The organism is Bradyrhizobium sp. Arg237L (assembly GCF_029990105.1).
Classification (GTDB): Bacteria; Pseudomonadota; Alphaproteobacteria; order Rhizobiales; family Xanthobacteraceae; genus Bradyrhizobium.
This window is the reverse complement of the sequence record NZ_JAQMIL010000073.1, coordinates 1-52,941: the sequence shown is the minus strand read 5'-3', so window position 1 is coordinate 52,941 and position 52,941 is coordinate 1. Positions and strand designations below refer to the sequence as shown.

The 52,941-nt window shown below is 60.9% G+C and carries 41 protein-coding genes and 1 tRNA gene; 19 read left to right on the top strand and 23 right to left on the bottom strand.

The features are described from left to right. The coding region (locus tag OZ411_RS33730; RefSeq protein ID WP_282531398.1) for a hypothetical protein at nucleotides 1-555 on the top strand (555 nt) is incomplete at its 5' end. Between the two features lie 958 nt (nucleotides 556-1,513). On the opposite strand, the gene OZ411_RS33725 is transcribed toward OZ411_RS33730, so the two are convergent. The 3 genes from OZ411_RS33725 to OZ411_RS33715 form a co-directional block, all read right to left on the bottom strand. Beyond that, entirely contained in the window at nucleotides 1,514-1,684 is a 171-nt protein-coding gene (locus tag OZ411_RS33725) for a hypothetical protein (protein WP_349017059.1), read from the bottom strand. A gap of 839 nt (nucleotides 1,685-2,523) precedes the next feature. Continuing rightward, nucleotides 2,524-2,706: a hypothetical protein gene (locus OZ411_RS33720; RefSeq protein WP_130576997.1), complete on the bottom strand. Its 183-nt coding sequence runs from the start codon at nucleotides 2,704-2,706 to the stop codon at nucleotides 2,524-2,526. 267 nt (nucleotides 2,707-2,973) lie between these two features. Further along, the gene (locus tag OZ411_RS33715; RefSeq protein ID WP_282531396.1) at nucleotides 2,974-3,177 is read right to left on the bottom strand and encodes a hypothetical protein; all 204 of its coding nucleotides are present in this window, start codon (nucleotides 3,175-3,177) and stop codon (nucleotides 2,974-2,976) included. 93 nt (nucleotides 3,178-3,270) lie between these two features. Here OZ411_RS33715 and OZ411_RS33710 point away from each other — a divergent pair, with 93 nt between their 5' ends. After that, nucleotides 3,271-3,534, top strand: a complete 264-nt coding sequence (locus OZ411_RS33710; RefSeq protein WP_282531395.1) for a helix-turn-helix transcriptional regulator — start codon at nucleotides 3,271-3,273, stop codon at nucleotides 3,532-3,534. 75 nt (nucleotides 3,535-3,609) lie between these two features. On the opposite strand, the gene OZ411_RS33705 is transcribed toward OZ411_RS33710, so the two are convergent. After that, on the bottom strand, nucleotides 3,610-3,870 hold the full coding sequence (locus OZ411_RS33705; protein ID WP_282531394.1) for a helix-turn-helix transcriptional regulator: 261 nt from the start codon (nucleotides 3,868-3,870) through the stop codon (nucleotides 3,610-3,612). Nucleotides 3,871-4,221: 351 nt separating this feature from the next. Here OZ411_RS33705 and OZ411_RS33700 point away from each other — a divergent pair, with 351 nt between their 5' ends. The 5 genes from OZ411_RS33700 to OZ411_RS33680 all read left to right on the top strand — a co-directional run bounded on the left by OZ411_RS33700 (nucleotide 4,222) and on the right by OZ411_RS33680 (nucleotide 9,467). Beyond that, complete coding sequence (locus tag OZ411_RS33700) at nucleotides 4,222-4,758, top strand: hypothetical protein (protein ID WP_282531393.1); 537 nt, start codon at nucleotides 4,222-4,224, stop codon at nucleotides 4,756-4,758. Between the two features lie 74 nt (nucleotides 4,759-4,832). Beyond that, nucleotides 4,833-5,165: a hypothetical protein gene (locus tag OZ411_RS33695; RefSeq protein ID WP_282531392.1), complete on the top strand. Its 333-nt coding sequence runs from the start codon at nucleotides 4,833-4,835 to the stop codon at nucleotides 5,163-5,165. Beyond that, on the top strand, nucleotides 5,162-5,734 hold the full coding sequence (locus OZ411_RS33690; protein ID WP_282531391.1) for a hypothetical protein: 573 nt from the start codon (nucleotides 5,162-5,164) through the stop codon (nucleotides 5,732-5,734). Before OZ411_RS33695 ends, OZ411_RS33690 begins: the two co-directional genes overlap by 4 nt. 566 nt (nucleotides 5,735-6,300) lie before the next feature. Next, nucleotides 6,301-7,074: a metallophosphoesterase gene (locus tag OZ411_RS33685; protein ID WP_282531390.1), complete on the top strand. Its 774-nt coding sequence runs from the start codon at nucleotides 6,301-6,303 to the stop codon at nucleotides 7,072-7,074. A gap of 500 nt (nucleotides 7,075-7,574) precedes the next feature. After that, nucleotides 7,575-9,467, top strand: a complete 1,893-nt coding sequence (locus OZ411_RS33680; protein WP_282531389.1) for an AAA family ATPase — start codon at nucleotides 7,575-7,577, stop codon at nucleotides 9,465-9,467. Between the two features lie 703 nt (nucleotides 9,468-10,170). Here the strand turns inward: OZ411_RS33680 and OZ411_RS33675 are convergent. The 3 genes from OZ411_RS33675 to OZ411_RS33665 all read right to left on the bottom strand — a co-directional run bounded on the left by OZ411_RS33675 (nucleotide 10,171) and on the right by OZ411_RS33665 (nucleotide 14,033). Then, nucleotides 10,171-11,838: a hypothetical protein gene (locus OZ411_RS33675; protein ID WP_282531388.1), complete on the bottom strand. Its 1,668-nt coding sequence runs from the start codon at nucleotides 11,836-11,838 to the stop codon at nucleotides 10,171-10,173. 44 nt (nucleotides 11,839-11,882) lie between these two features. Then, nucleotides 11,883-12,551, bottom strand: coding sequence for a hypothetical protein (locus OZ411_RS33670; RefSeq protein WP_282531387.1), 669 nt, complete (start codon nucleotides 12,549-12,551; stop codon nucleotides 11,883-11,885). A 93-nt stretch (nucleotides 12,552-12,644) separates the two neighbouring features. Further along, complete coding sequence (locus OZ411_RS33665) at nucleotides 12,645-14,033, bottom strand: hypothetical protein (RefSeq protein WP_282531386.1); 1,389 nt, start codon at nucleotides 14,031-14,033, stop codon at nucleotides 12,645-12,647. Nucleotides 14,034-16,141: 2,108 nt separating this feature from the next. Here OZ411_RS33665 and OZ411_RS33660 point away from each other — a divergent pair. Both OZ411_RS33660 and OZ411_RS33655 read left to right on the top strand, forming a co-directional pair. Next, nucleotides 16,142-21,784 (top strand): DUF3320 domain-containing protein, encoded by a 5,643-nt coding sequence (locus tag OZ411_RS33660; protein ID WP_282531385.1) that lies wholly within the window; start codon nucleotides 16,142-16,144, stop codon nucleotides 21,782-21,784. A 218-nt stretch (nucleotides 21,785-22,002) separates the two neighbouring features. Continuing rightward, a complete protein-coding gene (locus OZ411_RS33655; protein ID WP_282531384.1) occupies nucleotides 22,003-23,316 on the top strand; it encodes a DUF2130 domain-containing protein in 1,314 nt (437 codons plus the stop codon). Nucleotides 23,317-23,540: 224 nt separating this feature from the next. Here the strand turns inward: OZ411_RS33655 and OZ411_RS33650 are convergent, their stop codons facing one another. The 3 genes from OZ411_RS33650 to OZ411_RS33640 form a co-directional block, all read right to left on the bottom strand. Next, entirely contained in the window at nucleotides 23,541-26,606 is a 3,066-nt protein-coding gene (locus OZ411_RS33650; RefSeq protein WP_349017060.1) for a TrlF family AAA-like ATPase, read from the bottom strand. A 166-nt stretch (nucleotides 26,607-26,772) separates the two neighbouring features. Then, nucleotides 26,773-27,720 carry a DUF2971 domain-containing protein gene (locus OZ411_RS33645; protein ID WP_282531382.1) on the bottom strand — a complete coding sequence of 316 codons (948 nt, stop codon included), beginning with the start codon at nucleotides 27,718-27,720 and terminating at the stop codon, nucleotides 26,773-26,775. Nucleotides 27,721-29,079: 1,359 nt separating this feature from the next. Further along, a tRNA-Ser gene (locus tag OZ411_RS33640) sits at nucleotides 29,080-29,169 on the bottom strand. A 123-nt stretch (nucleotides 29,170-29,292) separates the two neighbouring features. On the opposite strand from OZ411_RS33640, the gene OZ411_RS33635 reads away from it, so the two are divergent. Further along, the gene (locus tag OZ411_RS33635) at nucleotides 29,293-30,156 is read left to right on the top strand and encodes an alpha/beta hydrolase (protein ID WP_282531381.1); all 864 of its coding nucleotides are present in this window, start codon (nucleotides 29,293-29,295) and stop codon (nucleotides 30,154-30,156) included. Between the two features lie 380 nt (nucleotides 30,157-30,536). Here the strand turns inward: OZ411_RS33635 and OZ411_RS33630 are convergent, their stop codons facing one another. From OZ411_RS33630 to OZ411_RS33605, 6 genes are all read right to left on the bottom strand, one after another. After that, nucleotides 30,537-31,670 (bottom strand): ROK family protein, encoded by a 1,134-nt coding sequence (locus OZ411_RS33630; protein ID WP_282531380.1) that lies wholly within the window; start codon nucleotides 31,668-31,670, stop codon nucleotides 30,537-30,539. A gap of 75 nt (nucleotides 31,671-31,745) precedes the next feature. Further along, entirely contained in the window at nucleotides 31,746-32,906 is a 1,161-nt protein-coding gene (locus OZ411_RS33625; RefSeq protein WP_282531379.1) for an iron-containing alcohol dehydrogenase, read from the bottom strand. A 171-nt stretch (nucleotides 32,907-33,077) separates the two neighbouring features. After that, nucleotides 33,078-33,851 (bottom strand): enoyl-CoA hydratase-related protein, encoded by a 774-nt coding sequence (locus tag OZ411_RS33620; RefSeq protein ID WP_282531378.1) that lies wholly within the window; start codon nucleotides 33,849-33,851, stop codon nucleotides 33,078-33,080. Nucleotides 33,852-33,872: 21 nt separating this feature from the next. Further along, nucleotides 33,873-34,610, bottom strand: coding sequence for an SDR family oxidoreductase (locus OZ411_RS33615; protein ID WP_130580946.1), 738 nt, complete (start codon nucleotides 34,608-34,610; stop codon nucleotides 33,873-33,875). A gap of 51 nt (nucleotides 34,611-34,661) precedes the next feature. After that, entirely contained in the window at nucleotides 34,662-36,218 is a 1,557-nt protein-coding gene (locus OZ411_RS33610; protein WP_282531377.1) for an AMP-binding protein, read from the bottom strand. A 55-nt stretch (nucleotides 36,219-36,273) separates the two neighbouring features. After that, entirely contained in the window at nucleotides 36,274-36,924 is a 651-nt protein-coding gene (locus OZ411_RS33605; RefSeq protein WP_130580947.1) for a 2-hydroxychromene-2-carboxylate isomerase, read from the bottom strand. Nucleotides 36,925-37,116: 192 nt separating this feature from the next. Between OZ411_RS33605 and OZ411_RS33600 the strand changes: the two genes are divergently transcribed. The 4 genes from OZ411_RS33600 to OZ411_RS33585 all read left to right on the top strand — a co-directional run bounded on the left by OZ411_RS33600 (nucleotide 37,117) and on the right by OZ411_RS33585 (nucleotide 39,526). Beyond that, entirely contained in the window at nucleotides 37,117-37,632 is a 516-nt protein-coding gene (locus tag OZ411_RS33600) for a helix-turn-helix domain-containing protein (RefSeq protein WP_130580948.1), read from the top strand. A gap of 350 nt (nucleotides 37,633-37,982) precedes the next feature. Beyond that, nucleotides 37,983-38,366 carry a 50S ribosomal protein L21 gene (gene rplU, locus OZ411_RS33595; RefSeq protein WP_130580949.1) on the top strand — a complete coding sequence of 128 codons (384 nt, stop codon included), beginning with the start codon at nucleotides 37,983-37,985 and terminating at the stop codon, nucleotides 38,364-38,366. A gap of 123 nt (nucleotides 38,367-38,489) precedes the next feature. Continuing rightward, complete coding sequence (gene rpmA / locus OZ411_RS33590) at nucleotides 38,490-38,762, top strand: 50S ribosomal protein L27 (RefSeq protein WP_027583052.1); 273 nt, start codon at nucleotides 38,490-38,492, stop codon at nucleotides 38,760-38,762. A 167-nt stretch (nucleotides 38,763-38,929) separates the two neighbouring features. Continuing rightward, complete coding sequence (locus OZ411_RS33585; RefSeq protein ID WP_282531376.1) at nucleotides 38,930-39,526, top strand: GNAT family N-acetyltransferase; 597 nt, start codon at nucleotides 38,930-38,932, stop codon at nucleotides 39,524-39,526. 63 nt (nucleotides 39,527-39,589) lie between these two features. Here the strand turns inward: OZ411_RS33585 and OZ411_RS33580 are convergent, their stop codons facing one another. Continuing rightward, entirely contained in the window at nucleotides 39,590-40,504 is a 915-nt protein-coding gene (locus OZ411_RS33580) for a DMT family transporter (RefSeq protein WP_130580951.1), read from the bottom strand. Between the two features lie 112 nt (nucleotides 40,505-40,616). On the opposite strand from OZ411_RS33580, the gene OZ411_RS33575 reads away from it, so the two are divergent. Continuing rightward, the gene (locus tag OZ411_RS33575) at nucleotides 40,617-41,096 is read left to right on the top strand and encodes a MaoC family dehydratase (RefSeq protein WP_282531375.1); all 480 of its coding nucleotides are present in this window, start codon (nucleotides 40,617-40,619) and stop codon (nucleotides 41,094-41,096) included. Nucleotide 41,097: 1 nt separating this feature from the next. Here the strand turns inward: OZ411_RS33575 and OZ411_RS33570 are convergent, their stop codons facing one another. Continuing rightward, nucleotides 41,098-41,634 carry a methylated-DNA--[protein]-cysteine S-methyltransferase gene (locus tag OZ411_RS33570; RefSeq protein WP_130580953.1) on the bottom strand — a complete coding sequence of 179 codons (537 nt, stop codon included), beginning with the start codon at nucleotides 41,632-41,634 and terminating at the stop codon, nucleotides 41,098-41,100. Nucleotides 41,635-41,872: 238 nt separating this feature from the next. On the opposite strand from OZ411_RS33570, the gene OZ411_RS33565 reads away from it, so the two are divergent. After that, a complete protein-coding gene (locus OZ411_RS33565; RefSeq protein ID WP_282531374.1) occupies nucleotides 41,873-43,099 on the top strand; it encodes an ABC transporter substrate-binding protein in 1,227 nt (408 codons plus the stop codon). 262 nt (nucleotides 43,100-43,361) lie between these two features. Here the strand turns inward: OZ411_RS33565 and OZ411_RS33560 are convergent, their stop codons facing one another. After that, a complete protein-coding gene (locus OZ411_RS33560) occupies nucleotides 43,362-43,787 on the bottom strand; it encodes a DUF1330 domain-containing protein (protein WP_130580955.1) in 426 nt (141 codons plus the stop codon). Nucleotides 43,788-44,154: 367 nt separating this feature from the next. On the opposite strand from OZ411_RS33560, the gene OZ411_RS33555 reads away from it, so the two are divergent. After that, nucleotides 44,155-46,380 (top strand): penicillin-binding protein 1A, encoded by a 2,226-nt coding sequence (locus tag OZ411_RS33555; RefSeq protein ID WP_282531373.1) that lies wholly within the window; start codon nucleotides 44,155-44,157, stop codon nucleotides 46,378-46,380. Between the two features lie 218 nt (nucleotides 46,381-46,598). On the opposite strand, the gene OZ411_RS33550 is transcribed toward OZ411_RS33555, so the two are convergent. From OZ411_RS33550 to OZ411_RS33535, 4 genes are all read right to left on the bottom strand, one after another. Beyond that, nucleotides 46,599-47,438 (bottom strand): SprT family zinc-dependent metalloprotease, encoded by an 840-nt coding sequence (locus OZ411_RS33550; protein WP_130580957.1) that lies wholly within the window; start codon nucleotides 47,436-47,438, stop codon nucleotides 46,599-46,601. A 198-nt stretch (nucleotides 47,439-47,636) separates the two neighbouring features. Beyond that, nucleotides 47,637-48,965: a polyhydroxyalkanoate depolymerase gene (gene phaZ, locus OZ411_RS33545; RefSeq protein ID WP_282531372.1), complete on the bottom strand. Its 1,329-nt coding sequence runs from the start codon at nucleotides 48,963-48,965 to the stop codon at nucleotides 47,637-47,639. A gap of 126 nt (nucleotides 48,966-49,091) precedes the next feature. After that, a complete protein-coding gene (locus OZ411_RS33540) occupies nucleotides 49,092-49,910 on the bottom strand; it encodes an ABC transporter permease (RefSeq protein WP_282531371.1) in 819 nt (272 codons plus the stop codon). Further along, nucleotides 49,907-50,701: an ABC transporter ATP-binding protein gene (locus tag OZ411_RS33535; protein ID WP_282531370.1), complete on the bottom strand. Its 795-nt coding sequence runs from the start codon at nucleotides 50,699-50,701 to the stop codon at nucleotides 49,907-49,909. Before OZ411_RS33535 ends, OZ411_RS33540 begins: the two co-directional genes overlap by 4 nt. Before the next feature lie 196 nt (nucleotides 50,702-50,897). On the opposite strand from OZ411_RS33535, the gene OZ411_RS33530 reads away from it, so the two are divergent. Together OZ411_RS33530 and OZ411_RS33525 are read left to right on the top strand one after the other, a co-directional pair. Continuing rightward, nucleotides 50,898-52,220: an ActS/PrrB/RegB family redox-sensitive histidine kinase gene (locus OZ411_RS33530; RefSeq protein ID WP_282531369.1), complete on the top strand. Its 1,323-nt coding sequence runs from the start codon at nucleotides 50,898-50,900 to the stop codon at nucleotides 52,218-52,220. A 105-nt stretch (nucleotides 52,221-52,325) separates the two neighbouring features. Then, complete coding sequence (locus OZ411_RS33525; RefSeq protein WP_027583039.1) at nucleotides 52,326-52,880, top strand: ActR/PrrA/RegA family redox response regulator transcription factor; 555 nt, start codon at nucleotides 52,326-52,328, stop codon at nucleotides 52,878-52,880. The last annotated feature ends 61 nt before the right edge of the window (nucleotides 52,881-52,941 follow it).

Genomic DNA, 52,941 nt, shown 5'->3' with positions numbered 1-52,941 from the left:
TTAAACAGCAAGATCATTAATGGCGCGGAATCGACGCCTCGGGTTCAAAGCTACAAAAGCCGCTTCGGTAGTCTCATTCACGCTTACGAACTGATAGACTATCGTCCAAAGAAGAAGTTCGGCAATGCGGCTGCCAAGCGCAGAACGTCTCTGAAGCGCAAAGCCGTTCTTTCGGCATTTTTCGCTGAAATGCATCGACTGGGTTTGACCGCTCAGTTTGATTTCAGGGCGAGGCATTATGTTGTGAACGGCAACTTCACCGCACAATTCTATATGCTTCAAAGCCTCAAAGCTAAAGCTGCAAAACCACGATGGATCTTAAGACTCCGACGCAAGTCGAGCATGGATCTGATAATTGCTGCTCGGATGAACGGCGCAGAAGAGATCCACGACTACGTGTTGTTGCGCGCTGTTTTCCTAACCGACCGTTTGAACGGAACGGGTGAGGATGTAGAGCGTCTCGGCGCCGTCAGTTTTCAGACGATCGGCGATTTGGCGAGGGCGTTGGAGGGGATAACCCGGGAGACAGGCCTGCAAGATAGCCGCAACAAGTAATGAGAATGTCCGCTAATCGCAGAGTGTCGGAAAAAGCAGACCAACGACAGGATTGGCTCAACAACAACGAGCACGATAGCGACTGCTCTTAAGATTGCCACTTGAAGCCGTCTGATTGCCTTGGATAGCGAACCAACTGTCCGCCATCTTTGCCGCGGAACGCTTCAAGCTCCAGGCAAAACGGTCTCGCGATCTTTCATCGTTTCTCTGCGATACAGCACCTCACTCGTTGCGAACAGGTTCGGGAAGCGCCGACCGGCTGAACAAGTTTTCGGTCGCGGCAATTTATGACCGTTCGTAGCGCAACTGGGGTGTCAGCGAGCATCGACCACGCGCCAGAACCAGCCATCGAGGGGGCGGTGCTTGGCTTTAGCTGACCTAAGCCGATTCCCCTCGCGAGGTTGGCTAGTGGCCCTTACCGACCGGCCTAGAGTTTCGGCAAAGGTCGGCCGTCGGGGGCAGACCGGACCTCAGTTCGGCGCGGCTCAATCGACGCGACTGACCCAATTGAGACATTGGTCATTTCAGTCGTGACACTGAATCGACGCTTGCAGCGACCTAGCCGTCGTAAAGGACAGTGTGACTGTCACACCCAGTGGTGAGAGGGACGAAGTGTCGAGCGCACGCATCTATGCTGGTTTTCGCTGAGGGGCAGATACCGACCCAACGTATGACCAGGCGTTGCCGGGCCATCAGTGGTTGCAGCTATTAGTCCTGCAGAGCGGCGTAACGCTTGCCGGCCTTTCTCTTTTGAGGATGCGATGACGTTCAGCATTCATGCGAGGAAGGATGACGGGAAACCGTCGTTGCGAGCCACGTCAGTCCAATGCTGGCGGTTGCGAAAGCTCGCACTCTAGTTAGGGGCGGATGGCAGGTGCAGATCACACCGACGAGTACGGCAAGATATTTCAGCCTAACAGGTTTGAGGAGCTACTCAGACTTGACCGAAAGCCTCCGATCAGGTTTTGAGCTTCCGCGCTGCTTCGGCGTCGCGAGCCAATCGCTCCGCCTTTAACCGCTCGTGGTTTGCATGGAACGCCTTTTGAGTGCGTTCATACTCGGCCATCGCTACCTTGACGTCCGCCTCCTTGAAGGCTTCTCGTGCCTTACGCAAGGCCGCGGTGGGCACGTTCCGTTCGTTTGTGTAATCCCTCATTTCCTCCTCCTTTTGCGTTTGCTTACTACGCAATTTTTTGTCGGTGGGTCGAAAGTCGCATCGGAGTTTCCTGGGAGCTCGAGGCCTAGTTTGCCCTTTTGTATTTACACTTAACTACGTGGGCGAGTGCAAATCGCCTAGAAGCCAGCGTCCGAGAGCCTTGGACTTCATAGGATCTTCATACGCGGCCAGGGCCGTAACTACGTGATTGCAGACAGCGCATTCAAACGTATGCAAGTCGACGCCAGGGCGTGCTGGCTCGATGCGGGTAAGCATCATCTCGGCCTTGCACTTCGGACAGGCGGGGCGCCCAAATGCAACCGGCAGAATGGCGGACGACAGGCGTTGAGATTGGGGCATATGATGCCTCCCCTCGAATAGGCGGGAGCGCAACACTCTCTGTCACCGGTGGATGCCGTGAAGCGGCGGTGATGGGGCTATATGGATCCCGATCGAACCAAATAGCCAGTTAATTCGTGTTCGGTTGCCGAATTAGTGGTTACAGAGCGATTCAAGGGTCAAAACAGAGGCCAGCGCGTCATCGGCGGTCCGGTCAGGACGCTAAATATTTCGGATTGGGACGGAACGATTCACCTTGGGCTGGTCTTGGTCCTCAGCAATCGGCGATCCTATCTCCGAAAGCCAAGCCACCGGTCGACATTTTGGCCAATGCCCGGCGGGAGGTCTCGAACGGCCTCAGATGTGCGCGCGCTGAGGCCGTTTTGCTTGTTCAATGATCCATCTGCGAACGTTGGGCAGCACGATCTCACTTGATCGGCGAAATGGTTCGCCCAGGCGGCGATGTCCTGAGCCTACGCGCTTATGTTCAACTGCCGCAGCACGTCAGCGATGAGTTGCTTCACGTCCTGATGGCCACCGTTGCTGAAGGTGATGCGCGTGCCTTGTCCGTCGGGCAGTGGTGTGGCGGCCACGATCCTATCCGTGTTGATGACGATGGGCTGATCGTCCGGTTGCGTGAACTGCACGAATGCCATGAAAGATCGATCCTGCCTATTGGGCGCGCGAGCCGCGCGCGGCGCCCCGAAACCTGCGACGCGCGGGCGTCAAGGTCAAGCCTGCTTGACGCCTCCTGTTCGAGAGACAAGCGGACATCCAGGCGATCAATCCGAAGGTTGGATTAAGGGCAGCGCCGCCTATCGCCGGGATGAAGATGTGTTGTCGCCTTCCACGTCTGCTCTTCGATAGAACGTTACCCCGATTGTCTCCGGATCCAGGGACGGCTTGACGCCGGCGGCCTCGAGCTACTTCTTGCCCCCAAGGAAATGCTTCGCCAGCGCGAAAAGCGAGACGTGCATCGCCTCGAACCGCTCGACTTCCTCGGCCGGCACAACGATGGTGGAACAGCGATTAATCGGATTCCCCACATCATCCGGGATCTCGCAACTTGGCTGAACGATTGTACAGCGAAGGTTTTTAACATGTCCTCCTTCGTACTCTTCTTCCACCGATCAACTCCGATACGCTTCCCACCGGCATATCGCTCAAATATATGATTTATCATATGGACCGTCCGCCGACGCCGTTTGACCGTACTATCAATGGCACGGTCAGGATTCGAGGAGCGGTTTCCAGCGCGTAGTTCGCAGGTTGCGAGGCTCCTCGCTCGCAACGTCCGCCGATTGCGCAAGGACAAGGGCTGGACGCAGGATGAACTGGCAGCCAAACTTCGCGTCGAGCAGATGGAAATCAGCCTGATCGAAAACCATCGCGCCAATCCCACCCTCGAAAAGCTTGAGGCGATTGCAGTTTGTCTCGGCGTGCGATTCATTGATCTGTTCGAGACGCGCTCCACGAAATCATGATCGATCAGTAGCCGGTTCGCCAGAAGTAAGTCCGTGCGGGTCATCGCGCCACAGATATCGCCGCCACGGCAATCTTCATGATGATGGTGTCTGCTGACGGGTATTGATTCCCGTGGCTATCATTCCCCTGTAGAGAAATTCGATGCCCGCATTTTCAAAGGCATGTTGGATCTTGGTCAGCGTGCCGGCGTGGGGCACCGATCGTCCCAGCTCAAGTCTTGCGATCGATTTTTGGGAAACCGCGGCTCGGGTGGAAAGTTCGTCCTGGCTCCAACTCAACCACGACCGCGCGGCGCGAACCTGGGCGGGAGAAAGGAGGGGCTCCTTGTTAACCATGCTTGTTAACCATGTTTGGCGCTTACAGCGGACGTTTTCTTTCCGTGAGAGACAACCGCCCGTCCTAGTGGTATATTAGGAAAATCTTAACCATCGCCACGGCGCACGCGCTGGTAGCTATGGTGATCAGTCGAAGGAAACGACTGCCGCGGTAGAAAGTACGCACGAATCCTTGAAAAGGATTGAATCGTCGCACCGCTAGGATGCTGTCGAGTTGAGCGTCGAAAATCGTTGCGCGATGAACCTGAGGGTTCGCCCTCAGTGAGCGGATCTCCGCGCTCGCCGACGCTTCGCGGTCTTTTGAAAAACCGAAATCGCAACGAAGACGCCGGCTGCCGGCCGGGGCGAGCCATGTCGGCCGCGCAATTCCATATGATTTATCATATCAAGGAGTCGGTAATGCGCCGCAAGGATTCACCAAGGGCCGTCGGACCGCGATCGTCGAGCAACGGGTTTGGTATCGCGGCACGCGCAAAAACCAAGGCGACTGGTCCCATCTCCTTTCCGCACCCGCTTTGTTGGTGGAGGGTGCGACGCGCCGACGCATTCACGAAAGCTGACGTGTGCATTGCACGGCACCTCCTCAGAAAGACGGCCGTCCTCGGCGAGCCACATTGGTTCCTTGGTGCAGCCGGTGATCCAGCGGTGGCAATGAATGTTGCCCATCGCGCCCAGCGGCAAGGCGCGCGCGTTTCGCTCGACGTGGCCATGACTGCGGTCCTGTGCATCGCCCTAACAGGTGATGTGGCGGCGGCGCTCTTCTTGGCGGCGGCGCTCAAGGATCGATCGGATATTGATCCGCCATGCGCCGCGCTGTCGGACAGCTGGCTCGTCTACCAACCGAGGCGACTGAGCGTTCGCGCGGTGCAGGTGAGCCGGCGCGAATGACGTTGCGGCGAATCCTGCAATCCAACGACGACGTGCCATCCGATGTCGCCGACGTCCGCATTTGGAGTGTGCAGATGAACTACCGCGAGTACCTTTCGAGTCCTGCTTGGCGCTTCAACGCGGCACGATTGCGAGAGCTCGAGGCGGCAGGATTTCAATGCCGCCTATGCCCCAATTCGACCGCGACGGGTCATGTCATCGAGTGTCACCACCGAACGTATGCACGTCTCGGTCGGGAAATCGACGGCGATCTCACCGCCCTTTGTCGGGAGTGCCACGGGGTTGTGACTTCGATGCTGCGCGCACGCCGCTATGCGTCGGCACCGATCGCAACGTCCGATTACGTACCGGCAATCGCCGATCCCCCGCCCTTGTTCGACCCATTCGTGACCGGAGAATCAAAATGAGTGCAGAACATCTCAGTTTCAGGCTTGTTGGTGTCGGGCCGCTGCTGATGCACTCGGCCAGGTTAGCGGATCCGCTCGACCCTACCACGAGGGCCATCGCTTCCATTACCTCGAAAAGCAAAAAGACCGAAGCGGACCACGCTCGGATCGCCGAGCTGGAATGGCATGGCGGGCTTTGGCTGAGCGAAGGCCGCCCTTGCCTACCGCCCCATTGCATCAAGTCGGTTCTCGTGGATGGCGCCAAGAAACGCAAGAAAGGCGCAATCGCGAAGGCGGCGTTCGTGGCGGATGGACCGTCGATCCTTGATTACGACGGGCCTAAGACCATCGCCGAACTCTGGGCAGACCAACGCTTCCGCCATCGCGAGATGGTGCGCGTACGAGATTCACTCACCGTACGGACCCGTCCCTGCTTTCCACAATGGAGCGCTCGGGTGACGGCAACCTTCCTCCCATCGATGATCAACCGAGGCGAGATCTTCGAGTTTTTCAAGCTGGCGGGACCTTATGGTTTGGGCGACCACCGTCCGGAATTTGGTCGCTTCCTTGTCGAGGAGACCCCGGAATAACCGGTCGTGGCGGGGCGTGGCCCGCCGAGGCATGGCGTGGCCCGGCTAGGACCTATTCCACGAAGTCGATTTCCACCGGCGCGCTGGAGGTCGACGACAGGCGGCAACCGCACGAAGTCAGGAGCCAACATGAATTTGAACGGCCGGCCGTTACCAAACGGCTCTGACGATACAGGATTGCCGCCACCCTTTTCCTATTGGCGGACGCTTGCCGCGGAATCGTTCGACAAACGTCGCCGTGCCGAGATTGCCGAAAGCGTTCACGGCATCTCCGCCATCTGTCCCGAATGGCAGGCCGCTGTCCGCGGCGACGCTGCCGCGGCATCGGGATTGGTTCTGCGTCTGCAGAGACCGCCGCACATCTATCCGCGGGTAGATCTCGTGATGACTGTCCTCTTGAACACCGCCTTCCGCGACGCAGGCGCCGCGCTCGTCCTTTCTTACGGGCTTCGGCGGATGCCGCTCCATCCCCGGCGGCGTGCCAGGTTAGCGACGTCGTGGCTGGTTCACAACGTATGGCTTGAGTATCAGGGGCGTCGCGGCCGAGGTTCTGAGCGGAGGGATCAATGATCCGGGCGCAGATCATGTCCGACCTTCATCTGGACTTTCCACGGGCACGCGGTTTTCCACCCCTGGCGGGCGATCCCGCGCTCGTCCTCATTGCGGGAGACACCTGCGAGGGCCTGGTTCGCGCGGTCGAGGCAATGCGCATCGCCTACCCTCGCGCCGAGATCGCAGCAGTGGCGGGCAACCACGAATTCTATGGCCGCACATTCGGGGAGGAGCTTCAGGCGGGCCGGGAGCGCGCGCGCCAACTCGGCGTGCATCTCCTCGAAAACGAGACCGTGATATTCGGGCGTCTGCGCATTACCGGCGCCACCTTGTGGACGGACTACGAGCTGTTCGGCGCATCCTTTCGCGGTGTTTCCATGCGAATGGCGTACGACACCATGCGCGACCATAAGCGGATAAAATGGTCGCGTCGGCCCTGGCGACGCTTTCGTCCGCAGGAGGCGCGAATGCTCCACCTCCAGTCCCGCGCCTACATCGAGGCCGAGCTTGCTAAGGCATTCGACGGCGCCACCATCGTGCTGACGCACACGGCGCCAATCCTCGAAGCGGTTGAACCGCGACATCGCGATCGCATGGTCGCGGCCGCGTACGCTTCGAACTTGGCCGGTGCAATAGACCAGCTCCGGCCGGATTTCTGGATATCGGGCCACACCCATTTTTCGATGGATTTGCGCCGCGGTCGCACGCGATTGATCTCCAATCCACGCGGATACCCCGACGAAAACATCCGGTTCGATCCTCGGATGGTCATCGAAGTGTGCGCGTGAACGAAGCGAAGTTCAACCATACGGAAGACCGCACACGGTGCGTCTCCAAACCAGTCAACTGATGGATTCCATTTCGATCGACGAGAGCGAATGGCATGAACCACGACACCGCACCAAGAGTACGAGAAGCATCCAAGCCTCTGGCGGCTCCGACGTCATCGCCGCAGCAACCGCGGGCCTCTAGGCCGGCACCAGGCGGAGTGATGGGTCGGCTCGAACTTGCTGCCTACCGGGCCGACTGGCGTGCCTCTTTGCGCTATCGCAGGCACGTTGCCGAGGTCACGGCTGCCCGTGAGCACAAGCGGCTGGAAGAAGCAACGTCAATCGCCGACAAGAAGGCCGCGGGCGAGAAGCCCAGGGTACCATCTAACAAGGGAAGAGAGGCCGCTGGAGACAACGCGCGCAGGCGGAAGCCGAGCGCGCACGTCGACTCCATCGTTCGAAATAGTCCTCGTCCACCTTTCTATCCCCTCACCGCTGCAAGAGCCGCCGCTCGACTTATGTTCGCTGGTCTATTCGACTCGCGGCCCGACCTGCTCGAAGCGATCCGGTCGTCCGCACCGATCGTGGCGATCGATATCCCGGATCTTGAGATGCTCGATCGGGTGCTCGCGTGCTGGCATGACGTCCTTTTTTCCGGGACGCATCGCGTTATGGGGGTCGGCGGCCCCAACACATGGACGCGAGAAGACTACGATGCCGTGGAAATCGCCATTAAGGATCTGCCGAAAGCCGCGGACAAGGACCGACGAGAATGGGACGCGCTTTCGGCGCTCTCACTCGCCCTTCCACTGATCGCAATCTCGCCGGCCTCGGAGACTCATCTTCCCGCGGCAGTGCTGGCGGCAGCACCCGTTCGTATCACCTTTCCGCAGCTGGACCCGCTGACCATCACGCGCGCGATCCGCATCGTGACTGGGGAGCGCTGCCGTGACCTCCTCGACGAGGCTACCGCGGCGCGTATCACGCCTGTCGCCATGATCGTCGCAATCCGCTTCGACCGCACGCCCGCAGAATGTTTGGCCGAGCTGCGCCGCCTTGCCGCCGAGAAGGCCGAATACAAGGGCGGGCGCAACATCTCCTTGAGCGAACTTCACGGCATGGATGAAGCGGTCGCGTGGGCCCGCTCGACGATACGCGATTTGGAAGCGTGGCGCCGCGGCGAAATACCATGGGCAGGCTTGGACCCTGGCGCATGCTTGGTCGGCCCGCCTGGCACTGGAAAGACGCTGTTCGCCAAATGCTTTTCGCAGGCTGCCAAAATTCCCCTAGTCGCGTGTTCGCTCGCGCGATGGCAGGGCACCGATGAGGGACATCTGGGGCACTTGCTGAGAGCGATGAAGCGCGATTTCGACAAAGCCCGCGGCCAAGTTCCTTGTGTCGTCTTCATCGATGAGATCGATTCCTTCGGAGATCGCAGCAAGGTGCGCCACACCGAAACCCATGCCCAGTACTTTGTGGAAGTGATCAACGGGTTTCTCGCACAGCTGGACGGTATCGCTGGTCGCGAAGGATTGATTTTCCTAGCCGCCTCAAACGACATTTCTCGTTGCGATGCCGCCATCCTCAGGTCTGGCCGGCTCAACCGCATCATCCGAATTGGTCTTCCGAACGTCGAAGACCTCGAGCGCATGTTCCGCGTCAGGCTCGGGACGCGGCTTGACGGCGCAGACTTAGGCGAAATCTGTCTCCTGGCGCTTGGATCGACCGGCGCCGACGTCGAGCGCATAACCAACGACGCCGTCCGCTTCGCGCGACATGATAGGCGTCCGCTCGAGCTCGCCGATCTCCGAAGAGCGCTCGTCAAGGTCGACGATCGGGATGCGACGCTACTCAGGCGGGCGGCCGTCCACGAGGCCGGACATCTCTTGATCGAGCTTCTTCTGTTCAGGGGCGAGGCGGACCTCCATGCCACGATCGCGCGAGTGGGCGGTGAAGGCGGAGCGACGGTAAGAACCAAGCCGCTCCCACTGCTCGCCGGAACCCGCTCAGACTATCAGGCGCGCCTGCAGGTGTTGTTAGCCGGTCGCACTGCAGAGGAGATCGTGTTCGACGAAGCATCACATGGTGCCGGCGGACGACGGGGGTCTGACCTGCAGCACGCGACTGCGCTCGCCGCTGCGATGGTGGCGTCGCTTGGTCTCGCAGGATCAAACCGTCTGCTCTTCCTCGGTCCGGTCCAGGACACGGATGAACTGCTCTCGTACGCCCGTGTCCGCACTTCTGCTCACGCCGAGCTATTGAAGGCGGCAGAAACCTGCCGTTCAACGCTGCTGAGCTACCGCGCCGCTCTCGATGAGATCGCCGCAACGCTGCTGCGGGCCGGCAGGATCGATGGCGTCACCGCGGCGACCATCATCCGCACGCAGCGCGGCCCAGGGGGCACGCCATGAGTGGTAACTTGACAGACAACTTTGGAGGGCCGCGATGTTCAATCGATACCTGATCGTACTCGGAGAGCCCGGGTAACTAAGTCGCCAACTGGCTTGGTAGCGCGCAGAGATTCGTACGTCGAGAGCAACGTTGTCCCCGTCGTCGAGGATTGGAGAGCGGTAGATCGAGACCGAAGGTATGCGCTGGACCTTAGAGCATCTGCGCGGTTAGACCTCACAGTAGGACGCTCGAAGCACTGTAAGTCCCATCACGACGATGGTTGCCACATTCCACGTAAAACAATGTCTAACAGAATCGCAGAAATTCAATGAACTGGAGGGCCGACGAGGGCTATGCACATGAAAAGCGTACGCTTTCGCTTTGAGCGGATTGCATCAAGATATTTGCCTGGCGAGTGGCCTGTGGAGATGCGGAGCGACGTTGTGGCCGCATTCTTAGATTTTCCCGATACGCGATCACTCGCAATCGCGATAGAGCTCGGCGAAGCTCCCCGTCCAACGTCCATGCGTAGGACGAGCGCTCGAGGATTTGAGCCAGTTTGGTCTGCCGAAGCGGTCGCAGATTTCGTGCGAAGGCGCCACGCTCTTCGTGTCGAGCCGGCCAGACCTGGCACCGGATGGGAGAAGCTCGTCGCCAAACCCGCGCTGCGATCGCGCCAATAGCGATCGCCGGCAACTTTATTGTTCGCGGGGGGGGGGGACCTCACCCGGTAAGAGAGGGAAAGCTCTCCTCCGTTCGATCCTCTAGGTTCTCGCAAGCCGCGCCCAATTCCAGGGAACGTGCAGTCGGGCCTACGGATATAAAGCGGCGAAACTCCGCGACGGGCCGAACCTGCACGCCCGCGGCATTGCATAATCCCTTCACGGCGCGGCCGACCAACTCCCGATATATTGGCTCGCCTAGCGAGGTGACGAACAGCGGACCACCAACAGGCCGTCGCAATCTCTGGGGCAGTACTGAAAGGTACCTTTGAACCGCAGCTGTCGACTTCGTGGCCTGCATCTGTTCCAGCCGTGTCGGCGCCTTCATCGCGACTATCTCTTCAGCACTTAGGCCATCCCGGATCGTCAGACTGGCTATGGCTATATCGCGGTTGAGTGTCCAAACAACTTGATCACTACCATAGGTGGCATAATCGAATAGGGCAGCAACTTCGTATGCTGGCGAACGAGGGGTTTCAGGATTGCAGGGGGCGCCATGTGCTCGCCTCAACAGGAAGTCCCTGAAGCTCTTCAATGCCGAACGGTAAGCACGCACGCTGTTTTCACTGATGCCGTCAGACAAAAATCCTTTGCATATTTCGGCGATTGCACTGTTTGTAAGGCGAGCCAGTCCCGCCTCATCCTCCACCAATTCCGATCGGGCCACGGCGGACAGCCCCTTCAAAATGTGTGCCCGCCGGACGGCGTTCGATGTCTTGTTCGGAAAAGCGTCTAACCAAGCATCCACAGACCCTTCCCCGGGCAGCGGCAGATTATTCGGCGAACGGAAGTCGTCTTGAGCGGGGAGCTGACGTGACTGATCGTTGGTATGGACGGAGATCTTTTGGCAAGGACTGTCTGTTTCCGGAAGCTCGCCGCGAATCCGGTCCTCTGCGAGCTTGATCGCCTCCGAAGCAACGTCCTTTGTATCGCGGTTACCGGCAAGTTCGCATGTAGTTCCGAGCACGTCCCTGACTGCGGCCACAGACGCCCGCACCAAACGCTCTGGATGTCGATATCCCCTCGGCGGAGTTTCGATTTGATACTGCCGACAAAACCGATCAAGGGCAAAACGGCTGATTCCATAACGCTTGCTGATCGCGGGTTTAGACATCTGCCGGGTCAGTTCGCGGACGAACGCGGGACCCTTGGCGAGCAGGTCCACGGCAGACTCGGTTCGCTGGGCCTTATCTTCAAGGTATTGCCGCTCGATCCGACATCGCTCATGATATTCTTCCGGCGGCGGTGGCAATGGCGGCAACGACGGCGCCCTACCCATCTCAACCTTGCGCCAATAGCCACGGCTAGGCACCGGAATTTGCAGTAGCCGGCAGCGCTTTGCGATTCCTACGTCGCTCAGACCGAGCTTGGGAGCGAGGAGAACCATGGGTTCGCTCCATACCATGCGGTACAGCTCTTCCCGCTTTAAGGAGCGAACAGCGGCGTTGCCATTTCGCTGGACCACAGGAATCTGTCTCTTCTCGAATTGCGGCAGAACGGGCACCACCATTTCGCCGCGGCGGAAATAGCCACGGGGCGGCATAGGCACGCCGAGCCGCTTGCAATAGTACCGCTGAGACCCACGGCTGATGCCGGTCAGCGCACTCAGAGCCTGAGGCGGTTTGGTCCATATCAGCTCGTGCAGACGCTCACGCGTCATGCTCGCCATAGGTTCAATCGCTTTGCACTCAGATATGGTCATACCAGCTGCACTCATCTAGCCATGATCCCGTGTGCGATCTCCTCAAGACCTTTCATTCCGATCCTCGCGGTCTTGATGATGTAACCCTCTGGGTATCGGGGCGCGACGACCTTCTCCTCGTACAGAGAGACGATGTCCCGAGGGCCCTCGTTTTCAAGACCAGCAAGCGCGCCGTAGCGGTAGCCGACGTAGAATTTGTTCTGACTGATCTCGATGGAAGCGGCGATTTCCGGCTTGAACAAGCTGACTGTAATTTGACGAGGTCGATCGACGTTCGACAGGACTGGCGTCTCTGCCCAAACAGGAAACATCACACCGCTTTTCAAAAGGGCAAGCAGCTTGCTCAATGACCATAACAAGGGCGGATCTTCACCCACTTGGTGTTCGAACTCGCTCACAAGCCGCTGCCGTGCCCATTGCGGAGGCCTTACCTTCTTGCCAGGCAGGCCGGAAAATGCCCTGGCAGCGTCCGGAGAGTCCTTTACTCCCTCTGCCGCCATCGCAGCCAACAAGAGACTTGCAGCATCGGCGGGGCTCATCTCCGCTGCCCCGAATCCCCCTTTACCCTCTGAGGTCAGAATTCCTTGCCTGCGTAATTCACGGGCGGTGACCGCCATCGTGGATTCGGGAATGCCCGTCGCCGCCGACATAATTCGCCCCAGCACGCCGATGGTGGTCATCGAAAGCTCCGCTATTGTTCTTGGAGATGCTAACCTATCGGGTGCAACCGTATGGTGGCGACGATCAAGGGACGCATTGCGCTATTGGAGAACTCATCGAGGCGCCTTCCGGTCGCCGCGGGTGAGGGTTTTGGAAAGGATGGCGTCCTCGTGCCCAGACCCGGTCTTTCGATATTGAAGGCGCTTTCTCTGAGCATTGGAAAGCAGCTTGGCCGACCGCTTGACATACCGACGCAGCACTCGAGCGCTCTTGTGCCTCGAAAGATGAATGATCTCAAGTTCGGTAAGCTCGGCCTCGCCGAGTTCGGTTAGGCCACCATGTCGGAAAGAGGTGAACGTGATCTCCTTTCGAAGACCGGCAGCTTCGACGATCTTCTTGACCATCCTGTCGAACTGAGTGCCACCGCCAAACTTGGTGTCCCAAGGCTCGTACTTAGTCGTCGCGCGCCACACGTGGTCACGGAAGATTAGCGGACCACTGGTGCGGTTGATCTTCGCACGGTCGAGCCTCTCCATTATCTCGGGGAACAAGGGCGTGCCGTCCTCGTGGTCGAATAGAGCGATCCAGGCGAACTCGTCCGTCTTGCCGTGCTCGATGTAAGCAAAGTTGCGCGCGTTTGCAGGCCGATAGTCCCCCGCGTCCAAAGAGACCAGGATGTGCTTTTCACGTTGGGTCCACTCCCAGGCAATGAGCGCCGCGGTACCGATCGACGGGTGGCCCAGCAAATCGGCTGCGGCGACGAACCGCAGCAGCTCCTGCCGGGTAGCAGCGGGAAGCTCGCCGTACTCGTTGCGGAGTTTCATGTTCTGGAACGGATTCGGGCCGGTAAAATACTGCGGGTGGAGGGGGGACATGTGATTCCACATGGCCCGTACGTAGGTGAATACTTTGTTGCGGGTCGTCCGCCGCGGCACAAGCGTCTCCTCACCAGTCTTTGGATCGACTCTTCTCACGTACAACAACGCATCTAACAACGCCTCGCGAAGCTGCGGCGTGATCTGATTAACCGGCAGCGAACCTACCCGCCGGCCATTGGTGAACTTGAAATCCGCCATCGTGTTGATGTGCCACCTGCGGCTTTTGTGCTTCTCTAGCAATATCCGGCCGCCCGTTTTCGGATCGACCGGCGCCGCGTCCTTCTCGTCGGGTTCGCCAAGAAAGAAGCGCGACCGAAAGAACTCCTCCTTCATCCAGTCGAACGTGCCGACCTCGTTGATTAACGGTGCAGTTGCGATCTGGCCAGAACTCCATACCGTGAACTGGGGGTGCAACACCGCGTCGACCAGGTGCTGGGCTTTCTGCAAGTCGCTTCCAAGAGATTTGCTTCGGACGGGACATCCGGCGAGAACATGTTTCTTTCGAACGTTGTAGTAGAAGCTGTACCGCTCCTTCGCCGTACTCCACTTCGCTTGCATATTGGGAGTGACGGGCTTGGGCGGTCGCAGGCCAAGGATGGTCCTCTTGGGTGCACGCTTCGTCATTCTAATCCTCCATTCGCACCATAAGTCCACATGACATTAGGACTGATAGTCCAGATGCGGAAGCAGCGGGACGGAGATCCTGCAAGGGATGGTTAACGGCACTTCCGAGGATTCAGGTGGATCGTGACGCCCTGCTCTTCTCTTATCGATGAAAAAGGCGGGTTATCAGTGAGATAAAGTCGTCTCTTTTCCGCATTCACATCGATAAAAGCGACTAGGCATTTTCTGAATTGAGGCCGAAATGGGCCCCCTCTCCATCGCCAAAATGCAGTGGGTTTTCAGAAATTGAGTTGATTTATAAAGCGCCGGCGTAGCTCAGCCTGCTACGGCCTCACTTTGATAAATCCGCTGAAAACAGAGCTTCTCGGACATTTTCTGACTCCCAGTGAAAGAAATTTTCTGAATCCTCCTAGGTCGGCACTCACCGTGTTCTAGGTATTGTGCCGTTCATTAAAGTCTCGGGGGTAGCGAGGCGCGTATGGGCCGGGCCCAGTCGAAAAAAAACCGCGACCAAATGCTGATGCCGCCACAACCGCCATGAAGCTCCGGACCGCCGGTAAGCTCCCCCCGGAACAAGACCGACGCCCCGTCGCGCGCTCTTGCCCGAGCTGAGGATCGCGATCCCCGTGATGTCCGCTCCGTCCTGTCCACGCGAGCGGGCGGGGCCGTACGGGGCTTCGTGCAGTTTGCCAAGGACATAGACGACGAATGGTCGAACGGCTTGGGCTTGCCGGAAGGCATGCTCGAGGCCGTCCTCCGACGTGGCCCTCGACACGGTTGAGCTCGCCACCACTGCCCGATCGAGACCTGAAAACGGAAAGATATTTCCCTTTATTTTCAACACTTAAAAAACGAACAGCGCTGTGGTGGAGGCGAGATTTAGCATCCACTGGCATGGGGATACATAAAACGGCACGGGACGGTCTCGCATGACCGGTTGACCGCCATCGCATACCGGCTCGGCGCTCCAACATTGACGCCGGACGACGTGCTCATCTCTGGCGCAGGCAGACCGCCGCTGAAGGTGAGGGGCCGGCGATCGATCCGGTCCGCGAGGCTCAGTTCAGGAACAGGATCGCGCCAAGGCCGAGTGGGCCAAGAACGATCCTGCCGCATCAGCCTGCCGACGGCTTCGACTTGCGCTCCCTCTTGCCGGCTTTCGCTAAACGACTGCCGCACCACGCTCAGCGCGCACGAGACCGGACAGAACTCCCTTTCCGACAGAATAGCGCACCTGCCAAAGCATTTTGCGTCGGCGCGGAATGGTTAACAACCGGCAAGCTCCCATCGGGCTTTGCGCGCCGCCCTCGATCGGATGCTTGTCAGAGTCCCCGCGATGGCGTGATCGGCACCATGGCTGCCGCCGATTGCCCAACTGAATACAGGACTCCGCTGCCTCTGTTGCTTGCGCCGAATAGTCCGCACGACTTGCTAGATAGCACTACCCCCGTGATCTTACGGTGTCGCGCAATCTTAGTCACGGTGCGACAAGCCAACAAGAAGCGCTGTGGACGTGTGATCCACTTGTTGCTCAACATTTCGGACTCGACACTGATACGCCAGAGACAGGGCAGCGGTCGTTATACCATTTTCCACCGTGTTAAGCTCGGCATGCCCTCGAAATAGACGAGCGATCTAGCTTATAATCGCGTTTAGCGGGTATGGGCGTTTTTGGACGCAGTGCACGTCAGCGGGCGCTAAGCCACTGCGCGCTGTGCTCGTCTCTCGCCAAGCAGTGCGCATTGCGGTTCGCACGAGTTCGACGTTGCGGTACCGCATTTCCTTAGGGGCAGAACAAGTTGGACCAAGACCACATTGGGGAATCAGCGACTGAAAGGCTAAAGATATCCTGCACCATCGCCGACCACGTTAACGTCGCCTTTTACCAGAACGCCGTCCCCATCATCCGCGAATTGGCCCTCGAGAACGGCGAAGGCCGCGAGCTGAGGGACCTTTCAGTGCACCTCACCGCGGAACCCGCGTTTCTGGTGCCGGGTGTCTGGCGCATCGAACGGATCGCGGACGGGGCTACTCATCACATCCGGAGCTTGGATCTGAAGTTGGACCCGGCGTTCTTGACCGCGATCAATGCGTCGAGGCGAGCCGAGTTGCGCATTCGTGTCGAAGCAGGCGGCGAGACGCTCCTCGGAAAGGCTGTCGAGATAAATCTTCTGCCGCCGTCACACTGGGGCGGCGTCAGCGCGGCACCTGAACTGCTGGTTGCCTTCGTCAGACCCACCGATCCCAGTGTCGATGTTATTCTCCGCGAAGCCTCGGGGAAGCTTGCGGCGGCTGGGCGCGATGATGCCATGGACGGCTATCGCAAGAAGGCCAAGGCCAGGGCATGGGAGATCGCCGACGCCATCTGGGCGGCGCTTGTTTCTCACGCGATCGCCTACGTTCTTCCTCCTAAGAGTTTCGAACGGTCCGGTCAGCAGGTTCGCGGTCCGGGTGACATCCTGTCGCGCAAGGTCGGCACCTGCCTCGACCTCACACTGCTCTACGCATCCTGCCTCGAGCAGGCTGGCCTCAATCCGGTGCTCGTCCTGACCGAAGGCCACGCTTTCGTCGGCGTATGGCTGATCGATGAAGACTTCTCAGGCCTCGTGATTGACGACGCGCAGATGCTGCGTAAGCGCGTCCAGCTCGAAGAAATGGTGATGGTGGAGACGACGCTCCTCACCGGCACCCACCCCGGGCGCTTCAAGCAGGCCGTCGACGCGGGCGGAAAGCTGATTGCCGAAGACGCGACATCGCCGTTCGAACTCGCGATCGACGTGCGACGGGCGAGGAGTGCAAAGATCCGGCCGCTCGATCTCTCTGGCTCCGGCGAGCCAACGATTACGCCGGCAGCCGCAGCTCCCATTGCACAAGAGGTAGGTGAGGTTCCACAATTCGAGGAGGATCTCGACAAGCGACGCGAACCCGTTCCCGAACGGAACCTTGATCGCCTGGAGATCTGGAAACGCAGCCTTCTCGATCTCACGCTGAAGAACAGGTTACTCAATTTCAAGGACACGAAATCCTCCATCGCGATCGAATGCGCCGATGCCCCGATGCTTGAGGACAAGCTGGCCGGCGGAGATCGCTTCAAGCTGCTCGGCAGGGCGAGCGTGCTCGACGGCAGCGACGGGCGCGACACCGCGCTACTTGCGCAGCGACGGGACGACGACGCCCGCAACGATTTCATCAAGGACGCAATGCTCCGTGGCGACCTGCACACGGCGATTCCAGAAAGTGAGCTCGAAGGACGCCTGACTGACCTTTATCGGGCCTCCCGCCTCGCGTTCGAGGAAGGCGGAGCCAACATTTTGTACCTATGCCTGGGCTTCCTGAAATGGACACCACAGGATGGCGCTGGACCCTACCGCGCCCCCCTGGTCCTCATCCCCGTTCAGCTAGAGCGCAAGAGTGTGCGTTCCGGTTTCCGGCTGGCGTTGCACGAGGACGAAGCACGGTTCAATCCGACGCTGCTACAGATGCTGAAGCAGGACTTCGACCTGTCGATGCCCGAGCTCGACAGCGACTTGCCCGAAGACGGCACAGGCATCGACGTGACGGGAATCTGGAAGACGGTGCGACGTCACATCAAGAATATCAAGGGTTGGGAGGTCACGGAACAGGTCGTGCTCGCAACGCTGTCTTTCACGAAGTATCTGATGTGGAAGGATCTCGTCGACCGCACCGATATCCTTAAGCGCAATCCGGTCGTCCGCCATCTGATCGATACCCCGACGCACACCTACGACGGTTCAGGCGCTGCTTTCGTCGCCGCCAATACTATCGACCAAATCGTCGATCCAGCCGAACTCTTCGCGCCGCTATCGGCAGATTCTTCTCAGGTTGCTGCCATCCTCGCCGCGCAGCGTGGGGGCGATTTCGTGCTGTTCGGTCCGCCCGGCACCGGCAAGAGCCAGACGATCGCGAACATGATCGCCAACTGCCTCGCCCACCAAAAGACGGTGCTGTTCGTGTCGCAGAAGACGGCGGCACTGGAGGTCGTGAGACAGCGTATGCAAGCGATCGGCCTCGGCAACTACTGTCTCGAGGTGCACTCGACCAAGGCGCAGAAGTCGAGCGTGATCGAGCAGCTCGCCACCGCCTGGCGCGAACGCAATCTCGTAACCGAGGAGCATTGGTCGGCCGCCGCCGGTGAGCTGAAGCGCCGGCGCGATCAGTTGAACAAGCTGGTTTCAGCGCTCCACCGGCGACGTCCCAACGGGATGACGGCCTACGAGGCGTTCGGCCGCGTCATTGCCGACCGTGAACGGCTTGCTGACGTCGGGCTAACCTGGCCTGCCGGAACGGTGCACTCCCCCGAGGAACTCGCGCAAATGCGCGAGACATGCGCGGAGATCCGTACCGCGCTTGAGGCAGTCGGCGATCCGGCCACGCACCCGCTGAGGGGCATCGAGCAGACCAAATGGAGCCCAGCCTGGGTGCAATCGCTGCAACAGTTGGTCGACCGCCTTCATTTAACGTTGCGTAACGTCCAAGCCGCCTCCGACGATCTCGTCGATGCAATTGGTCTTGACCGCAGCTTAAACGACGATGGACTGCTGCTCCAGCTGATCAAACTTGTATCGCTGATGCTGCACGCCGACGCCGCGGATGGCGCGCTGTTGCTCTCGGCCGAGGCTCCGGAACACGTGCGCGCGCTATATGATCTTGCCGATGCAGTGAGCCGATTGAACGAGAAGAGGTCCGAACTTTCGGTCCGCTACGATCTCAGGGTGGCACAACTCGACCTGCAATCGCTCGAGCGCGATTGGACGGAGGCTTGCACATCCAACGTACTGGTGCGCAGCGGCAGGAAAAAGAAAGTCCGCCTCGTGCTGAAGCCATACTGCTCGGCCGAAGTACCGGAGGAGATCGGTCGGGATATTGTCGTGCTGCAGCACATCGCCGTTCTGCTGAGCGAGATCGCCGCGATCAAGCCACGCTTCACGGGCATCGAGCGTCTCTGGCGGGGGCCGCAGAGCGAGGTGTCGCGTTTCAACGCATTGATCGACTGGGCCGGAAGCATGCGTGACGCCGTCGATTCGTTCCCGATCGAGGGAATCGCCTCGGAACAGCTGCTCGCCTATGTCGCCGATCTGCTTGATCGCGACATCTCGCGCTTCAGACCTGGCGGACAGGTCCGACAGGCCTTCGAGACGATGTCCGGGGCATTTCCGACCATGCATCGGACGGCAAAGGAACTCGGCGCATGCATCGGTCTTGACGATCCCGAGAACATCGTCAGGATCGAAACGGGCTGGATCGAGGCGCTCCTTCAACGAACCGCCAACTGGAAGGCAAACCTCATCAAGGCCCCCCAATGGGCGACTTGGCGATCGGCCGCTCGGAACGCGCGAATCGCGGGACTTTCTCCTCTTGTCGACACAGTCGAGAGCGGAGCCGTAGAGGGCGCGGCCCTAACCGCGGTCTTCGACTACAGCTATGCGCGCTGGATTGCGGAAACCATTGTGAACGAGGACGAGGTCCTCAGCGGATTTCTGGCCGAGAAGCACGAGGCTGCGATTGAGGCCTTCGTCGCCGCAGACCGGAAAGTCGGCGAGCTCGCCCGAGAAATCGTGAAGGCGCGCATCGGGGCGGCCGTGCCGACCCAGACCAATTTCGGCAAGGATCCGGAATGGGGAACGCTCGCGCGCGAGATCAATAAGAAAGCCCGACACATGCCGCTGCGGCAGCTGTTCGGCCGAATCCCGAATGTGCTGACCCAGCTCGCCCCTTGCGCGATGACGAGCCCGCTCTCCATCGCGCAGTACCTGCCGGCCGAGGCCAAACCGTTCGACGTGGTGATCTTCGACGAAGCCTCGCAGATCCCGGTTTGGGACGCGATCGGAGCGATCGCGCGCGGCGGCCAGGTGGTGATCGTGGGTGACCCTGAGCAACTGCCACCGACCAACGTCGGACAGCGCGGCGTTGACGACGAGGACGACGACGGCTCGACGGTCCAGAGCCAGCAGAGCATCCTCGATGAGTGTTTGGCCTCGAACATTCCGAGTATGCGGCTGTCCTGGCATTATCGTAGCCGCCACGAGAGCCTGATCGCGTTCTCCAACGTCAAATACTACCGTGGGGAATTGACGACGTTCCCCTCCCCGGTCACGCGCGACGCGGCGGTGCGGTATGTCCATGTCGAGGGCGGTGTGTACGAGCGTGGCGGCGCCAAAGTGAACCGCAAGGAGGCCGACGCAGTCGTTGCGGAAGCTGTGAGGCGCATGAGGACGTCTACGAATTCGATCGGCATCGTTACGTTCAATGGCGAACAGCAGCGTCTCATCGAGAATTTGCTCGATCAGGCGCGCCGCGCCGATCCGTCACTGGAAGTGCATTTCGATCGCACCCAGACGAGAGAGCCAATCCTTGTGAAGAACATCGAGAACGTGCAGGGTGACGAAAGGGACGTTATCATCTTTTCGGTTGCGGTTGGACCAGATAAAACGGGGCGGATCACAGCCCAGATTTCCTCGCTGAACAGCGAGGGCGGACATCGCCGCCTCAACGTCGCCATCACCCGCGCTCGGCGCGAGCTTCTCGTGTTTGCGACCCTAAGACCCGAACAGATCGACTTAGGGCGTACCAGCGCCAAGGGCGTGGTCGATTTCAAGCACTTCCTCGAGTTCGCCGAGAACGGTGCGCGCGCCATCGCCGAAGCGTTCTCGCCGACCGGGCGCGACACTGAATCGCCGTTCGAAGACGCTGTGATGAGCGCCCTCCAGGAGAGGGGTTGGGAGGTGCATCCGCAGGTCGGCGTTTCATTCTTCCGAATAGACCTAGGTATCGTGCATCCGGATTTTCCGGGTCGGTACTTGGCTGGGGTCGAATGCGATGGCGCTGCCTACCACCGGTCGGCCACCGCGCGTGATCGCGATCGCTTGCGCGAAATGGTACTCACGGATCTCGGCTGGCGGATTCGGCGGATCTGGAGCACCGAATGGTGGATGGATTCAGCCGGAGCAGCCGAAAAAATCCATGCACGCCTTGCCGCCGATCTTGACGCCGACCGCGCTTCACGTCCGCCCGTGGAAATCAGAGAAGAACCCGCACCTCCAGCTGAGGCGGTCGTATCCACTGACGAGCCCGAGCAGACGGCAGAGTTCGAGACCCGCGCTGCCGAAACGCAAAGCGACATCGGACAAACAGCAGTATCGCCCGAACCGGCAAACGACGACCGGGAGCCGGCCGAGGAAACCAAAGTTTATGCGCGAGGACCGGCGAGCGACGAACGGGACTCGCCACCGGCGACCGCCGCGTACGTCAGAGCCGACCCTGCTACGGTAGCTACCCCCGATCGCGAGCGATTCTACGACGCCGGCTACCGCGGAACATTGCGCAGCATGGTCGATCACGTTGTCGAGATTGAGGGGCCGATCTATTTTGATGTCCTCGTCGAACGAATCGCCCGCGCGCACGGCTTCCTGCGCTCGGGTGAGACCGTGCAGAAGATCGTCGCGGTATCGCTCGGTCGCAATCGTTTTCCGACAACTAAGGACGGAGAGCGCCAGATCGTATGGCCGCAGAATGTCACGGCTGGCGACAGCGCGCCCTACCGAGGCCCTGGCGGACGCGACCACGGCGACATTCCGCTCCCCGAATTGGCGGGCCTCGCCGGGCTGCTGCGGAGTCGTGGCCTTGAGGAGAATGAGGACATCATCCGCGGTATGCAGGAACACTTTGGCTTGGGACGCCTCGCAGCATCGACCCGCGAACGCTTCGAAGCGGCCGCTGCGGCCGCCGACTGAGAGCCGCAGCCTCTTTCAGCACCTTCGCCCAAGGGGGACCAGTACGCTTTCCCGTAGGGATCCCCTCCCCGCGGTCCTGCTCGTGCGCAGAGATCGTTTTGGTGGAAAAGCTGATGCGAGCGCCTGCGGCGTTCGACCGGAATGTGGAAATCGCGCTAAAGCTACATCGTAAGCGTAGCGAGGCACCTTGACGCCAGCAGCACAAGACCGGAGGGGTCATGAACTTCGCAGCAACTGTGGCCGGCACCGCACATGAGCCTACTCTTCAATGCCCGCACTGCAGGAATGAGATTAAGCTGACGGAATCACTCGCAGCTCCCCTACTCGAAGAGACGCGCCGGCGCTTTCAGGAGCAACTGGCCAACAAAGATGCGGAGGTCGCCCGAAAGACCGAAGCCTTGCGCGAAGAGGGTGAACAGCTTGCGAGGGCTCGCGAGCAGATCGAGGACCAGATCGCGAAACGGCTTTCCGCCGAGCGGAGTCTGCTCGTAGCGGTGGAAACCAAGAAGGCCCGCGAGGCGGCCGCCGCCGAGTTGCGGGCCAAGGAGGTGGAAGCGAGCGAACTTCGGCAGAGCCTCGCCGCAAACAACGCCAAGCTCGCCGAGGCGCAACAGGCACAGGCCGAGCTTATGCGCAAGCAGCGCGCGCTCGACGAGGAGAAGCGCGAACTTGATCTTACGATTGAAAAGCGCGTTCAGGCCTCGATCGCCGAGATTCAAGCCAAGGCTCGTCTGGAAGCTGATGAAGCCGCTAGATTGCGCGTCTTGGAGAAAGATCAGACGATCGAATCCATGGCGCGGACCATCGAGGAGCTGAAGCGTAAGGCTGAGCAAGGTTCTCAGCAATCTCAAGGCGAGGCTCTCGAGCTTGAGCTCGAGGTGCTACTCCGCGCGCGGTTCCCCGCGGACCTGGTTGAGCCTGTTGGCAAGGGTGAGCTGGGAGCCGATGTTGTGCAACAGGTTAATGGTTCGATCGGGCAGGCCGCTGGCATCATCCTTTGGGAATCTAAACGCACCAAAGCGTGGAGCGATGGCTGGTTGGCGAAGCTGCGGGACGACCAGCGGCGCTGTAGGGCCGACGTCGCCCTGATCATATCGCAGGTACTTCCGAAGCATATCGAGCACTTTGATTTGGTCGATGGAGTTTGGGTCGCACATCCGCGCTATGCGCTTCCCGTTGCTGTCGCCCTCCGTCAGACGCTCATTGAGGTCAGTGGATCGCGCCTGGCGCAGGAGGGACAACAGACCAAGACGGAGCAAGTCTATCAATACTTGACTGGCATCAAGTTCCGGCAAAGGGTGGAAGCTGTAATCGAGAAATTCAATGACATGCGCGAGGACCTCGACAAGGAGCGCAAGTTCATGGTCCGGCAGTGGGCAAAGCGCGAAACCCAGATACTGTGCGTGATTGAGTCTACAGTTGGCATGGTTGGCGACCTCCAAGCGATTGCCGGCAAAGCCATGCCAGAGATCCCAAGCCTCGATATGCCACTACTCGAGAGCACGGGCGAATCCGACCGCAAGGCGGGGTGATCGGACGCTACCAAAGCACGGCCTCTCCCGCGAGCTCCCTCTTCCCAGCGACCCTGAGGACAACTGTATATGAGCGCAGGGGTAACACCGCCGTGGCCTCCCAAACGCGTTGTATGATGAGGCAAGCTGCTTTCATTTGACACTACGCCGCGTGAGCGCCGATGCATCTACCCGCGGCCTTGATGCACAGGATCCGTTCGGCGGCACTAGTTTCCAGAGTGCTCTCAATGATACTTCTCACCTCGGTTATTGAATGCGATCTTTGTGCCTTCCAGCACATCGACGACAGCTCTGTTTATCATCCCGTCTTCAATAGAGCCTGACCGGTAGGAGATGCGTGCGCCATCCTTTCTATCAAATGTCGCGTGTATGATCTGCTCGGCATCACAGACAACCGCTAGGTTCGGATTGTGCGTGACCATTATGATTTGTCTGGACTTCTTCGCCTCATTAATGACCGGAACAAGCAAGCTCACGACCGTTTCGTTATCTAGATTTTCCTCTGGCTGATCGAGCACGATTGGATTTCGTCCGTTGTCGACCAGCAAATAGAAAATCAATAGAAGCGCGCCGCGCTGCCCCGGCGATAGTCGCTCTATCTGCGTATCCTGAAAGAGCAGAGTATACTTCGGTTCCAGATACGGAAGCCCGAATAGATAATTGTAGACCTCCGCCGGGCTCTTGTCTTTCCGCATCAGAGCCCTGATCCCGGGAACGCTGCTCGCGGCCTTCTCCGCGCTCTCTGCCAGGAGCACGGCAATGTCTTCGGCGAAGGCGGCCGCGTCAGCCGCGTTTTCGAAATCATATTTCTCAAACCTGCTGCGGATCGCAGCAAAGCTCTCGTCCTCACCCCGAAGCTCGCCAATGTTCTGCTTGATAGCCCCAAACAGATTTGCTGCAATGGCATCAGGTGAGCCAAGTAACTTTGCCTGGAACTGGAGCTTGTAGTCATCACGGATCAGCGAATTCCTCTGTATTAGCTGCTGCAACGGCGCGAAGAGCGCCTCCCGTGCCGTGCGCTGTTCTTCTAGAACCGCAAAAATGCTGGTGGTTATCTCCTGGCGTGCCGCCCTCTTTTTCGCCAGCAGCGTCGGTAGTTCATTAATCTGGGCGACCCTTCGCTGTAGCCCCTTAAGACTTTCCGGTTCGGTGTCGGAACCTTCAATCGCCTCCAGTGCAACTTGCCAACTCTTCAGAGCCTGTGTGTAAGTTTGATACTTCTGCTGCGGCTCGTTCAACTTCTCTGAGAGCCGCTTCTGCTCTGCAACCAAGGCGACTTCCATCGTGGTGCCGCTTTCAATCTTTTCTGCAATCTCTCTATCATTCGCGGCCAGTGCTTGTTGATGCTGTGTCGTGATGTGACGGTTAACGGTCAGAGTGATCAGATCCTGCGCTTTCAGGCCGACGGTGGCGAGATCGTCGGTGATTTCTGACACTAAGGTTGCGAATTGCCTTTCGAAGAGCAGAATTCGTTCGCCAATGTCGCGGAGCGACCGCTGCTTTCTGCCGATGGTCTGCCGAGCATCGGCGGCCTCTCGGGCTTCAGACTTCAGCTGCTCCAGCGCAAGACCAATCTCCGTCAATCGAGCACTTACCAGTTGTTGATCAGGAGTGAGTTCATCCGTCGGACGCTCAACTACTGAGGGTTTGATCGCGGCGTGTTCCTCGATCTGCTTCGTCTTAAGTTTGATCTGCTCCTCGAAGTTTTTGCGCACATTGGGGTGGAGCTGATCCTCTACATCAACGATCTGCTCGTTGAGTGCCCGCAGCGATTTACGCAGCTCATCCGCCCGAGCCCGGAACACATTCTCTTGCTTATCGATAAGCTGATCAAAACTGAGGGCCTCAAGTCGGACGTTGTTCGGAACGTGCGAAAAAATGACCGTTCGCAGTTCCTTCTCGAACTCGTCGGTCTTTCCGGACACGTGATCATTGCAGAGGGCTTCGAACCGGCCCTGAGGTATGTACCGAACGAGTTCGACCCGCTCGGGCGATGGATCATCAGCAAGACTCATGACGCGTGGATCGCCAGCGAGCCACGAGAGTTCACCTTTGAACTGGCGAGCCGGCTCACCTGCTTTCCCGCGGAATCGATCCCGCTTCAGAAACGAAAAGTGAGTACTTTGCTGTGAGTTTCCCAGCAGAGCTAGAATGTCCACGAGAGCGCTCTTGCCGCTTCCCTTATTGCCAATAATGGCGATGAGATCAGGATTCAGAGGTATTTCGGTTCCGTCGAGCCAGGTGTCGGCGATTGTGCTGTCGGGAGTCTTGTTAACGCGGATCCGATCTATGTAAAACGTCTTGTGCTTGCCGATCCGCTCCAGCTTCGGGGGCAATTCGCCAAGGAATGATCGCTTCGCAGGCTCCTTCAAAGCCTGCAAGAGGCCCTTCCAGGTCGGATCTGCCTTGATCCAGGTGCGCTTGCCGGATGGAAACTCCCCGTATCCACGCTTGTCATTCGTCCCGTTTCCTCGGAAGCAATGAGCATCGCTACCGGAAACTGCCAGTCGAGGAAGCCCTCTCAGTGCCGCCTGGAAGTTACCAAGCCATTTCTTGTTAACGTCTGTCTCGATGCCGCAGAATGCCGCCCAATGATCAGTGTCTCTTGTTTCAAAGATTGGAGACGATTCGAACAATCCCAGTGCGTAGGCATAATGATCCATCTGTTTGATTGAAGCGAGACCGTCGTGGGTAGAGAAGGGCAGAAAGCCTACCGCGCGGCCACTAGGCACGTCCCGAATCGCGTTCTTGTACGAATCGACCTTCAATTCGGCGATCTTGTACCCTGCATCAAGCGCCTCTTTGTCGTCTAATAAGACCTTGCTCTTTTCAAACCCGTGTTTGGCTAGTTTGTCCGCGCCGACATATCGGGCGTACTCAATAAGGGCATCGCGAGACAGCGGTTGATTGATGAGTTCGAGGGTTAACCGAGATAGAAAGTCTTTGAGGTGTTGATCGCTTATCTCATTGGAGAAGAGAACGTGGGCGTTAAGTCGCCCCTCCATCGGAGCCGCCAAGCGCAGTTCGATGCCAGGGAACACAATTTTCGAAAGTTCCGGCGCATCCTGCTCGGTCTGACGTCCTTTGAGCGCGAACCAACCATCGAATGTCCAGTAGTCCATGAGACCGAACGCTATCGGAGTGGCGTCATTCAAGGCGCGGATCATCTCATCGATCAGACGATCGTTTCGCATCTTGTTTGAGCCAATCTGTTCACCGTCCCAATGAAACGAGGCTGGCGAATGTATATGAAGATCCCACTCGCGCCATTCAGATCCTCTGGAAAACATACTCTCGACCCCCCAGCCGATTGTTTGCTCTACGTCAACCTCTATCAATCCACCTTGATGTGATCATTGCCCTGCAGCATCATCGTTAGTGCGTTAGCCGATAGATGCGACAGGCCTCGACCAAATGAAGATGGAAATGCCCGACAGTAACGATCGAGATCGCATCTCAAGTATCGACCTCGTTGGTATCGAACTCCTCAAAAATCGAACGCCATCGCCGTGGAAAGAACGCGCATAGCTCATCCGTGTCCAGCACGCACTTCTTGAGATGAAACGTGCCGCGCAGATCCCGCATCTCGTAGAACCGGATAGGCCGGCACCGATCCTCCAGCGCCCTCACGACAGCATATTTGACGGCGGACTCACACCGCATGCCGAAGATGACCTCCTCCAGCTCAAGCGGAGAGTCCCGCAATCCTCGCTGGCCGATCAGCCGCCATTCCCGCTCGTAGCGCCAGCTCGCTGCTTTTCTAAGCAGGACCGCAGCATCGACAGCCTGGCGAGCCATATCGTCGCCATCGAGCATGGCCACAACTTTACTGACCTGCACGAGCCTGCTGCCGCCGTACTTAACCTTGTAGAAGTTTTCGGCGGCATCGACCGGGACCGAGTAGCCTATGCATACGCCTTTGTGTTGGTCGCCATAGTGGCTCCACATCAGGGGACAATTTGCCCGCTCGGCGAACGAGACGATTCCTTTGTCGTATTGGCGGAGCAGCTCCTCCTCTACGTACTGACCGAGGAGAAACACAAAAGGATTTTCAATCTCGTATTCTGGATTTTCAGCGTTGTACCGAATTTCAGCGATCAGCTCTTTGGCGCGCCGGCGAGCTTGTCGCGAGATGTGCTCAACCGTCTTCGGACCTCGATATTTGATCTTTTTCGCCGCCGCGGTCATCTCAGCAGTAACACGACGCTCAACGAATTTCACGAAAACACGCTCGAGATCCTCCTCGCCAACATCTGTCTCGAGACAGGCACGCGTATCGAGAGGGTCGTTGAAAGTGCTGGGATCTGCGAAGAAGAGGTGATCAGCAACAAGCATGTCGAGCGTCAGGTTGCTGAAGGCTCGGTACTTGTAAAATCGTTTCGGTATCTTATCGCCCCCAGCCATCCCCTGCTCAACGCCATCTCGCAAATCACAATCGCCGCGCTGTTTGCGCCCACAGATTTTTGTCGAGCGGCCCCAGAACGTTCGTGGATAATTCGACTGACAACAAGTGCCAGTTGCCAATCGATCGCCCGGTGCCCACGCCGAGGCCTATTCGCTCTTTACGCGAATGAAGATGCGTATACTCGCGTCAAACGACGTGTGCAACTGCTTCTGGCGGCCAAATCGATCGATCGCGGTGGATTCGTCTGGACCGGGCGTTAACGGACCGCGAGTCGCGTAAGCATAGTTGGCGAACAGCCAGTTGACGAATTCAGCTCCCGCGATTTCACAGGTGGCATCGCCCAGCTCCTGCTGGTCTGGAAAAGGGCATCGAGTCCCTTGTGGTCCGGCCACCACCCCAAGCGCCGGGTGCCTGGAGGGCGGGCAGCTGCGAGTCCAGCTTCACTTCCTACTTCGGACCAAACGTCACGGAGGGCCTTGCCAGCATCGAGAAAGCCGAGTCGGAACCGAACAACATTGCTTGCCTCGGCTACGAGAACGGCGATCGTGCTCTATGGGGTGGCGCCAAACGCAAAGAGAAGGTCTGGTGGCAAAGGGCGGTACGCTCGCTGAATGGGTGGCGTGGTGCCGCCAGACGTGGAAGAAGGTTTCAGCGGAAGAAGCGGCCGCGCCCAATATCACCAGAGATTTCCTCCGGCCTCTGCGGCTGAAATCGGCCCACGCCTCACAACCGATCGCAATCGAGTGGGGTGAGCACGCGTAGATGATCTTCTGCCGATCAATTCGTGCTCTTTAGCACCATGCCTGTGCCGCTGTACCTGATTGATCTAGACGTCGAGGCCGTTCAGGCTGATGGCTCGATCGGTATCCGGCTGTCGACAGAGACGCTGAGCGCGACTTACCGGCTAAGCATCTCGGATGCCTTTCCCGCAAGCTACAGCGGTAAGAAGGTCTCAGGGCGACGAGGATGTGTCGCCATCGAAGTGGAATCATGCTCGGATGATCGAGGCTTTCGGTCAAGGATTCGCGAAAGAGATCGATCCAAGGACTGGGCTGGGCGACAGACGAACACGAAGGACCAATCGGGCGTAATGGAGCGAGCGAATAGGCGACTGCATCGATGGGACGATCGGACACCAGTCGCTCTTTACCTGGCCAAGTGATTGAAATCTGCGTTCCCTGAAGCCTATCTCAGCCTGGGAACAAAATGACAGTTATTCCAAGGATTCGGGCTTCCTCGGTCGACCCAATGATGGCAATTTGACCCGACCACGGGTCTCCACCGTGGTTCTCCACCGTCCGAATCCGGTGGCTCCAGAAATGCCCGGTTTTATTGGGTTTTCGCACCTCGCGTCCAGGTGGCGGAGAGGGAGGGATTCGAACCCCCGATAGGCTTGCACCTATGCCGCATTTCGAGTGCGGTGCATTCAACCACTCTGCCACCTCTCCTGGTGCCAAAAAGGTGATTCCTCACCCTCGCGGTCGGGGCGTGTTCTAGGCGAGGATGCCGGGGGAGACAAGGCGCCGGGAGAAGATTTCCGCACCGCCGAAACCGGCCGAAAGGAGGGCGAAATGGAGCATTTGACAGTGAAAGCCAATGGGGCGGCGTTCCATGTCGCCCGGATCGGGGCCGGCAAGCCCCTGCTCTTGCTGCATGGCTGGCCGGAATTCTGGCTGACCTGGGAGCCGGTCATGGCGCGGCTTGCCGACCGTTTTGCGCTGATCGCCCCCGACCTGCGCGGCTTCGGCGACAGCGACAAGCCGGACGGCCCGTACGGGCCGGAGCAGCATGCGGACGACATGCTGGCGCTGATGGATGCGCTCGGGATCGAGCGGGCCGGCGTGGTCGGCCATGATGTCGGCGGCGCCGTGATGCAGCCTTTGGCACGAAAAGCGCCCGAGCGGATCGCGGGGCTTTTCTTTTTCGATTTCGTCTATCCCGGTATCGGGCCGCGGATGGCGGCGCCGGATAGGCTGAACCACATCTGGTATCAGTCATTCCACCAGATGGAGATGGCGCCGAAACTCGTCGGCGCGACGCGCGAGAGCTGCGGCCTTTATATCGGGCATTTCCTCAAAGGCTGGTCGCATCGCCAGGATGCGTTCGACGATGTGCTGGACGCCTTCACCGACAACTTCCTGAAAGCGGGCAACCTCGCCGGCGGCTTCGCGCATTACCGCGCCGCGCACGCCGCGCGCGTCAGGATGATGAAGGGCGAAGCGCCGTCATTGCCTGCGATCACTATGCCGACCTGCATCCGCTGGGCCGAGCACGATCCGCTGTTTCCCTATGCCTGGACCGACCGGCTCGGCGAGACCTTCACTGAGCTCGATCTGAAAATGTTCGAAGGCGTCGGACATTTTCCGCATCGCGAAGCCCCCGATCGCGCAAGCCTTGAGATCTCCACGTTCTTTTCGCGCATCGGATGGATCTGAAGCGGGAGAATCAGGTTAGAAAGAGTGGGTGGGACCGCCAGACGCGACAAAAATAACTGGCGGTCCCGTGCCGCCTCATCAAAATGCTGGCCGGGGAAGTGCGGCTTCGCCGGTCAGCGGAGCGACGCCGCCACCGTAGCAATGGGCGCGGAAACAGCCAACGCAATGTCGGCCTTAACCTAACCTTTAAACCTTACTGCACCCGGATTTCCGGAGATTCGCCCGTAAACCTACGGAAAGATGACGGCGGTGTAACGGGAAGCTGCGGAAACTGTAGAGTGGGCAAAGGCGTTCTTGCGCCGTGCCCACCATCCAGCGTCGCGCTCGCGATGGTGGTCACGCTTCGCTTCGCTTTGCCCACCCTATGCATCTGCCCATCGTCACGCGCTCTTCTTCGCTTTCTTCTCGCCGTTGTCCTTGTCGTCTTTCTCGCCATTCTTGGCGCCTCTGCCGTTCTCCTTGCGGCGGTTGGTGAAGCGCGCATTGCCGAGGCCGGTGCCGATCGTCAGCACGCCCCATCGCTCGACGTCCTGCATGAAGGGGACTTCGGAAAGCCCTTGCACCACGCCGTCGTTATGCATGACGATCGCGGTGTCGTGGTCGCCGATCTCTGGGATCGCCTCGACCAGGCTTGCCGGCAGGTTGAACTTGCTGCTCTCCCAATTGCCCGGCAGGTTCTGCGCGCCCTTCTCGATCGAGCCGTCCTCGTCGATCACGCCGGGACAGGCGATGCCGATGAAGGGCGCGAGCTTCAGCCCATCGGTTTCGGCTTCCGCGATGAGGTCCTGCAGCATTTCGACCAGATGCTCCACCGCGGCTTCCCGCGTCGGGGTTTCATCGGCATGGCGCCAAAGCTCGGATTTCCAGACCGTGGCCTTGGAGAGGTCCGGCGCCTTCTTCCAGCGCGTCTCGACCACGCCGCAGCGGATGTTGGTGCCGCCGATGTCGACCGCAAGAATGCTGTCATGGGCCTCGAAGATCCATGAAGGCGCCAGATGCAGGCAGCCGATCAGCCCGGCTTCGTCGGGGTGATGGCGGATCGGCTGAAGATCAACCTTGAACTTCTCGTCCTTGAGGATGATCTCGGTGCGCGCGATCGCAAGCTCGCCAAGCCTGGAGTCACGGAAGCCGCCGCCGACCACGATGCGCTCGGTCTTGGCCCAGGCCTTGGTCTTGAGGAAACGCCGCGTCACATAGGCAAGTTCCAGCGCGAACTCCTCGATCGCGCTGTGGACCACGGCGGAGGCCTCGGTGTCGTCGCCGATCAGCATCGCATCCAGCGTCTTCTTGTTGACCTGTTCGGAGGGCTCGTCGCCGAACGGGTCCTCACCGGTTTTGCGCAACGGCTTGCGCCAGCGGTCGAGAATCTTGCGGAACGCGCTCTTGCTGGCGCGGTCGCCGAGGAAACCCTCGTCGTCCTTCAGTTCGATGTTGAAGCTGTCGACGTCGACCGACGGCAAACGCGTCGCGCCGTGGCGGGCGATCCCCGTTGTCAATACCAGTTCGTCGGCCATGAAATCCTTGCCCCGGTTGGAACCCGGGGATAACGGCCTGAAACGGGTTTGGTTGCGCCCAAGCTCGCGGCAGATTTAGGCCGCAAGCCGCAAAATCCTGACGACGTCGGCCGGCTCGCGGATCGGCTGCGGATTCGAGCGGGTGAAGATCGACAGCATCGCATTCTTGCCGATCAGCTCGAAGCGGTCCTCGCCCACCCCGACATCGGCCAGGCGCCGCGGCAGGCCGAGCTTTGCGATGAAGGCGGCGAAGGCCTCGCCGGCATCGAGCTCGGGCGCGCCGAGCGCGGCTGCGATCGATTTCTGTGCCTGCTCGGTCGCGGGACGATTGTAGCGCAGCACGCTCGGCATCATCACCGCCGTGCAGAAATAGTGCGGCACGTCGCAGGTACCGCCGAGCACATGGCCGATCGCGTGGCTTGCGCCCATCGGCACCCGCGCCTGCAAGCCGAAGGCCGACATCCAGGAGCCCAACTGGCAATTGATCCGCGCAGCTTCGTCGTTCGGGTCGTCCTTGGTGCGTGAGAGGCCGTCATGGAGATAACGCAGGCCCTGCAGGCAGACGGCATCGACCAGCGCGTTGCCGCGGATCGAGCAGATCGCCTCGATGCCGTGATCCATCGCGCGGGTGCCCGAACCAAGCCACAGCTTCTCCGGCGTGTAGCGCGTGATGGCGGGATCGAGGATGATGGTGCGCGGCATCATCGTCGGATGATTGAATATCTGCTTCAATTTGCGGCGCGTGTCGGTGACCAGCGTGCCGGAATTGTATTCGCCGCCGGAGAGCGTGCTCGGGATCGCGATCATCCGCACCTTCGGCGTGCGGAAGGGGCCGAAGCGGCGCTCGGGCGTGGTCTCGAAACCATCGAGTCCGGAAGGATCGAAGATCTCGTGCTCCATGCACATCAGCACGATCTTGGCCGCATCCACCACCGAGCCACCGCCGATCGCGACCACGAGATCGGCGCCCGCTTCCTTGGCTTGCTTTGCGGTCTGCACCACGACATCGCGCGTGGTGTGCTGCGGGATGCCGTCGAAGGTCGACGCATAACGATTGCCGAGGGCTGTGCGGATCTTCTCGATCTCGTCGGTTGTGGTGTTGAGCGTACGACTCACAATCAAATAGACGCGTCTGGCGCCGAGCCGCTCGGCCTCCTCGCGCAGCGCCTCGGCCGCGGGCTTGCCATAGATGACGGAATCCATCGAAGGATATTGATAGCTGCCCGCGCTGTGCATGTTCGGCTCCCTCGAACGTAAAGCTAGTTGGCTTGCTTACCTCTCCCGCTTGCGGGGGAAGTTGGCGCGTAGCGCCGGTTGGGGCTCTCTCCCCACGATCGAAAGGCGCGACTCGTGGAGACACCCTCACCCCAGCCCTCTCCCGCAAGCGGGAGAGGGAGCGCAGCGACATCAGGCCTGGAACTTGGTGAAGTCAGGCGGCCTGCGCTCGGCGAAGGCTGCGAAGGCCTCGCGTGCTTCCGGCGTCTTGAGCCGCTCCTTGAACAGGCTGCCTTCCTCGGCCATCCGCGCCGCGATCCGCTCGTGGTCGCGCATCAACTGCTTGGTGAGGCTGAGCGAACCGGCCGGCCGCTTGGTCAGCGCGATCGCGGCATCGCGCGCCTTCTTGCGCAGCTCTGCTGGCGGCACCACGGCATTCGCGAGCCCGCAGGCCAGCGCCGCTGATGCCTCCATCGGCTCACCGAGCGCGAACATCGCATACGCCCGCGCATGGCCGATCCGGAGCGGCAACAGGAAGCTCGAGGCTGCTTCCGGCACCAGCGCGAGATTGACGAACGGCGTGATCAGCCGCGCATTGTCGGCAAGATAAACCAGATCGCAATGTAGCAGCATGGTGGTGCCGACGCCGACGGCATTGCCTTGCACGGCCGCGACCAGCGGCTTCTTTGCCTTGCCGATGGTATCGATGAAGCGGTGTGCCCCACCCTCGACGGAATTGGCGCCGTTGGCCTGGCTCGCAAAATCGGCGAGGTCGTTGCCCGCCGTAAAGCTGTCGCCGTCGCCCTGGAACAGGATCACCCGGACCGCGCCATCGCTCTCGGCGCTATCGAGCGCGTCCGACATGGCGTCATACATGGCCGTGGTGAGCGCGTTCTTCTTCTCGGGACGCTGCAAGGTCACCGTCATCACGCCGTCGGCGATCTCGGTCTTGACATGTTCGCTCATGATTTTCTCTCCGGCTCGCCGTTACCACTTCTCGCCGAACGGGCGGATTTCCAGCTCAAATGTCCAGGCGCTCTTCGGCTGCTGGTAGAGCTGCCAATAGGAAGCCGCGACTGACGCCGGCGGCATCAACAGATCGGGATCGTCGAGCGCGTTGGGGCCAAGGGCTTCGATGCGCCGCTGCCGCACCCATTCGGTATCGACGCCGGAATCGATGATGAGATGGGCGACATGGATGTTCTTCGGACCCAATTCGCGCGCCATCGCCTGCGCCACCGCGCGCAGGCCGAACTTGGCGCTGGCGAAGGCGGCATAGCCCGGCCCGCCGCGCAAGGATGCGGTGGCGCCGGTGAAGAAGATGTTGCCCTGGCCGCGCGGCAGCATCAGCCGCGCCGCCTCGCGGCCCGCGAGGAAGCCGGAATAGCAGGCCATTTCCCAGACCTTGCGGAAAACACGCTCGGTGGTCTCCAGGATCGGGAAGTTGACGTTGGCGCCGATGTTGAAGATGCAGACTTCGAGCGGCGCGTGCTTGTCGGCGTCGTTGAGGAAGGAGATGATCTCCTCCTCCTTCCGCGCGTCGAGCGAGCGGGCATGGATCTCGCCGCCGGCCGCCTCGATATCCTTCACCAGCGGCTCGAGCTTGGCGCCATTACGTCGTCCGGCGAAGATCGTGAATCCTTCGGATGCAAATTTCTTGGCGATCTCGCCGCCGATATAATCGCCGGCCCCGATGACCGCCGCCGTCGCATTTCTCTTCTGCATTGGCCTCTCCCGACTGTTGAATAGGAATAGATTATCGATGGCGCCGCGCGCTCAGGACGTGTGCAGCGACTCCGCCAGTTTGTGCTTCAATATCTTGCCCGTCGAGGTCGCGGGCAGCGCATCGAGCAGGATGATCTCCGACGGCCGCTTGTAGGAGGTGAGCTGCGGCGCGACATGGGCCATCAGGTCCTGCGCCGTCGCCCTCGAGCCCTTGAGCAACTGGACGAAGGCGACCACTTCCTCATTGCCCTCGACCGGCCGCCCCACCACGGCGCACTGCACCACGGCGTCATGGGTCGAGAGCACGGCCTCGATCTCGGCCGGATAGACGTTGAAGCCGGAGCGGATGATCATCTCCTTGGTGCGGCCGACGATATAGAGGCAGTCGCCCTCGAAGCGCGCGAGATCGCCGGTGTTGAACCAGCCATCGGGATCGATCGCCTTCGCGGTGAGATCGGGTGCGCGGTAATAGCCGCGCATGACGTTGGCGCCGCGGACATGGAGCTCGCCAACCGCGCCGCTCGCAACGAGCTTGCCATCCCGGCCGACGATCCTGGCCTCGAGACCGGGCATCAGCGTGCCGACCGCATGGTCGGCTCGCGGCGTCTCCGGCCGGACGCCGGAAATTCCGGGCGAGCATTCCGTGATGCCATACCCGTTGAGCAAAGGCAGCCCGAGCTCCTGCTCGACCCGCGATTTCAGGTCGAGGTCGAGCGGCGCGCCCGCGACCGAGATCAGGCGCAGCGCGCCGCGGTTCAACTTCGAGAGACCTGTCGTCCGCTTGTATTCGAGCAGGCGCTGATAGGTGGCGGGAACGCCGTTCAGGATCGTGATGCCTTCCTCCGCCATCGCCTGCACCAGCGCCGCCGGATCATACTTCGCGACCAGGCGGACGGTGGCGCCGGTCATCAGCGTCATCGTCAACAAGGAGATGCCGACGATGTGCGAGATCGGCAGCACGCAATATTGCACGTCGTCCGACGTCATATTGCGCAGCGCCGCGGTGGTCTGGGCGCTGAACAGGAGATTGCGGTGCGTCAGCATCACGCCCTTCGGCGTACCCGTGGTGCCCGAGGTGTAGATGAGGACCGCGACCTGGTTGGCGCCGTCGGCTTTGACCGGCTCGGGCGAGGTCGCCTCATTCAGCGCGGAAACGCCGATGCCATAGAGCGGTCCAACATCCTGCACCGGTGCGCCGTAGCGCGCGGCATGCGCGGCTGCTTCCTTGGAGACGTCGGTGGTGAAGAAGGCGCGACGCGTGCCGCTGTGATCCTGGATCTGCTCCAGTTCGCGCGGCGACAGCCGCGGATTGACCACGATCGCCCAAGCATCGAGCCGGCTCGCGGCGAACAGAAGGCAGGCGAGCGGGATCGCATTCTCGCTGACGATCATGATGCGGTCGCCGGCGCGGACGCCGAGCGCACGCAGTGCGTCCGCGGTGCCGCCGATAGCGCGGTCGAGTTCGCGATAGGTGAGGCTGCCGCCGTCATCGATCAGCGCCGTGCGATCCGGCGTCGCCGCGACATGCCGGTCGATCACTTCATGAATCCGGTTCGGCAGATTTGCCAGAATTTCGGCCGCCGGGGCCGCCTGCTCCAATATCGTCAATGCCACCTCCCGCCGCCGCGCCCCTTGTCTCGGGTCTTGTCGCGAATTGGTTTGCTCAGATTCCCTGCCGTCTCGCGCAGCCTTTCGCTGCCGCAAGTTGCGCGACGATCTCTTCCTCGACCTCGCGCAGGCGATCCTTGCCGAAGAACATCTCGTCGCCGACGAAGAAGGTCGGCGAGCCGAACTCGCCGCGTGCCACCGCGTTCTCTGTGTTCTCGATCAGCTTCTTCTTGACGTCACCCTGCTGGATGCGGGCGATCACACGATCGATATCGACGCCGGACGAGAGGAACGCGGCGCGGAAGACCTGCGGATCATCCATCTTCTTCGGCTCGACCCACATGTGGTGGTAGGCGGCGCGGAAATAGGACTCGAATAATCCCTCGAGCTCCGCGGCGATCACGCCGCGCATCAGCATCAGGGTGTTCACCGGGAAGAACGGGTTCGACTTGAATTTCGTGATGTGGTGGCGCCGCAGGAAGCGCTCGGTTTCCAGCGCGTTGTATTCGGCCTTGTTCTTGATCCCGCGCAGCGAGTCGAACGGCGACATGTTGCCGGTCGCCTTGTAGACGCCGCCGAGCAGCACCGGGACGTAGTCGAACTTCACGCCGGTGCGCTGTTCGATTCCCGGCAGGACAAGCTCGGCGAGATAGGCGTTCGGGCTGCCGAAATCGAAATGAAACTCGACCTTGAGCGGAGCAGCCATCGATTGCCTTTCCTTGTGCGGAGCGGCCCGTCGCCGCCATCGGTTGCGATCCCGGCTTTAAAGTTCTATTTTAGAACTGTCAATAGCGGATTGCGCCCTGCGGTAACGGGCAGCGCACAAACGGTTGAACAGGCCTCAGTGCCGAATTAGAATGAAACCTGCTTCGCGGACCGCAGGTGACTGGAGACATTGATGAAATGGGACACGCTTGAAGAGGAGCCGTGCTCACTGGCCCGCACGGTGGCCGTGATCGGCGACCGCTGGAGCCTGCTGATCCTGCGCGAGTGCTTTCTTCGCAAGCGCAGGTTCGAGGCGTTCCAGTCCTCGCTCGGCATCACCCGCCATCTGCTCGCCGAGCGGCTGAAGAAGCTGGTGCGCTTCGGCGTGCTGCGCCGGATTCCGTACCAGGAATCGCCGAAGCGCTACGAATACATCCTGACGCAGAAGGGCCTCGACCTCTATCCGATCATCATGTCGATCGTGCACTGGGGCAACATCCACATGGTGGACTCGCGCGGCCGCCCGATGCTGCATCAGCACAAGAACTGCGGACACATGTTCGACCCCGTGATGGTCTGCTCGGAATGCGGCGAGCCGCTGTCGGCCAAGGCCGTCCATGTGCATCCAGGCCCCGGCGCCCGCCAGACCTCGCCGGTGCACGCCATGGCGGCGGATGATCCGAAGGCGAAGGCCAAGACCGAGAGCTGACTGGGGCGCGGTAGCCCGGGTGGAGCGGAACGCGTAACCCGGGGCCGGTGGTTAACCCGGGTTGCGCTGCGCTCCACCCGGGCTACGGGCCGGAAACCTGGCTCGAACCGGGCTAAAATCGCTCCAAATCCTTCATTTTGGGCCGGTTTTCGGCCCGTTTGCCTTGACTCCTGGCGCTTGGCCGCTATAACGGCGGCCAATCCGGCGTGGGATTTCTCGCGCCGTTTGTTTTTGCGTGAATTCCGGGGCACGTCCCCGCGCCGCGCGAAAATCGTAACCCATAGCGACTGAACAAGAAGCCGGCCCGGGGGATACCCCGAGGACGGGATCGAACACGAAGGAATAAAACGATGTTCGCAGTCATCAAAACCGGCGGCCGGCAGTACCGCGTCGTTCCGGATGATGTTCTCGAGATTGGCAAGATCGCCGGCGATGTCGGCACGATCGTGCAACTTGGCGAAGTTCTGGTGGTCGGCGGCGAAACGCCGATCCTGGGCGTGCCGACGGTGGCCGGCGCTTCGGTGGCAGCCGAGGTGCTGCAGCACAAGCGCGGTCCGAAGGTGATCGCGTTCAAGAAGCGCCGCCGCAAGAATTCGCGCCGCAAGCGCGGCTATCGCGATGAGCTGACGGTGCTGAGGATCACCGAGATCCTGACCGACAACGCGAAGCCGACGATCGGCCCGCGGCCGAAGAAGGAAAAGATTGCTGCAGCGCCCACTGAGGATGCTGCATAAGCCTTCAAGAACGCGACGTTAGAGAAATGTGATTGTCACGTATCAAAAGTTGAAGCGTGACAAAAAGTGAAATGATTCCGTCAAGGAATTGATCTAGAGAATTACTGCAGTTGGAGACGAGCTATGGCTCACAAAAAAGCAGGCGGTTCATCGCGAAACGGACGTGATTCCAAAGGCAAACGCCTTGGCGTCAAAGCGTTCGGTGGCGAGCTCGTGATTCCCGGTAACATCATCGCGCGTCAGCGCGGCACCACCTGGCATCCGGGCCTTAATGTCGGCATGGGAACCGATCATACCCTGTTCGCCAAGGTCGAAGGTCGTGTGGAGTTCCGCGCCAAAGGCAATGGCCGCACCTTCGTATCGGTGATTCCGGTGCTCGAGGCTGCAGCCGAATAGACGGTGGACGATATGAGTCCGCCGGATCCTGTTGAACCGGCGGGGCTCTAAGAGGCTCCAGGGGAGGCGGGATACCGGCCTCCCCTTTTCTGTTGCGCGTGTCCCATGTGGGGCCACGCGCAAGGATCGAAGCGTAGCGTACCGTTATCGCATCACAGGAGCCCGACATGCTGCAGGATATCCCGACCCCGATATTGCGCGAGTCGAGAGGTTGCGTCCTCGAGACCGAACGGCTGACCTTGCGCAAGCCGACGCTCGCGGACGTAAAAGCAATTGCGCATCTCGCCAATGATCGTCGCATTGCAGAGAACACCCGCCGCCTGCCGCATCCTTACTTGAGCGAGCATGCGGTCGAATTCGTGCGTGCGACTGCCGGTGGAGGCGGCGAGACCGTGTTCCTGATCGAGAACAGCTCCGCGCCGGTCGGCATGGTCGGCATCAACTGGCGCGAGCCTGATGCGCCGGAGCTCGGCTACTGGCTCGGCGTCGAGCATTGGGGCCAGGGCTTTGGCACCGAGGCGGCGCGCGCGGTGATCGACTACTTCTTCGAGGAATTCGACCACGACTATCTGTTTTGCGGCGCCCGCGTCGCCAACCCGTCGTCGCGCAACATCCTGGAGAAGTGCGGCTTCCAGTGGAGCGGCGTCGAGCTGCACCGCTTCGAAGCGCTCGGCTCCTCCACCCCGGTCGACTGCTTCCGCCTCTCGCGCGGCGTCTGGTCGTCGCTGAAGAGCTGGGGCTCATCGTTGCGGCGGGATCGATAACACGCAGACGGCGTAGGGTGGGCACGCTGCGCTTTGCCCACCTACGTCACAGCATCCTTAGGGCTACACCGGCGGGCTCACCACCGGCTCTTCCCGCCCCAGCTTCTGCTCGCGCAGGAAGATGTAGAGCCCGGCGCCGATGATGATCGCAGCCCCCACAATGGTGGCCCAGGACGGCACGTCACCCCACACGACGAAGCCGAAGATCACCGCCCAGACGATCATCGAATATTGGTAGGGCACCACCACGCTTGCCGGCGCCAGCTTCAGCGAGCGGTTGACGCAGAGCAGCGCGGCGACCGAGATCAGGCCGGCGACGAAGAAGATAGCGAGGCTGCCGGCATCCGGCGTCACCCAGCCGAATGGCGACAGCACGGCGCCGAGCAGGAATGTGCCGCAGAACTGCGACGAGGTCAGCACGATATCGGGCGTTGCGCGCAGCGAGCGCGTGATCAGCATCAGGACCGCGAACGACATGCTGCCGCCGAGCGCGATCATCGCCGGCAAGCTCACGGTTTGCGCTGATGGCCTGAGCGCGATCAATACACCGCAGAAGCCGACCAGGATCGCGCTCCAGCGCCGCCAGCCGATCTGTTCGCCCAGCACCAGGCCCGACAGCGCGGTGACGAAGATCGGACCGGCAAGATAATAGGTGATGACGTCGGCGAGCGGCAGGTAGACGGTCGCAAGGAAGAAGGCGGCGACCTCGAGCGTCGACAGCGTCACCCGCAGCAATTGCAGCCAGGGACGCTCGAGTGGGAAGAACGCCGCGCGCTGCTTCCAGATGATCGGCAGCAGCACGGCCAGTGCCGCACAGGCGCGCAGCCACAACAACTGTCCGACCGAATAGGTCGCGACAAGGAATTTCCCCATCGCATCGCCGAACGAGAACATGAAGATCGACAGCAGCATTAGCCCGATGCCGGCAAGCCGGGCGGAGCGATCATCATAGGCGGAGAGTTTTGCGAACAGGGTCATGGATGACTGGGATGCTTCTCGTCATGGCCGGATTAGGCGGAATCGATTGCCGCATCAACATCGCTGCGATACCGATACATCACAAAACAATCCTTGCGAGGAAAGCCCTGATATGACCGACTTCGACCCCGCCCAACACCGCATGGTGCAAGCACAGCGCTGGTTCGAAGATTTCACACTCGGCGAACGTTTCGTGATCCCGAGCCGGACCCAGACGGAGGCTGTGTTCGCGGCGTTCCAGACCGCAAGCGGCGATACCCATCCGATCCACTATGACATCGAATATTGCCGCGCCCGCGGCATGCCACACCTGCTCGCGCACGGCTTTCAGACCCTGATCCACACCGCGCCCGGCGCCGGGCTGTTTCCCTTCATCGTCGAGGAATCCATGATCGGCTTTCTCGAACAGTCGAGCCGCTTCTTGAAGCCGGTCTATGCCGGCGACACCATCTATCCCGCGCTTGAAGTGACCGAGCTTGTGCCAGGCCGCACCACCGGCGTGGTGACACTGCGCTCCACCGTGTTCAACCAGCGCCGCGAATTGGTGCTCGAGGGGATGCAGAAATTCTTGATCCGACGGCGGCCGGCTTAATCTAAAGAGATACACCTTCGTGCGCGAGCAGCCAGCGCTTGCGCTCCAACCCGCCGCCATATTTGACCAGCGCGCCGTTGGCGCCGATCAGGCGATGGCAGGGCAGCACGACGCTGATCGGGTTCGAGCCGTTGGCGTGGCCGACCGCGCGCTGGGCGTTGGGCGCGCCGAGCTTTGCCGCCATCGCGCCATAGCTCATCGTCGTACCTACGGGGATCTTCGCCAGCGCGGTCCAGACCTTGTTTTGGAACGCCGTGCCGGCGACGCGCCACTGGATGCTGCCGAGGCGATCGAGATCGCCCTTGAAATATTCAGACAGCGCGGCGCGGATATCCTTCGGCGCACGCGCCTGTTTCAGGGCCACCGCGCCATAATGCAGGCGCAGCAGCTCGTTCATCCGCGCCTCATAGTCCTCCCAATCCAGCGCACGGAGCACGCCGTCGTCATCGGTGACCAGCAAAGCTATCCCGATCGGCGTTTCCACCCGATCCAGACCGAAAGTTGTGGCCGGCTTCGTCAGTTTGTCGCGAACAGGCATCTTCATCCCGGATAGCTGAGCGCCGGCATCTTCTCTGCGCGTCGTGCCAGCGTCCACCCGGTTTCCGGGGTTGGGCCCGCACCCTACTTTGGTCGACTGATATCGCTCGGCTTTTCGGCCCGACTCCACCTTGCATTGCAGCAAGGGTTCCTCCACTATCGTCGCTAGCGATGGCATCCGGCGGACCTTGAAGTCCAGCGGAGAAGATCATCGGCACAATCACATGAGGAAGCTGCGAATGAGGAACGGGTTTTTGCATCTGGTCACAGGGACGGCGCTGGCATTCGCGCTGTCGGTTTCAGCGGCCAATGCCCAGAAGAAATACGACCCCGGCGCCAGCGACACCGAGATCAAGGTCGGCCAGACCGTGCCGTTCTCCGGTCCTGCATCGGCCTATGCCTCGATCGGCAAGACCCAGGCCGCCTATATGAAGATGATCAACGACCAGGGCGGCGTGAACGGGCGCAAGATCAACCTGATCCAGTACGACGATGCCTATTCGCCGCCGAAGGCGGTCGAACAGGCGCGCAAGCTGGTCGAAAGCGACGAGGTACTTCTGACCTTCCAGATCGTCGGCACACCATCCAATGCGGCGGTCCAGAAATATCTCAACTCCAAGAAGGTGCCGCAACTATTCGCCGCGACCGGCGCCTCGAAGTTCACCGACCCGAAGAATTTCCCGTGGACGATGGGCTTCAACCCGAACTACTTCGTCGAGGGCCGGATCTACGGCCAGTACATCCTGAAGAACCATCCGACCGCCAAGATCGGCATCCTCTATCAGAACGACGACCTCGGCAAAGATTACCTGAACGGCATCAAGGCCGGCCTCGCCGACAAGGCGGCCAGCATGGTGGTGGCGGAAGCCTCCTATGAAGTGTCCGATCCGACCGTGGATTCGCAGATTCTCAAGATCAAGGATGCCGGCGCGGACCTGTTCTTCAGCGCCACCACGCCGAAGCAGGCGGCGCAGGCGATCAAGAAGATCGCCGAGCTCGGCTGGAAGCCGGTGCAGATCGTCGACATCAACGCGACGTCGGTCGGCGCGGTGATGAAGCCCGCAGGCCTCGAGGCCGCCAAGGGCGTGATCAGCGTCAACTACGGCAAGGATCCGCTCGATCCGACCTGGAAGGATGATGCCGGCATGAAGAAGTATTTCGAGTTCATGGCCAAGTACTATCCGGAAGGCGACAAGGATTCGAACTTCAACACCTATGGCTACTCGACCGCGCAGCTCCTGATCCATGTGCTCAAGGAGTCCGGCGACAATCTCACGCGCGAGAACGTGATGAAGCAGGCCTCCAGCCTGAAGAACGTGCAGCTCGACCTCTCGCTGCCCGGCATCGTCGCCAACACCTCGCCGACCGATTACCGCGTCAACAAGCAGCTCCAGATGATGCGCTTCAACGGCGAGCGCTGGGAGCTGTTCGGCCCGATCCTCGAGGACGCCGGCCCGGCGGGCTAGTCAGCGAGCATCGCAAGACAAACGATCGGCGGCCTTCGGGCCGCCGATTTCGTTTTGAACGTTATAGTGGCGCGCTTTCTCAACGTCATTGCGAGCGCAGCGAAGTAATCCATGCCTCCGCAAGTGGAGAGATGGATTGCTTCGCTTGCGCTCGCAATGACGGGAGCTGCGTAGGGTGGGCAAAGCGCAGCGTGCCCACCATCCACGGTCGGTGCAAGAAAGGTGGGCACGCTTCGCTTTGCCCACCCTACGGCTTGGTGGCTTACTTCGGAATCTCGCCGAACGTCTTGCCGACCGGGAGCACGGCGTGGCGGATCAGGCGCGAATCCTCCACTGCGGCCTGGCGGTGCTTCACTGCTTCGCGATAGACGGGATCGCGGATCATCTCGACGAAGGCGGCGACGCTTGGGTATTCGGCGATGAAGCAATGGTCCCAGCGCTCCTCTTGCGGCCCGATCAGCATCAGTTCGAAACGGCCCTGCCAGACGATGCGGCCGCCGAGCCGCTCGAACACCGGCCCGCTCTCGCGGCCATAGGCGGCATAGGCTTCCGCGCCCGTGGCCTTGCGGCCGTCGGGATAGGCGGCCCATTCGCGCAGGCGAACCAGATTGAGCATGTGGATCGGCCCCGGCCGATCGTTCTCCCTGAACTGCGCGAAGACTTCCTTGGTCGGATCGATATGGCCCATGTGTCTCTCCCTTCTTGTCTTGACGCGTCTTCTGCGCAGATAAGTCCACGCAATCTGCGTAAACTTGATTGCTATGCGAACCGGTGTCCACTTCGCTTGAAAACGCTACGCTCGGTTCCGCAATCTTTATCACGCGCTGCCTCACCTACTAACCCGGCATTGGGATGCGGTAGGGTGGGCAAAGCGACGCGTGCCCACCATCAAGCACTCCGCTCGCAAAGGTGGGCACGCTTCGCTTTGCCCACCCTATGGCTTCGTTCGACGTGGCGCTGCCTCACCTCCTAATCCCGCGTTAAGCTTTGCGTAACCGGGCCTTAAACCGGGAACGCTAGCGTGCGGCGGAACGTGGTGTGAGCAGCGTTTGTGGATGGCGTGGGGAAAGAAAAAGAGCGGCGGGCGCAAGGAGCCGCTATTTGGGCTTCCGGCCGCGCTCGCCGATTTGCGGCTCTCGCCGGCCGACCGCATCCCCAATCCCGAAGACAGGCCGAAGAAATCCGCCAAGCGCAGCAGCAGCAGTGACGCCGGCGCGGAACCGCCGCGCGAGCGCAAGCCCGCTTCGAGTGGCGGGAAACGGCGGAAATCGCGCGGCGGCTCTTCGATCGGCCGCATATTCTATTGGGGCGTCGTGCTCGGCCTGTGGGCGGCGATTGCGGTCGTCGGCGTGGTGGTCTGGGTCGGCGCGCATCTGCCGCCGATCCAATCGCTCGAAATCCCCAAGCGGCCGCCGACGATCCAGATCGTCGGCATGGACGGCAGCGTGCTGGCGCAGCGGGGCGAAATGGCCGGCGCCAATGTCGCGCTGAAGGACCTGCCGCCATACCTGCCGAAAGCCTTCATCGCCATCGAGGACCGCCGCTTCTACTCGCATTATGGCGTCGACCCGATCGGCATCGCGCGCGCAGCGGTGACGAATCTCCTGCGTCGCGGCGTGTCGCAGGGCGGCTCGACGCTGACGCAGCAGCTCGCCAAGAACCTGTTCCTGACGCAGGAGCGCACCATGCAGCGCAAGCTGCAGGAGGCCGAGCTCGCGATCTGGCTGGAGCGCAAGCATTCCAAGAACGAGATCTTGGAGCTCTATCTCAACCGCGTCTATTTCGGCTCCGGCGCCTATGGCGTGGAGGCCGCGGCGCAACGCTATTTCGGCAAGTCGGCGAAGAACGTGACCTTGGCGGAAGCCGCGATGCTTGCAGGGCTCGTCAAATCGCCGTCGCGGCTGGCGCCGAACCGCAATCCTGAAGGCGCCGAGCAGCGCGCGCAGATCGTGCTGTCAGCGATGGCGGACGCCAAGTTCATCACCGAGGCCCAGGCGAAGGCCTCGATCGGCCATCCCTCTTACAACGTGAAGCCGGCCGGCGCCGGCACCGTCAACTACGTCGCCGACTGGATCGGCGAAGTGCTCGACGACCTCGTCGGCCAGATCGACCAGAACATCACGGTCGAGACCACGATCGATCCGAAGCTGCAGAACGTCGCCGAAGCCGCCATCATCGACGAGCTCGCCGCCAAGAGCGTCAAGTTCAACGTCACCCAGGGCGCGCTGGTGGCGATGACGCCCGACGGCGCGGTGCGCGCCATGGTGGGCGGAAGGAACTATGCCGAGAGCCAGTTCAACCGCGCGGTGACCGCCAAGCGCCAGCCTGGCTCGGCCTTCAAGCCGTTCGTCTATCTCACCGCGGTCGAGGCCGGGCTGACGCCGGAGACGATCCGCACTGACGCCCCGCTCGATATCAAGGGCTGGAAGCCGGAGAACTACACCCACGAATATTTCGGCTCGGTGACGCTGACGCAGGCGCTGGCGATGTCGCTGAACACGGTCGCGGTCAGGCTCGGGCTCGAGGTCGGCCCGAAGAACGTGGTGCGGACCGCGCACCGGCTCGGCATCTCCTCCAAGCTCGACGCCAATCCCTCAATCGCGCTCGGCACCTCCGAGGTCTCGGTGATCGAACTGGTCGGCGCCTACGCGCCCTTTGCCAATGGCGGCACCGCCGTCTCGCCGCACGTGGTGACGAGGATCCGCACCGATAGAGGCAAGCTGCTCTACGTTCGGCCAGCCGACCAACTCGCCCGGGTGATCGAGCCGCGCTATGTCGCGATGATGAACACGATGATGATGGAGACGCTGATCTCCGGCACCGCGCGCAAGGCGGAAATCCCCGGCTGGACCGCCGCCGGCAAGACCGGCACCAGCCAGGATTTCCGCGACGCCTGGTTCATCGGCTACACCGCCAATCTCGTCACCGGCGTCTGGCTCGGCAATGACGACAATTCGCCGACCAAGAAGGCGACCGGCGGCGGGCTGCCGGTGGAGGTGTGGAGCCGCTTCATGCGCACGGCGCACCAGGGCGTGCCAGTCGCCAGCCTGGCGAATGCGCAAGTCGGCTGGGCGCTGTCGAATCTGGTGCAGGCCTCGTCGCAGGTCAGCGCGCCGTCACCGCAGTCGCTCGCGCCGCCCTCACCCGTTCCTTCCGCCGGTCAGTATCGCCCGCCGCCGACGCCGACGCGCGCCTCCACGCCGCCCAATCCCAGTGCGCGTCCGGAAGCTGCGGCGGGATTGGATGGTTGGCTGGTCGATCGCCTGTTCGGCGGCCGCTGATTGCGTAGCCCGCTGATCTCGTAGCCCGGGTGCAGCGAAGCGTAACCCGGGACAGTTCGATCTACGTTTGAGACCGTCCCGGATTGCGCTTCGCTCCATCCGGGCTACAGAGCTTTCGTAGGATGGGTAGAGCCAAAGCGAAACCCATCAATTGGGCCGCTGCGGCGAAGAAGATGATGAGTTTCGCTTTCGCTCTACCCATCCTACACGTCGAAACCCTAATCCTCGATACCGTAGCGATGCAGATCGTTGCCGTGGGTGTCGAGCCAGGTCTTGGCGCGATCCACCGACGAGCAGATCCGGCCAACGGTCTTCCAGAACCGCAGCGAGTGATTCATCTCGACCAGGTGCGAGACCTCATGCGCGGCGAGATAGTCGAGCACGTAGGGCGGCGCGAGGATCAGGCGCCAGGAGAACGACAGCGATCCGTGCGAAGTGCAGGAACCCCAGCGGCTCGATTGATCGCGGATCGAGACACGGCGCACGCGCACGCCGAGTTCCGCCGCATAGGCTAAGGACGCCTTGTGCAAATCCTTGCGCGCTTCGCGCTTGAGGAAGTCGTGCACGCGGCGGTCCATGTGCTCCGGCTCGCCGGCCACGCACAAAATCCTTTCGCCGCTGTCACGGATCTCGGTCCACACCGTGCCGCGCTCGCCGGCGCGATGCACGAGCCGATGCGGCACGCCGCGCAGCGGCACCACTGTGCCGGGTTGGAACGGCGCCGCCTTCGGCAGGCGACCAAGACGCGCGGCGATCCAGCCGCCATGAAGCTGCGCGAAGTCGCGCGCATCGGCGATGGTGCCGCGCGGCGGCATCGTGAGGATCGCTTCGCGGTCAGTTGGATGAATGCGAAGCGTGTAGCGACGCGCGCGCCTATGCCGCCGTAGCCTGATCGCGAAATATTGGGAGCCGTGCTTGATGAGAAGAGTCGAGGGTTCGGCGGGCCGCCGATAGAGGAGCGCGCGAGTGGCCATTTCTGAGAGTCCGGGGAGGAGAAGTTCGCCCGGATTCTGCCATATCCGCCGCCAGGGAAATCGCTCGGCGCAAAAACAAATCATTTGCCCAATATACAGAGGCTGCCCGCGATTTGACCCCTACATAGTGGGGTCGGAACCCGAAAAATTTGGACCGACCCGGTCCGAAATCACCCTCGAAGGAACGAGTCAAAACTCATTCCTTGAGCGATCGCCGAATCCGGATTCTTTTAATCAATTCAGCGACTTATAAACCCACCCAAATCGGGCTCGATCACACCGCTACTCAGCGGCTGCGACCAGGGAAAGCCGTGTATTCGCCGACGAAACCATGAAATCGGAGATGCGCGGCACGATTTCAGCACGGAAACGCGAGCCGTTGAACACACCATAGTGTCCGACGCCCTTCTGCACGTAATGCACGCGGCGATGATCGGGAATTGACGTGCACAAAGCATGCGTCGCTTCGGTCTGCCCAAGGCCGGAGATGTCGTCCTTCTCGCCTTCCACCGTCATCAACGCAACGCGCCTGATCTTGGAGGGAGCGACCGGCTCGCCACGATGGGTCATCTCGCCCTTCGGCAGCGCATGCTTGACGAAGACGAGGTCGACGGTCTGCAGATAATACTCGGCGGTCAGATCCATCACCGCGAGATATTCGTCATAGAATTCGCGGTGCTTGTCGACGAGATCGCCGTCGCCCTTCACCAGATTGGCGAACAGCGCCTTGTGCGCATCCATGTGGCGATCGAGATTCATGCTGATGAAGCCGTTGAGCTGCAGGAATCCCGGATAGACGTCGCGCATCATGCCAGGATGCGGGAACGGCACCTTGGTGATGACGTTGTTGCGGAACCATTCGATGCCGCGTTCGGCGGCGAGGTTGTTGACCGCGGTCGGATTGCGGCGGGTGTCGATCGGACCGCCCATCAGCGTCATCGACAGCGGCACGAAGGGATCGCGCCGCGCTTCCATGAGGGAGACCGCGACCACCACGGGCACCGAGGGCTGGCAGACCGCGATGACATGCATGTTGCCGCCAAGCGCATGCAGCATCTCGATGAGGTAATCGACATAGTCATCGAGATCGAAGCGGCCTTCGGACAGCGGCACCATGCGCGCATCGGCCCAATCGGTGATGTAGACCTCGTGGGTCGGCAGGAAGGCTTCGACCGTGCCACGCAGCAGCGTCGCGTAATGGCCGGACATCGGCGCCACGATCAGCACCCGCGGCTGGGGGCTGCGCAGCGGCCGGGTCAGCTTGCGATCGAAATAGAGCAGCCGGCAGAACGGCTTTTCCCAGACCGTGCGGACTTCAACCGCCGTACGCACGCCATTGACCTCGGTCTCGTCGAGGCCCCATTCCGGCTTGCCGTAGCGGCGGGTGGTGCGCTCGAACAACTCGCACGCCGCGGCGACGGATTTGCCGACTTCGGTATGCGTCCACGGATTGAGCGGATTCTGAAACAGGATCTTGGTGGCGTCGGTCACCGCGCGCGCCGGGTTCAGCGACGAATGCGCCATCTCGTACATCCAGTACAGTGGCGTCGTGACCGCCGGACTGCCTTCGGCCGCCAGCGGCGGGGCGCCGCCAAATTCACCAATCGGCATTTGCTTCAAAATCCTTGTTTGCGACGCAGCATACTGTCGAATGCGTAATAAAGCGTCAATGCATCTGTCACTACATCTACGGCCGAAAAAGCTCTAAACAACCGGGAATCCACGGGAAAGTGAAGGTTACTCGCCTCCGCTGAGCAGCGAGCCGTTGCGCTTGGCGCTGCGCAAAAGGGCAAGAAAGATCGCAAATGACGCGACAAGCAGCACCGCGTTGATGATGAGGGCGTCGACCATCAGCTCAGTGCGGAAGACGTGGTCGATCAGGAGCGCCCGCATGCCCTCGAACACATAGGTCGGCGGCAACATCCAGGCGACGACCTGCAGCCAGGGCGGCAATACGCTGACGGGATAATAGATGCAGGCGAGCGGCATCAGCGCGAACATCAGCGTCCAGACGATGCTCTCCGCGCCGAGCCCGTTCCGCAGCACGAGGCCGGAGGCGAAAATGCCGACCGACCAGCTCGTGAAGATCAGGTTGCAGAAGAAGGCGATCAGCGGCAGGCCGATGGCGTAGAAGTTGAAGCCGAAGAAGAACAATGCCAGCAGCGTCATCGGAATGACGCCGATCGCGAGGCGGATCAGGCTCATGATCATCAGCGAGATCAGGAACTCGATCGGCTTCAGCGGGCTCATCATGAGGTTGCCGAGATTGCGCGCCCACATCTCTTCCAGGAATGAGATCGAAAAGCCGAGCTGACCGCGGAACAGGATGTCCCACAGGATGACGGCGCCGATCAGGGTGCCGCCGGCCTGCGCGAAGAACCCCGAGGTCTGCGAAATGTAGTTCTGCAGGAAACCCCAGGTGATGATCTGCAGCGCCGGCCAGTAGACCAGTTCCAATAGTCGCGGCCAGGACGACAGCAAGAGATACCAATAGCGCAGCACCATCGCGTTGATGCGGTTGAGCGACAGCCCGCGATGGACGGCAATCTCGCTCATGTCGCGCTCTCCCGGGTGCGGCCGCGGGCGACGTCCAGGAACACCTCTTCCAGCGTGTCGCGGTTGTAGCGGGCCATGATCCGGTCGGGACTATCGTCATCCTCGATCTTGCCGCGCTTCATGATGATGACGCGGTCGCACAGCCGCTCCACCTCCAGCATGTTGTGCGAAGCGAGCAGGATCGTCGCGTTATGGCTCTTGCGGTAGTTCTCCAGGTGCTGCCGCACCCAATCGGCGGTGTCAGGGTCGAGCGAAGCGGTCGGCTCGTCCAGGAGCAACAGGTCAGGTTCGTTGATCAGTGCCTTGGCGAGCGCCACGCGCGTCTTCTGGCCGGCGGAAAGCTTGCCGTTGGCGCGGTCGATGAAGTCGCGCAGATCGAGGTCGGAGGCGAGTCGATCGATTCTGTCTGCGAGATTCCGCACGGCATAGAGCCGGCCGAAGATCGTGAGGTTCTGGCGCACGGTGAGCCGCATCGGCATGTCGACATAGGGGCTCTCGAAATTCATCCGCCCGAGCACCTCGGCGCTCTGTTCGGGCATCGGAAAGCCCAGCACATGGATGCGGCCGGAGGTCGGCAGCACCAGGCCCATGATCATGGCGATCGTCGTGGTCTTGCCGGCGCCGTTGCCGCCGAGCAGCCCGGTGATGCTGCCGCGCGCGATCCGAAACGAGACATCGTCGACCGCGCGGGTGGCCTTGTAGACCTTCACCAGATGCGCGACATCGATCGCGGCCGGAGCTGCGGGATCGGAAGCTGGCGGCTTACGCGAGATTGTATCTTCGATCTTCATGCAACCCGTTTCATTGAGGCATCAGGTCCCCGAGCGCAAGGAGCTCGTCATGCCCGGGCTTGTCCCGGGCATCCACGTCTTACTCTTTCCTGCGGCAAGAACGTGGATGGCCGGGACAAGCCCGGCCATGACGGGCGCCGCCACAGCCGGATCACGCGCGTTTGTGATCGAGCTGTCGTGTAGCTAAAGTGAGGATATGACCGACGTAGCCGCCTCAGATTTCCGCCAACCACGCCGCCATGTCCGTCTGGATACGATTCTGCGGCTCCGTTGGCTGGCCGCGCTTGGCCAGCTCGCCGCAATCTTCATCGTCGCCCAGGGCCTGGAATTCGACGTTCCCGTCATCCCCTGCATCGCCATCATCGCGCTGTCGGCGCTGCTCAATCTCGCCCTGCAGATCGCGTTCAACCCGATGCAGCGGTTGGAGCCGATCTATGCCGCAGCACTGCTCGCGCTCAATATCGTCGAGCTTGCCGGCCTGTTGTTCCTGACCGGCGGCCTGCAGAATCCGTTCTCGTTCCTGTTCCTGGCGCCGGTCCTGATTTCCGCCACCGCGCTGCCGGTCCGGCTGACGATCGCGCTTGGCTGCCTTGCGGTCGCCTGCGCGTCGGCGCTGGTGTTCTTCCATTTTCCGTTGCCCTGGGACCCCGACGATCCGCTGGTGCTGCAGCCGATCTACCTGTTCGGCGTCTGGCTCTCGATCCTGCTCGCGATCGGTGTCACCAGCCTGTACGCGTTCCAGGTCACCGAGGACACGCGAAAGCTCTCGGACGCGCTGGCCGCGACCGAGCTGGTGCTGGCGCGCGAGCAGCATCTGACCCAGCTCGATGGCCTTGCCGCCGCGGCCGCGCACGAGCTCGGCACGCCGCTGTCGACCATCTTCCTGATCTCGCGCGAGCTGGAACGTACCGTGCAGGACGGCCCGCTCGCTGCCGACCTGAAGACGCTGCGCGAGCAGGCGCAGCGCTGCCGCGACATCCTGAGCAAGATCACCCAGCTCTCCTCCACCGGAGCGCCGTTCGACCGGATGAAACTGTCGACGCTGATCGAGGAGGCGGTTGCGCCGCACCGCGATTTCGGCGTTGCAATCAAGGTGCGGCTTGCTGTCGCAGTCACCACGGAACCGGTCGGCGCCCGCAATCCCGCGATCCTCTATGGCGTCGGCAACATCCTGGAAAATGCGGTGGATTTCGCCAACCAGACCGTCGAGGTGAATGCCTGGTGGAATGCCGAGACCGTCGAAATCGTCATTTCCGATGACGGCCCCGGCATCGCTCCTGACATGCTGAACCGGATCGGCGAGCCTTATTTGTCGCGGCGCCGCAGCGCGGATGAGGCGCAAAACGGCCGCGCGGGGCTTGGTCTTGGCATTTTCATCGCGCGGACCCTGCTGGAGCGCACCGGCGCCAAGGTCACTTTCACCAATCGCGTCTTTCCCGATCACGGCGCCGTGGTGCAGATCGTCTGGCCGCGCGACGTGTTCGAGACGAGCGAAGCTGCCGACGAAATGATGGGCTGAACACAATTCGACAATTTGACGCATTAACCGGCCGGTTTTGGGTGGCCTTGGCATCGCCGCAGTCACACGCCATATCTTTGGTGTTGGAGAAGGGATAGCAGAACCGTGAACGCCATCGCCGAACTGAACGATCAAGCCGACCGCTCATTGCTCATCGTCGAGGACGACAAGCCGTTCCTGGAGCGCCTGTCGCGCGCCATGGAGACCCGCGGCTTCACCGTGACATCCTGCGATACTGTGTCCGATGGTCTGGCGCAGATCGGAAAGGCCGCGCCTGCGTTTGCGGTGGTCGATCTCCGGTTGGGCGACGGCAACGGCCTCGACGTCGTCTCCGCATTGAAGCGCAAGCGCCCCGATGCGCGCGCGATCGTGCTCACCGGCTACGGCAATATCGCCACCGCCGTGACCGCGGTGAAGATGGGCGCGATCGACTATCTCTCGAAGCCCGCGGACGCCGACGATGTCGTCGCGGCATTGCTCGCGAGCGGCACCGAAAAATCCGAACCACCGGCCAACCCGATGTCGGCCGACCGCGTGCGTTGGGAGCACATCCAGCGCATCTACGAGATGTGCAACCGCAACGTCTCGGAAACCGCGCGCCGCCTCAACATGCACCGCCGAACGCTGCAGCGAATCCTGGCAAAGCGCGCGCCGCGATAGTTTGTGGCTAATTCGTAGGGTGGGCAAAGCCAACGGGTCGCGCGAACGCGCGCCCCGTTGG

Bases quoted from the DNA above. Each gene is read 5' to 3' on its own strand.
- OZ411_RS33720 (WP_130576997.1), bottom strand. From the start codon at position 2,706: ATGGCATTCGTGCAGTTCACGCAACCGGACGATCAGCCCATCGTCATC.
- OZ411_RS33710 (WP_282531395.1), top strand. From the start codon at position 3,271: ATGGCACGGTCAGGATTCGAGGAGCGGTTTCCAGCGCGTAGTTCGCAG.
- OZ411_RS33705 (WP_282531394.1), bottom strand. From the start codon at position 3,870: ATGGTTAACAAGGAGCCCCTCCTTTCTCCCGCCCAGGTTCGCGCCGCG.
- OZ411_RS33700 (WP_282531393.1), top strand. From the start codon at position 4,222: ATGTCGGCCGCGCAATTCCATATGATTTATCATATCAAGGAGTCGGTA.
- OZ411_RS33695 (WP_282531392.1), top strand. From the start codon at position 4,833: ATGAACTACCGCGAGTACCTTTCGAGTCCTGCTTGGCGCTTCAACGCG.
- OZ411_RS33690 (WP_282531391.1), top strand. From the start codon at position 5,162: ATGAGTGCAGAACATCTCAGTTTCAGGCTTGTTGGTGTCGGGCCGCTG.
- OZ411_RS33685 (WP_282531390.1), top strand. From the start codon at position 6,301: ATGATCCGGGCGCAGATCATGTCCGACCTTCATCTGGACTTTCCACGG.
- OZ411_RS33680 (WP_282531389.1), top strand. From the start codon at position 7,575: ATGTTCGCTGGTCTATTCGACTCGCGGCCCGACCTGCTCGAAGCGATC.
- OZ411_RS33675 (WP_282531388.1), bottom strand. From the start codon at position 11,838: ATGGCGAGCATGACGCGTGAGCGTCTGCACGAGCTGATATGGACCAAA.
- OZ411_RS33670 (WP_282531387.1), bottom strand. From the start codon at position 12,551: ATGACCACCATCGGCGTGCTGGGGCGAATTATGTCGGCGGCGACGGGC.
- OZ411_RS33665 (WP_282531386.1), bottom strand. From the start codon at position 14,033: ATGACGAAGCGTGCACCCAAGAGGACCATCCTTGGCCTGCGACCGCCC.
- OZ411_RS33655 (WP_282531384.1), top strand. From the start codon at position 22,003: ATGAACTTCGCAGCAACTGTGGCCGGCACCGCACATGAGCCTACTCTT.
- OZ411_RS33650 (WP_349017060.1), bottom strand. From the start codon at position 26,606: ATGTTTTCCAGAGGATCTGAATGGCGCGAGTGGGATCTTCATATACAT.
- OZ411_RS33645 (WP_282531382.1), bottom strand. From the start codon at position 27,720: ATGGCTGGGGGCGATAAGATACCGAAACGATTTTACAAGTACCGAGCC.
- OZ411_RS33635 (WP_282531381.1), top strand. From the start codon at position 29,293: ATGGAGCATTTGACAGTGAAAGCCAATGGGGCGGCGTTCCATGTCGCC.
- OZ411_RS33630 (WP_282531380.1), bottom strand. From the start codon at position 31,670: ATGGCCGACGAACTGGTATTGACAACGGGGATCGCCCGCCACGGCGCG.
- OZ411_RS33625 (WP_282531379.1), bottom strand. From the start codon at position 32,906: ATGCACAGCGCGGGCAGCTATCAATATCCTTCGATGGATTCCGTCATC.
- OZ411_RS33620 (WP_282531378.1), bottom strand. From the start codon at position 33,851: ATGAGCGAACATGTCAAGACCGAGATCGCCGACGGCGTGATGACGGTG.
- OZ411_RS33615 (WP_130580946.1), bottom strand. From the start codon at position 34,610: ATGCAGAAGAGAAATGCGACGGCGGCGGTCATCGGGGCCGGCGATTAT.
- OZ411_RS33605 (WP_130580947.1), bottom strand. From the start codon at position 36,924: ATGGCTGCTCCGCTCAAGGTCGAGTTTCATTTCGATTTCGGCAGCCCG.
- OZ411_RS33600 (WP_130580948.1), top strand. From the start codon at position 37,117: ATGAAATGGGACACGCTTGAAGAGGAGCCGTGCTCACTGGCCCGCACG.
- rplU (WP_130580949.1), top strand. From the start codon at position 37,983: ATGTTCGCAGTCATCAAAACCGGCGGCCGGCAGTACCGCGTCGTTCCG.
- rpmA (WP_027583052.1), top strand. From the start codon at position 38,490: ATGGCTCACAAAAAAGCAGGCGGTTCATCGCGAAACGGACGTGATTCC.
- OZ411_RS33585 (WP_282531376.1), top strand. From the start codon at position 38,930: ATGCTGCAGGATATCCCGACCCCGATATTGCGCGAGTCGAGAGGTTGC.
- OZ411_RS33580 (WP_130580951.1), bottom strand. From the start codon at position 40,504: ATGACCCTGTTCGCAAAACTCTCCGCCTATGATGATCGCTCCGCCCGG.
- OZ411_RS33575 (WP_282531375.1), top strand. From the start codon at position 40,617: ATGACCGACTTCGACCCCGCCCAACACCGCATGGTGCAAGCACAGCGC.
- OZ411_RS33570 (WP_130580953.1), bottom strand. From the start codon at position 41,634: ATGCCTGTTCGCGACAAACTGACGAAGCCGGCCACAACTTTCGGTCTG.
- OZ411_RS33565 (WP_282531374.1), top strand. From the start codon at position 41,873: ATGAGGAACGGGTTTTTGCATCTGGTCACAGGGACGGCGCTGGCATTC.
- OZ411_RS33560 (WP_130580955.1), bottom strand. From the start codon at position 43,787: ATGGGCCATATCGATCCGACCAAGGAAGTCTTCGCGCAGTTCAGGGAG.
- OZ411_RS33555 (WP_282531373.1), top strand. From the start codon at position 44,155: ATGGCGTGGGGAAAGAAAAAGAGCGGCGGGCGCAAGGAGCCGCTATTT.
- OZ411_RS33550 (WP_130580957.1), bottom strand. From the start codon at position 47,438: ATGATTTGTTTTTGCGCCGAGCGATTTCCCTGGCGGCGGATATGGCAG.
- phaZ (WP_282531372.1), bottom strand. From the start codon at position 48,965: ATGCCGATTGGTGAATTTGGCGGCGCCCCGCCGCTGGCGGCCGAAGGC.
- OZ411_RS33540 (WP_282531371.1), bottom strand. From the start codon at position 49,910: ATGAGCGAGATTGCCGTCCATCGCGGGCTGTCGCTCAACCGCATCAAC.
- OZ411_RS33535 (WP_282531370.1), bottom strand. From the start codon at position 50,701: ATGAAGATCGAAGATACAATCTCGCGTAAGCCGCCAGCTTCCGATCCC.
- OZ411_RS33530 (WP_282531369.1), top strand. From the start codon at position 50,898: ATGACCGACGTAGCCGCCTCAGATTTCCGCCAACCACGCCGCCATGTC.